This window comes from Sphingomonas sp. 22176, from assembly GCF_052045505.1.
GTDB lineage: Bacteria > Pseudomonadota > Alphaproteobacteria > Sphingomonadales > Sphingomonadaceae > Sphingomonas.
Genome location: NZ_JBQEPL010000001.1, coordinates 894,523 through 952,193, shown reverse-complemented (window position 1 = coordinate 952,193; position 57,671 = coordinate 894,523). Strand labels below are relative to the sequence as shown.

Here is a 57,671-nt window from a genome sequence, read left to right as displayed (position 1 = left end):
ACGTCGAGACGTCGTGCTTGCTACGGGCGGTCGCTGTATCGTCGATCGCCTGCAGCACCTGCTCGGGCACGGCATAGTGGAACAGATGGCCCTGGCCTGGCACGATGCGCAGCTCGGTGTTCGGTACGGCGCCGGCGAAGCGCTCGGCGTGCGGCCCGATATGCGCGATGCGATCGCCGTCGCCCGCCATCACGATGATGCGAACCTTCAGCTGATCGTAGCGCCGGCTAATCTCAATCGCGGCCGGCACCATCATCGCGGTGTCAGCCGCGGTGGCACGGACCTGCGAGGGGCGCAGCGCGAGGCCGATCGGGAAGTCGGCGAATTTCTTTGAAACCGGCGCGGGGGAAAAGCTCGCCTTGATCGCCGCCGGGCCCATCAGGCGCCCGAACAGCGGAGAGAAGGTGTTCGCCATCAGATCGCCCACAAGCGGCACTGCGGGTGCGGAGAGCGGCCACACATCCGGGCGGGCGGTCCCGTAATAATAGCCGGACAGCAGCACCAGCCCCGACACGGCAGCCGGCGCTTCCAGCGCCAGTGCGAGTGCAACGAGCGTGCCCCAGCTATGCCCCACCACCACGGCGGGCCCTGCCTCCAGTTCCTCCAGCGCCTTGGCGATCAGCCGGGCCTGGGCAACCGGGGTCCACAGCGTGGTGCGCGGACGGGTGCTGTAGCCAAAGCCCGGGCGGTCGAACGCAATCACGCGGTACTTTGCAGTGGCGAGGCCCAGTACGCCACTCGCCGTGTAATCCTGCAACGTCATACCGTTGCCGTGAAGGAGGACGACCGCCGGGCCGGTGCCGCGCTCGACATAATGAAGACCGACGCCGTCGATCTCGAGGAAGGAGCCTTCGGGCGGCGTTTCCGCTTCGGCGCGGCGTTTACTTGCCTGGTTGAAGATCGCGCTGCCGGCAAGGACGGCGACGCCCGCCGCTCCGGCAATCCAGTTGCGCTGCCGGTGAAGACCCGCCTGTCCGCGCGACGCGGTTTCAGCTTTTGGCGAACGCGCTTTCTTGTTGGGCTTCTGTGTCATCCCAAGGCAACCATTGTGCAGCGCACAAGTTGCGCCTGCCGCACGATTTACCGGCGACGGGCACAATATGGTTGTCGGGAGACGCTTTACTCCGCCGCTTGCGCCGGCTCCGCAGTCGCCGCTTCGATCTCGGCAGCCTTGGCCTCGACCAGCTTGACGATGTGATCGAGCATGTCGGCATCCTCGACCGTGTGGTCTGTCAGGCCCGACAGATAGACCATGTGCTTGCCGTTGCCGCCGCCGGTGAGGCCGATATCGGTCTCGCGCGCCTCGCCAGGGCCGTTGACGACGCAGCCGAGCACCGAGAGCGACAGCGGCGTGCGGATATGCTGGAGCCGTTCCTCCAGCGCCTGCACGGTGCGGATCACGTCGAAGCCCTGGCGCGCGCAGCTGGGGCAGGAGACGACGCGGACGCCGCGGTTGCGGATGCCGAGCGATTTGAGGATCTCGAAGCCGACGCGTACTTCCTCCTCGGGCTCGGCCGAGAGGCTGACGCGGATCGTATCGCCGATGCCGAACCAGAGCAGCGAACCGATCCCGATCGCCGACTTGACGGTGCCGCCGACGAACCCGCCCGCCTCGGTGATGCCGAGGTGCAGCGGGCAGTCGACCGCGTCGGCCAGCTGCTGGTAGGCGGCGACGGCGAGGAACACGTCGCTCGCCTTCACCGCCACCTTGAATTCGTGGAAGTCGCGATCCTGGAGAAGCTTGATGTGATCGAGCGCGGATTCGACCAGCGCCTCCGGACAGGGCTCGCCATATTTCTCGAGCAGGTCCTTTTCGAGGCTGCCGGCATTGACGCCGATGCGGATCGCCGCGCCATTGGCCTTAGCGGCGTTGACCACCTCGTTCACTCGGTCGGCCGAGCCGATGTTGCCGGGGTTGATGCGCAGGCAGGCGGCGCCGGCATCGGCGGCTTCCAGCGCGCGCTTGTAGTGGAAATGGATGTCGGCGACGATCGGCACGCGGGCGGCACGGACGATCTGCTTGAGCGCCGCGGTGCTCTCCACGTCCGGACAGGAGACGCGAATGATGTCCGCACCGGCTTCCTCGCAGCGGCGGATCTGGTCGATCGTCGCCTTCACGTCGGACGTCGCGGTGTTGGTCATGGTCTGCACCGTCACCGGGGCGTCGCCGCCAACGGGCACGTTGCCCACCATGATCTGACGGCTTTGCCGCCGGACGATATCGCGCCAGGGTCGTACGGACATGGGGCGCATATAGGCGCATCGGCGCGGCGGGGCTAGGGCAGATGGCGATCGCCCGATGCATGTCCTCCCCCGGATCGGAGGAGGACATCTGCAGCTTACGGGATGAGCCGGTCGGCGCGCAGCCGCTCGAACAGGGCAAAGAAGGCGTCGTCGGTCGGCTGATAGGCGGTGAAGCCCATCCGGCGGCTCTTCGACATGTCGGTCACGACTTCGATCGGCCGGCCGAGATCAGCATCGGTGTGCCAGGGCGAGGCGAGGCGCGCGAGGTTGGGCTCGGCAAGCCCCTCGCGCTCGGCGATGGTGCGCCACAGATCGGCATCGCCCGCCATCTGCTGCTCCAGCGGCTGCACGCTGCCGTCGAACGGCGCCGGGTCCAGCCCGAACCATTCAGCGATGCGCGCCCACATCCATTGCCAGCGGAAGACGTCGCCATTGACGACGTTGAACGCCTCGTTCGCCGCCGCGGGCGTCTCCGCCGCCCAAACCAAATGCCGGGCGAGCTGGCCCGCATCGGTCATGTCGGTAAGCCCGCTCCACTGCGCCGGCGACCCCGGGAAGCGGAACGGCCGGCCGGTCTCGCGGCACAAGGTCGCATAGACGGCGAGCGTGGTGCCCATGTTCATCGCGTTGCCGACGGCCTTGCCGATCACCGTGTGCGGGCGGTGGACGCTCCAGGTGAAGCCGTCACGCTCGGCCGCGGCGAACACTTCGTCTTCCTGGGCATAATAGAAATTGTCGACGTCGAGCCGGCCCTGCTCCTCGCGGAACGGCGTCTGCGGCAGGCTGCCCTTTCCGTACGCCTCGAACGGGCCGAGATAATGCTTGAGCCCGGTGACCAGCGCGACGTGGCGCGGGCCGGTCGGCTTGGGCAGCTCATCGAGCAGGTTGCGCACCATGGCGGAGTTGACGCGGATATTCTCCGCCTCGCTGTCCTGCCGCAGCCAGGTGGTGATGAACACCGCATCGGGGTTCACGCCCTGCAGCGCCTGTGCGGTCGCCGCCGCATCGGTGAGGTCGGCGGCGACCGGCGCGACGCCCGCCTGTTCCACCGGGCGGCGGGCCAGCCCGTGCACCGTCCAGCCCTGCGCCACCAGAAGATCCGCCGTCGCGCTGCCGACGATGCCGCTTGCGCCTACCACCAAAGCCGTCTTGGCCATTTCTGCCTCCATAAAGCGTTGGAGGCCGAGCTAGGCAGCCGCGCGCACGGCTTCTAGACGGCACCAAATCGGAACCTAGGCACCAGAAGGTACCCACATATGCGGCCAGGCACGGCGGATTCGGAATGGCGGGAGGATTGCGCGCCGCGCCGCGTGCTGGCGCTGTTCGCCACCAAATGGACGAGCATGGTGCTCCACACGCTCCACGCTCGGCATGGCGGTGCGGCACGCAGCGGCGTGCTGCTGCGCAGCCTGCCCGGCATCTCCAAGAAGATGCTGACCCAGACGCTGCGCGAGATGGAGGAAATCGGGCTTATCGAGCGGATCGTGCAGAACGCGGTGCCGCCGGCGGTGGAATACCGGCTGACACCGCTGGGCGACCGCTTCGTCGAGCCGGTCGAACTCCTCTATGCCTGGGGGCGCGACAATGCCGATGCGCTCGACCAGCTCGGCAGCCGGCCCACCGCCCGTCGCGCCTGAACCCTAGTGGCTGTCGCGCGGCAGGCCCTTGGTCTGGGCGATGCGCTGATACTTCACCGCATTCTCGAACACCGCACCGCCGTCGAACTGGCCGACGAGCCCGCGATGGATCTCCTGCCACGGCGTCTGCGACTCCGGCACATAATCGATGCCGAGGTCTGCGCGGCGCTGCGCCAGTTCCTCGTCGCTGACCAGCATGTTGGCGCTGCGCGTGTTGAGGTCGATGCGGATGCGGTCGCCGGTGCGCACCAGCGCGAGGCCGCCGCCCACCGCCGCCTCGGGCGCGGCGTTGAGGATCGAGGGGCTGCCGCTGGTGCCGGACTGGCGGCCGTCGCCCAGGCAAGGCAGCGCATGCACGCCCGCCTGGATCAGCGCCACCGGCGGGCGCATGTTGACCACCTCGGCGCCGCCCGGATAGCCGACCGGCCCTGCCCCGCGCATGATCAGGATGCTGTTCTCGTCGATGCCGAGCGCGGGATCGTCGATGCGGTGGTGGTAATCCTCGGGCCCGTCGAACACGAAGGCGGTGCCTTCGAACGCGCCGGGATCGTCGGGGTTGGAGAGATAGCGCGCGCGGAACTCGTCCGAGATTACGCTGAGCTTCATCACCGCATTGTCGAACAGGTTGCCCGAAAGCACGGTCAGCCCCGCCGCCGGCCGCAGCGGCGTCGCGAGCGGACGGATCACGTCGTCATCCTCGATCTCCGCCGTGCCGATATTCTCGCCGATGGTGCGGCCGTTGACGGTCAGCGCGTCGTTGTGGAGCAGCCCGGCGCGATACAGCTCGCCCATCACCGCGGGCACGCCGCCGGCGCGGTAGAAATCCTCGCCGAGATATTTGCCCGCCGGCTGCAGGTTCACCAGCAGCGGCACGTCGGCGCCGTAGGATTCCCAGTCCTCAAGGCTGAGCTCGACGCCGATATGGCGCGCGATGGCGTTCAAGTGGATGGGCGCATTGGTCGAGCCGCCGATCGCGGAGTTGACGCGGATCGCGTTGAGGAAGGCCTCGCGGGTCAACACGTCGCTGGGCTTGCGATCGGCCAGCGTCATCTCGACGATCTGGAGCCCGGTGCGATAGGCGCATTCGGCGCGGTCGCGGTAGGGCGCAGGGATCGCGGCCGAGCCCGGCAGCGACATGCCGAGCGCCTCGGCCATCGAATTCATCGTCGTCGCGGTGCCCATGGTGTTGCACCAGCCGGTCGACGGCGCCGAGGACGCGACGAGTTGGATGAAGCCCTTGTAGTCGATCTCGCCCGCCGCGAGCATCTCGCGCGCCTTCCACACGATCGTGCCCGATCCGGTACGCTCGCCCTTGAACCAGCCGTTGAGCATCGGGCCCACCGACAGCGCGATCGCCGGGATATTCACGGTGGCCGCCGCCATCAGGCAGGCCGGGGTCGTCTTGTCGCAGCCGATGGTCAGCACCACGCCGTCGATCGGATAGCCGTACAGCGTCTCGACCAGGCTGAGATAGGCGAGGTTGCGGTCCAGCCCCGCGGTGGGGCGCTTGCCGGTTTCCTGGATCGGATGGGTGGGGAATTCGATGGCGATGCCGCCTGCCTCGCGAATCCCCTCGCGCACCCGCTTAGCGAGTTCGAGATGGTGGCGATTACACGGAGAAAGGTCGCTGCCGGTCTGGGCAATGCCGATGATCGGCTTGCCCGATTGCAGCTCTTCCAGGCTCAGCCCGAAGTTCAGATAGCGCTCGACATAGAGCGCCGTCATGTCGGGGTTATCGGGATTGTCGAACCAGGCCCGCGAGCGCAGCGCCGCGCGACGAGTTCCAGCTTCTTCGGTCATGATTCCTCCGCTACGGCGCATGTTAGGGCGTATCTGCGACTCTTGATAACCGCCGGTTACGTCCATAGGAAGCATATATATCTTATAAAAGGATGGCCTGATATGTCGGAGCGGATTCGTCTTGGGTTGGTGGGTATCGGCAAGATCGCACGCGATCAGCATCTGCCGGCGCTGGAAGGCGATGACCGTTTCGAACTGGTCGCCACCGCAAGCCGCAATGCCTCAGTGGACGGAGTCGCGTCGCACAAGGACATCGAATCGCTGATCGCCGGTGGGCATGATCTCACCGCCGTGTCGCTGTGCACGCCGCCCGAGGGCCGCTACGATCAGGCGCGCATTGCGATCGACGCCGGCTTCAACGTGATGCTGGAGAAGCCGCCGGCCGCAACACTTACCGAAATCGCCGATCTCGCCGAGCGCGCCCGCGCCAAGGGCGTAACGCTGTTCACCACCTGGCACTCGCGCGAGGCCGCCGGCGTCGAGCCCGCCAAGGCCTGGCTCCAGGGCAAGCAGATCAAGGCCGCGCGGATCACCTGGCGCGAGGACATCCGCCGCTGGCACCCGGGGCAGGAATGGATTCTGGCGGCGGGCGGCTTCGGCGTGTTCGATCCGGGTATCAACGCGCTGTCGATCGCGACCAAGATCCTGCCCGAGGCGCTGCTGCTCGACCAGGCCTGGATGGAGGTACCCGAGGGCCGCGCCTCGCCGCTCCGCGCCAAGCTGCACATGCGCAGCGGCGGCGCAGCGGTGACCGCGGACTTCGACTTCCTCCAGACCGGGCCGCAGACCTGGGACATCGAGGTCGACACCGACGCCGGCACGCTGCGCCTCGGCATGGGCGGCAGCATCCTCCAGTTGCCCGGCGAAGACGAGCAGAAGGCGCCCGACCGCGAATATGCCCGGCTCTATGCGCGCTTCGCCGAGCTGGTGGCGGCGAAGCAGAGCGACGTCGACGTCCGCCCGCTGCAGCTCGTCGCGGACGCCTTCCTCGTCGGCGAACGCGCGATTGGCGAGACTTTCGCTTTCTGATCCCGACCGGCGCCCGCTCGCCCGGGCGCCGGCATTTTCGATCCATCCTGCACAAGTCGCTACGCCGTTCGACACATTTTGCGACAACTCTTTCGTGGTACGAAGGAAACGTGCCATCTAATGGCGAGTTTGGCAGTGACCGGTGGTCCGGCATTTCTCGGGCCACCCCTAAGCGGGTTCTGAAATTTGAACGCTCCGACCAGCTATGGCCGTTCGGGCCTGATCGTGTTTGCATCGGCCCTGCTTCTCGCCTCGTGCAGTTCCGGCGACGGTGCCGGCAAGCAGCAGGCCGGCGGCCGCAAGGGGAACGCCGGGCCGCCGCAGGTCGGCTATGTCGTGTTGCAGCCGAGCAGCGTGCCGGTGACGACCGAGCTTGCCGGTCGCGTCACCGCCTATCAGTCCTCCGAGGTTCGTCCGCAGGTCGCCGGCATTGTCCAGCGCCGCTTCTTTACCGAGGGCACGATCGTTCATCAGGGCCAGACGCTCTACCAGATCGATCCCAGCCTCTACCAGGCGAGCACCGCGCAGGCGCAGGCCAACCTGCAGAACGCGCAGGCCAATCTCGAAGCCGCACGGATCAAGGCCGATCGCTATAAGCCGCTCGCCGCGATGCAGGCGGTGAGCCAGCAGGATTATACCGACGCGGTCGCCGCGTCGCGCCAGGCCGCCGCGCAGGTGGCGCAGCAGCGCGCCGCGCTGCAGACCGCGCAGATCAACCTGCGCTTCACCAAGGTTCCCGCCCCAATCACCGGCCGGATCGGCCGCAGCCTCGTCACCGAAGGCGCGCTGGTCACCACCAACCAGACCGATCCGCTGACCACGATCCAGCGGCTCGATCCGATCTATGTCGACATCCAGCAATCGAGCGCCGACATGCTCGCGCTGCGCAAGGCACTCGCCAAGGGCGGCGTGATCCCCGCCAGCGCCGCGGTGCGGCTGAAGCTGGAGGACGGCAGCGATTACGAGATGGCCGGCACGGTCGAATTCTCCGAGGTCGTCGTCAACGAAAGCACCGGCACGGTCACGCTGCGCGCGCGCTTCGCCAACCCGCAGAACATCTTGCTGCCGGGCATGTTCGTCCGCGCGCTGTTCGCGCAGGCGATCGACACCCAGGCTTATCTGGTGCCGCAGGCGGGCGTGTCGCGCGATCCCAAGGGCAATGCGACCGTCTATCTGGTCGGACCGGGCAACAAGGCGGTGGCGCGCACCGTCGTCGCCGATCGCACGATCGGGCAGAATTGGGTGATCACGCAGGGACTTGCGCCGGGCGACAAGGTGATCGTGCAGGGCACGGCGAACCTCAAGCCGGACATCGACATCAAGCCGGTACCGGCAAGCGCGCCGCAGAACATCGAGCCGCCCAAAAAGGGCCAGGGCCAAGGCGGTGCCCAGACCAAGGGTGGCAGCCAGGCCAAGGCGGGCTGATTCCCTATGTCGCGCATCTTCATCGACCGGCCGATCTTCGCCTGGGTGCTCGCCATCATCGTGATGCTGATGGGCCTGGCGGCGATCTTCTCGCTGCCCATCGCGCAATATCCGGACATCGCGCCGCCGCAGGTCAACATCCGCGCCACCTATCCCGGCGCCTCAGCCGAGACGGTGCAGAACAGCGTCACCCAGGTGATCGAGCAGCAGCTGAGCGGCATCGACGGCCTGCTCTATTTCAGCAGCTCGTCCACCTCGCGCGGCCAGGTGACGATCTCGGCGACCTTCGAGAAGGGCACCAACCCGGACATCGCCCAGGTGCAGGTGCAGAACAAGGTGCAGCAGGCGCTGTCCCGCCTGCCCCAGCAGGTGCAGCAGCAGGGCCTGACGGTCACCAAGTCGAACCCCGACTTCCTGATGATCGTCGGCGTCTATGATTCGACCGACCAGAAAACCAATCTCGACGTCTCGGACTGGCTTGCCTCCAACCTGCAGGATCCGCTGTCGCGCATCGAGGGCGTGGGCGACACCAACGTGTTCGGCGCGCCCTACGCGATGCGCATCTGGCTGAACCCGGCGCGGCTCGCCAGCTACGGGCTGATCCCGAACGACATCATCACCGCGGTCAGCAACCAGAATACCGAAATCGCCGCCGGCGAGCTGGGCGGGCAGCCGATGCCGAACGAGCAGATGCTCAACGCGACGGTGACCTCGCAGTCGCGGCTGCAGACGCCGGAGCAGTTCGCCAACATCATCGTGAAGACCGATTCGAGCGGCGCCGCGGTGAAGCTGCGCGACGTGGCACGGGTCGAGCTCGGCTCGGACAATTACAATTCCTCCAGCCGGATCAACGGCCATCCCGGCGCCGGCCTCGCCATCTCGCTGTCACCGGGCGCCGACGCGCTCAAGACCGCCGAGCTGGTCAAGGCCCAGGTCGAAGCCGCCTCCAAGGGTTTCCCTCCCGGCTTCAAATACGCCTATGCCAACGACACCACCGGCTTCATCAAGCTCTCGATCGAGGAGGTGGTGAAGACGCTGCTCGAGGCGATCGTCCTCGTCGTCATCGTGATGTTCGTGTTCCTGCAGAGCTGGCGTGCGACGCTGGTCCCCGCGATTGCGGTGCCGGTGGTGCTGCTCGGCACCTTCGGCGTGTTCTATGCGCTCGGCTTCTCGATCAACACGCTGACCCTGTTCGGCCTCGTCCTCGCCATCGGCCTGCTCGTCGACGACGCGATCGTCGTCGTCGAGAATGTCGAGCGGTTGATGGAAGAGAATCCCGAGATGACGCCGCGCGAGGCGACGATCCGCTCGATGGACGAGATCCAGGTGGCGCTGGTCGCGATCGCGCTGGTGCTCTCCGCCGTGTTCCTGCCGATGGCCTTCTTCGGCGGCTCCACGGGCGTGATCTACCGCCAGTTCTCCGTGACGATCGTCTCGGCGATGGTCCTGTCGGTGCTCGTCGCGCTAGTGCTGAGCCCGGCGCTCACCGCGACCCTGCTCAAGCAGAAGAGCGAGGAAAAGGACATCGAGGACAGCTGGGTGGCACGGCGCTTCCCCTGGATCGGCCGCGGCCTGACCACCGCCAAGACCAAGTTCAACAACGGCTTCGATCGCGGCGTGGAGCGCTATACCGGCTGGGTGCAGGCGGTGATCGATCGCAAGTGGATCTTCCTGCTGCTCTATGTGGCGGTCTGCGCGCTGCTGGTGCTGATGTTCGTCCGCCTGCCGACCGGCTTCCTGCCGACCGAGGACCAAGGCGCCGCCTCGATCCAGATCCGCCTGCCTGCCGGCGCCACCATGTCGCGCACCAAGGACGTCCAGCTCGCGGTGGAGAAGTATTTCCTCACCAAAGAAGCCAAGAACGTGTCGGTGATGTTCTCGGTGGCGGGCGGTGGCGGCGGCGGTGGCCCCGCCGGCCAGAATACGGGCCAGGGCTTCCTCAACTTCGCAGACTGGTCCGATCGCAAGGGCCAGGAAAACAGCGCCGACGGCATCGTCAATCGCGCCTCCGCTGCCTTCCGCAACTTCCGCGACGCGCAGGTCTTTGCGCTGGTGCCGCCGGCGATCCGCGGCCTCGGCCAGTCGACCGGCTTCACCATGGAGCTGCTCAATTCCAGCGGCATGCCGCGCGACCAGTTCCTGGCCGCCCGCGACAAGCTGCTCGCCGCCGCGATGGCCGATCCCGAACTCGCCGCCGTCCGCCTGACGGACCTGCCCGACGTCGCCACGCTCAAGGTCGATCTCGACCAGCAGAAGCTCGCCACACTCGGCCTCTCCCAGGCCGATGTGAACTCGACGCTGTCGACCGCCTGGGGCGGCCGCTACGTCAACGACTTCATCGATCGCGGCCGCGTCAAGCGCGTGTACGTGCAGGGCGACGCGCCCTATCGCTCCGAACCCAGCGACCTTGCCCAGTGGTTCGTCCGCAGCAGCAACGGCCAGATGGCGCCCTTCACCTCCTTCTCCTCGACGAGCTGGGCGACGGCGCCGACCTCGATGGCTCGGTTCAACGGCGTGCAGTCGTTCGAGTTCAGCGGCCAGGCGGCCCCCGGCAAGAGCTCGGGCGAGGCGATGAAGCGCATCGCCGAACTCGCCGCGCAGATCCCCGGCACCAGCGTCGCCTGGGCGGGCTTGTCCTATCAGGAGCGGCTCTCCTCGGGGCAGGCGCCCTTGCTCTACGGCGTGTCGCTGCTCGTCGTGTTCCTGTGCCTGGCGGCGCTCTATGAAAGCTGGTCGATCCCGATCGCAGTGCTGCTCGTCATCCCGCTCGGCCTGGTCGGCGCGATCTTTGCGGTGACGCTGCGCGGCCTGCAGAACGACGTCTATCTGCAGATCGGCCTGCTCACCACCATGGGCCTCGCCGCCAAGAACGCGATCCTGATGATCGAGTTCGCCGAGCAGGCCGAGAAGCAGGGCAAGCGCGTGATCGAAGCGGCGCTGGATGCGGCCCGCATCCGTCTCCGCCCGATCCTGATGACCAGCCTGGCCTTCATCTTCGGTGTGTTGCCGCTGGCGATCTCCACGGGCGCGGGTGCCAACAGCCGCGTCGCGATCGGCACTTCGGTGATCGGCGGCATGCTGACCGCGACGATCCTCGCCATCTTCTACATCCCGCTGTTCTTCGTGCTCGTCCGCCGCGGCGTGCGCGACGGTCTGGCCGCGCTGCGCAACCGCCACCATCGCAACACCCCGGAGGCCCAGGCATGAAGCGCGCACTGACGCTCCTCTCCACGGTCGCGCTCGCCAGCTGTTCGATGGCGCCCAAGGACGTGCGCCCCGCCGCCCCGGTGCCGCCGAGCTGGCCGGTGGGCGATTCCTACCTGCGGACGAGCGAGGCCACCCTGCCCGCGCTCACCTGGCGCGACGTGTTCCGCGACGCGCGGCTGCAGACGCTGATCGAGCAGGCGCTGGCCAACAATCGCGACCTGCGCGTCGCGGCGGCGAACATTGCGGCGGCCCGCGCGCAGTACCGCATCCAGCGCGGCGCGCAGTTCCCCGAGGTCGATGCCAGCCTCGGCATCACCGAGCGGCGCGGCAATGCGACGACGAACGGCACCAGCCTCGGCAATACCGGCGGCACGGGAACGGGAACCGGCACGAACACGGGCGGCACGGGCACCGTGGGCAACACCGGCGGCAACGGCACCGCGCTGCGCACCAACTACTCCACCCAGGTCGGCATCACCGGCTTCGAGCTGGACCTGTTCGGCCGCCTCGCCTCGCTCACCCGCGTGCAGCAGAACACCTATTTCGCCACCGAAGCCGGCGCGCGGGCGACGCGGCTGACGCTGGTCGGCGACATCGCCACGGCGTGGCTAAACTATGCGTCGGATGCGAGCCTGCTCGAGGTCGCCCGGCAGACCGCCAAGAGCGCCGAGGACAGCGTTCGCCTCACCCGCGCCCGGCTGGAGGGCGGCATCGCCCCGCGCACCGACCTCCGCCAGGCCGAGCAGACGCTCGCCACCGCGCAGAACGACGTCGCCCGCCAGACCAGCGCGCTGGCGCAGGACGTCAACGCGCTGCGCCTGCTAGCCGGATCGGAGATCGACCCCGCGCTCCTCCCCGCCTCGATCGAGCAGGCCGCGCCCACCATCGCAGGCGTGCCGGCGGGGCTCGATTCGAGCATCCTGCTGCGCCGTCCCGACGTGGTGCAGGCCGAATATCAGCTGCGCGCCGCCAATGCCCAGATCGGCGCGGCGCGGGCGGCGCTGTTCCCGAGGATCAGCCTGACCAGCGTGCTCGGCTTCGCCAGCACCGCGCTGTCCAGCCTGTTCGACGGGGACGCGTTCAACTGGCAGGCGGGCGGCACCGCCAGCTATGCGATCTTCCGCGGCGGCGCCGGCCGCGCCAATGTCCAGCTCAGCGAAGCGCAGCAACAGGCCCAGGTCGCCAATTACGAGCGCGCCATCCAGACTGCGTTCCGCGACGTCGCCAACGCACTGTCGGTGCGCGGCACGATCGACGCGCAGCTCCGCGCCACCCAGCTCCAGGCCGATGCCGCGGCGGACACCTATCGGCTGAGCGAGGCGCGCTATCGCGGCGGGATCGACACCTTCCTGCAAAGCCTCGTGTCGCAGCGTTCGCTCTATGCGGCGCAGCAGCAGCTGGTGACGGTGCAGCTCACCGCCGCGACCAACCGCGTCAATCTTTACCGCGCGCTCGGCGGCGATTCGCAGCTGGAGGTAACGCGCGACGGGCCGCAGCCGGTGGATGCTTCCGGAACCGCCGCGAACCCGGGCAGTTGACCGCACGGCCCTACTTGTGGCAGGCGCAATCCAAGCGGGCGGGTATAGCACAATGGTAGTGCAGCAGCCTTCCAAGCTGAATACGCGGGTTCGATTCCCGCTACCCGCTCCATTTTCCGATCTCACGAAATCCGACAGCGCGTCGCACCCCGCAGAATGCTGCGGGTGGCCGCTGCCTGCCTGGGGTGCCGCTCAGCGCCCCGCGGACTGGGCTGCCTGCCGCGCCTGGTCGCCCAGATCGGCGACGGTCCAGCCGCCGCCGAGCGCCTGCACCAGCGCGACATAGGCGGTCTGCCGATCCAGCTGCGCCTGGATCAGCGCGCGGCGGGCATTGAGCGCCGTCGCCTGCGCGGTGACGACGTTGCTGTAGACCACGATTCCCGCGCGATACTGGTTGCGCAGCGTCGTCTCGGACTGATCGGCGGCGACCGACGCGGTGCGGAGATAGGTCTCCTGGCGCGCCAGAACCTCCTGCGCGATCAGATTGTCCTGCACGTCCTGAAAGGCGGTGAGCGTGACCTGCCGATAATTGGCGACCGCGGCGTCATAGGCGGCCCGCGACTGCGCCACTCGCGCCCCGCGTGCACCGAAATCGAGCAGCGTCTGCGCCACCGACGCCCCCAGGGACCAGAGCGACGCCCCGGCACTGAACAGCCCGGACAGCGAATCGTTCGAAAAGCCGCCGCTGCCGGTGAGCGTCACCGTCGGGAAGAAGGCCGCGCGGTTGACGCCGATCGTGGCGTTCGCCGCGGCGACCGCGCGTTCGGCGGCGGCGATGTCGGGCCGCCGCTCGATCAGCGCGGAGGGAAGCGCCACCGGCGCCCCCGGCACCTGCGGCGCCCAGGCGGCGCCCGCCGAGGCGATGCGGAAACCCGCCGGGTTCTCGCCGACGAGGACGGCGATCGCATCCTCATATTGCGCGCGCGTCCGCGCCTCGCCTTCGAGATCCGACTGGGCGGAGGCGAGCTGCGATTGCGCCTGGAAGACGTCCGTCTTGGCGACGATGCCCGCCTTGTACTGGTTGGAGGCGATCTCCAGCGAGCGCTGGTACGCCTCCACCGTGGCGGTGAGGCTGGCGACGGTGGCGTCGGTCGCGCGCAGGCTCAGATAATCGGTGACCAGCTCGCCCTGGATCGCGAGCCGGGCATTGGCGACGTCCGCCAGCCGCGCCTCTGCGGTGTAGCGGGCGTTGCGCAGCGTGTTGGTGAGGCTGCCGAACAGATCGGGCTGCCAGCTGGGCTGGACGTTGACGCGGTAGCTGTCCGAGCTCTGGCCGTTGATCACCGTCGCGCCCGTGCCGCTGTCGGTCGCGGTGCGCACCGAGGCGCCGCTGTGCGTATGGGTGACCGATCCGGTGGCGGTCACCGTCGGGAGCAAGCTGGCGCGCGCCTCGCGGGTGGCGGCGGTCGCCTGGCGCCACGTCGCGGCGGCCTGGGCCAGCGTCTGGTTGTGCGCATTGGCGCGGGCGATCAGATCGTTCAGCGTCGTATCGCCGAACGCCGTCCACCAGTCCGGGCGCAGCGCCCCGTCATTGGGGTTGGCGGGGCGCCATCCGTCGACCGTCTTCCAGGCGGCCGGCGTCGTGCCGGTCGTCTCGGGGCGCTGATAGGGAGGAGCAAGCGAGCAACCGGCCAGCGCGGCGAGCGCCAGCAGCGATGCGATCGAACGGAGGCGAAGGCTGGTCATGCAGGGAGCTCGCGAACTGGCAGGGGGGAGGATCGCCGGCGGCGGCGCCGCGACAGGCGATCGAGCAGGACGTAGATGACGGGCGTGGTGATCAGGGTCAGCACCTGGCTGGCGATCAGCCCGCCGACAATGGCGACGCCTAGCGGCCGGCGCAGCTCGGCGCCCTCGCCGAAGCCGATCGCCAGCGGCAATGCGCCGAGTGCCGCGGCGATCGTCGTCATCAGGATCGGGCGGAAGCGCAAGAGGCTCGCCTCGCGGGCGGCATCCTCGGCGGAAAGCCCGCGCTCGCGCTGGGCGGCGAGCGCGAAGTCGATGATCAGGATCGCGTTCTTCTTTACGATGCCGAGCAGCAGGAACAGCCCGATCAACGCGATGATGTCGAACTCCATCCCGCACACGATCAACGCCAGCACCGCGCCGGTGCCCGCCGCCGGCAGCGTGGACAGCACGGTCAGCGGATGGATCAGGCTCTCGTAGAGAATGCCGAGCACGATGTAGATCGCCACCAGCGCCGCCAGGATCAGCAGCGGCTGCGATCCCTGTTGCTGCTGATAGGTGAGCGCGGTGCCGGCGAACGCGCCGTGGACGGTGCTGGGCATGGCGATCTGCGCCTCGGCCGCGTCGATCGCGGCGCGCGCGTCGGACAAGGCCTTGCCGGGCTTGAGGTCGAACGAGATGGTCGCGGCGACTTCGGTGCCCTGATGGTTGACGCTCGCCGCGGTCGGCGCCTGGCGCACGGTGGAGATCGCCGGCAGCGGCACCATCGCGTGCGCGGTGTTGCTGAGCGCGGAGCCGGTCGACGGGTTACGCAGCGCGGGGTTGGAGGGGACCACCGCCGCGGCCGTGCTCTTCGTCCCGCTGCTGCTGGTCCCCGTGGTTGCCGTCGTGCCGGCAGTCCCGGCAGCCGCAGCCGTCGTCGTGACCGGATTGACCGGCGTGTTCACGGTGCTCCCGGAGGCGCTGACCGTCGCCAGATTGTCGTTGGCGACCGACTGGGCGGGGATGCGGATGTCGGGCAGGGCGTGGGGCCCGGTGGTCGACGCGGGATCCCAGCCAAGGATCACGCTGTACTGATTGATGTCCTCGTAGATCGTCGCGACGTTGCGCTGGCCGAACGCATCGTACAGCGCATTATCGACGTCGCGCGGCGAGATGCCGACGCGCGCCGCGGCGTCCCGATCGATGGTGAGGAAGCTCTCCACGCCGTTTTCGGCCAAGTCGCTGTCGACATTGGTAAAGACCGGGCTCTTCGCCATCGCGTCGTTGAGCTTCTGCGCCCAGATCTTCAGATTGGCGGTGCTGTCCGCCATCAGCGTGTACTGATAGGTGGCGTTGCCCGAACGGCCGCCGGCGCGCAGGTCCTGCACCGGCGAGAGGAACAGCCGGATGCCCTCCACCGGCTGGAGCGCGCGCTGCAGCCGCTGGATCACCACCGTGCTCGGCTGGCCGGGCCGCTTTTCCACCGGCTTCAGCGCGATCAGCATGAACGCGCCGCCGGCGCGGCTGCCGCCGGTAAAGCCGACCACGCTTTGCACCGCCCGGTCCTTCTTGATGATGGTCACAACCTGGGTGAGCTTGTCCTGCATCGACAGGAACGACACGCTCTGGTCGGCGCGCACGCCGGCGAAGATCAGCGGCGATTCCTGTTGCGGGAAGAACCCCTTGGGCACGACGATATAGAGGTAGACGGTCAGCCCAATCACGGCGACGAGCAGCAGCACGACCAACGGCTTCATCGCCAGCGCCCAGTCGAGCACCCGGGCATAGCCGCGCTCCAGCCGCGTATAGCCGCCTTCAAGGATCCGCGCGAAGCGGCCGGGGCACTTGGGGGCGGAGTCGTGCTGCGGCTTGCGCAGGAACCAGGCGCACAGCATCGGCGTGGTGGTGAGCGACAGCACCAGGCTGATCATCACCGCCACCGAAAGCGTGACGGCGAATTCGCGGAACAGTCGGCCGACGATGCCGCCCATGAACAGCAGCGGGATGAACACCGCGATCAGGCCGATCGACATCGAGAGCACGGTGAAACCCACCTCGCCCGCGCCCTTCAGCGCCGCCTCGAACCGGCCCATGCCCTGTTCCAGGTGGCGGGTGGTGTTCTCCAGCACGACGATCGCGTCGTCGACGACGAACCCGGTGGCGACGGTGATCGCCATCAGCGAGATATTGTTGAGGCTGAACCCGATCAGGTACATCACCCCGAAGGTGCCGAGCAGCGACACGATCGTCGCCACCGCCGGGATGAAGGTCGAGCGCACGTCGCGCAGGAACGCGAAGACGACGATCACCACCAGCACCAGCGCGATCAGCACGGTGATCTCGATCTCGTGAATCGAGGCGCGGATCGAACTCGTCCGGTCCATCGCGACGTCGAGATAAATGTCGGCGGGGATCTGCGCCCGCAGCGCCGGCAGCTCGGCACGGATCGCGTCGACCATCTTGATCAGGTTCGCGTCCGGCTGCTGGGTGATGTTGACGATGATCGCGCGCTTGCCGTTGTAGAGGCCGAGCGTCCGCAGATCGGCGACGCTGTCGCTCACATTGGCGATGTCGCCCAGCCGCACCGGCGCACCGTTTCGCCAAGCGATGACCAGCGGGCGATAGTCCGCCGCCACGCGGCCCGCGGCGTTGGTGTAGATCTGCCAGGCGCGGCCGGTCACGCTGCTCTGGAGCAGGCCTTTGGGGCGATTGGCATCCGCCGCCTCGATCGCGGCGCGGACGTCCTCCATCGAGATGCCGTAGCTGTTCAGGCGATAGGGGTTCACGTCCACCCGCACCGCCGGCAGCGACCCGCCGCCCAACTCGACATCGCCGACGCCCTGGATCTGCAGCATCCGCTGCTGCACCGAATTGGAAACGGCATCATAGATCTGGCCGGCGGTCTTGGTATCGGACCAGAGCGCGAGCGTGATCACCGGCTGGCTGGCCGGATTGACCTTGCGATAGGTGGGGTTCTGCTTGAGCGTCGCCGGCAGATCGGCACGCGCCGCGTTGATCGCCGCCTGCACTTCGCGCGCGGCGGAATCGATGTTCACCGACAGATCGAACTGCAGCGTGATCCGCGTCGAACCCAGCGAGCTCGACGAGGTCATCTCCGTGACGCCGGCGATGGTCGACAGGCGGCGTTCGAGCGGGGTCGCGATGCTCTGCGCCATCACCTCGGGGCTGGCGCCGGAAAGACTGGCCGAGACGCTGATCGTCGGCAGGTCGATCTGGGGCAGCGGCGCCACCGGCAGTGAGAAGAACGCCGCGATGCCCGCCAGTGCCAGCCCGATCGTCAGCAGAATCGTGCCGATCGGACGCCGGATGAAGGGCTCGGAAAGGTTCAAGCCCCCGCCTCCGGGCTGACGTTGGGGTTGCTACGCGTGCCCCAGCCATGCCTGGCCAGCTTCTGCTGCGCGCGATCGAAATAGAGATAGACGATCGGCGTGGTGAACATCGTCAGCAACTGGCTGACCATCAGGCCGCCGAAGATGGCGATGCCCAGCGGCCGGCGCAGCTCCGCCCCCTCGCCCATGCCCAGCATCAGCGGGATCGCCGCGAACAGCGCCGCCAGCGTCGTCATCAGGATTGGGCGGAAGCGCAGGATCGCCGCCTGGCGGATCGCGGCGACGGGGGCGAGCCCCTCGTCGCGCTCGGCGGCGATCGCGAAGTCGATCATCATGATCGCGTTCTTCTTCACGATGCCGATCAGCAGCACGATGCCGATGATGCCGATCACGTCGAGATTGTGCCCCGTCACCCACAAGGCGAACAGCGCACCCACCGCCGCCGAGGGCAGCGTCGACAGGATCGTCACCGGGTGGATGAAGCTCTCATAGAGCACGCCGAGCACGATATAGACGCAGATGATCGCCGCCAGGATCAGCACCAGCTGGTTGCCGAGCGAGGACGAGAAGGCCCCTGCGGCGCCGAGGAAGGTCACCGATACGCCCGGCTTGAGCTTCAGCTGGGCGATGGTGTTGCGGATCGCCGTGGTCGCGGTGCCGAGCGAGACGCCGGGCGCCGTGTCGAAATTGACGGTCGCCGCAGGGAATTGGCCGACATGGGTGACGGCGAGCGGCGAACGCCCCTCGCGGATCCGCGCCACCGCGCCCAGCGGCGTAGCGCCTCCCTGCGACTGCAGGTTCAGCAGCCCCAGCGACTGCGGATCGGTGGCGAGCCCCGGCACCGCTTCCAGGATGACGCGGTACTGGGTCGTCTCGGTAAAGATGGTGGAGACGATGCGCTGGCCGAATGCCGAATAGAGCGTGTCGTCGACGCTCGACGCGGTGATGTTCAGCCGCGCCGCGCTGTCACGATCGATGTCGACATAGGCGGCGGCGCCGGTGGCACCGGCATCGGTGGAGACATTGGCGACCTTGCTCACATGGCGCAGCGCCGCGGCGATCCGCTGGGCTTCGGCGTTCACGTCCGCGGTGTTCGAGCCTTCGACCGAGAAGCGATATTGGGTGGGGCCGCTCTCGGCGTCGATCGTCAGATCCTGAGTCGGCTGGACATAGAGGGTGATGCCGGCGATCCGGTCCACCGCATCCTCCAGCCGCCGCATCACCGTCGCCTGGTTGCCGTGCGAGGCCTTGAGGTTGATCAGCATCGTGCCGACGTTGAGCGAGGCGTTGTTCGACCCGTCGACGCCGACATAGGAGGAGAGAGTCTCCACCGCCGGATCGGCCAGGATCGCGCGCGCGGCCTGCGCCTGCAGCGTCGCCATATGGCTGTAGGACACCCCATTGGTGGCGACGATCCGCGCCTGGAGCTGGCCGGTATCCTGCGTGGGGAACAGCCCCTTCGGGATCACGAGATAGAGCAGCACCGTCAGCCCGAGCGTGGCGATCGCGACGAGCAGCGTGGCGAAGCGGCGGCGCAGGACGAAGTCGAGCCCGGTCTCGTAGCGGCGCTCCACCCAGCCGAACAGCGCGGCCGAGCGTTCGGCGACGCGGCTGGGCTTTTCCTCATTGGGGCGCTTGAGCCAGCGTGCCGACAGCATCGGCGTCAGGGTCAGCGAGACGACCGCGGAAATCAGGATGGTCACCGCCAGCGTCACGGCGAATTCGCGGAACAGCCGGCCGACGATGTCACCCATGAACAGGAGCGGGATCAGCACCGCGATCAGGCTGACCGTCAGCGAGATGATGGTGAAGCCGATCTCGCCCGCGCCCTTCAGCGCCGCCTCGAACGGCGCCATGCCGTCCTCGATATGGCGCTGGATGTTCTCGATCATCACGATCGCGTCGTCGACGACGAAGCCGGTCGCGATGGTCAGCGCCATCAGCGAGAGATTGTCGAGGCTGAAGTTGAGGAGGTACATCACCCCGAAGGTGCCGATCAGACTGATCGGCACCGCGAGCCCCGCCACCAGCGTCGCGCGGCCGGAGTGCAGGAAGAAGAAGATCACCAGCACGACCAGCGCGACCGCGAGCACCAGCTCGAACTCGACATCGTGGACCGAGGCGCGAATGCCGGTGGTGCGATCGGCCAGCACCTCGGCATGGAGCCCGGCGGGCAGGCTCTTCAGCAGCTCGGGCAGCTGGCGCTTGATCGCGTCGGTGGTGGCGATGACGTTGGCGCCCGGCTGGCGCTGGACGTTGAGGATGATTGCCGGCGTCGCGTTGGCGAGCGCGCCCAGCCGGCTGTTCTCCGCGCCTTCCACCACCTCGGCCACGTCGGACAGGCGCACGGGTGCGTTGTTCTGGTAGCTGACGATCAGGCTCTTATAGTCGTCGACCGTCTCGAGCTGATCATTGGCGTTGATCTGGTAGGAGCGGTTGGGGCCGTCGAAACTGCCCTTGGCCGAATTGGCATTGGCATTGCCGATCGCGGTGCGGATCTGGGCGAGGCTGAGGCCGTAGCTGGAGAGCTTCTGGGTATCGGCGCGGATCCGCATCGCCGGCTTCTGCCCGCCGGCCAGCCCAACCAGGCCGACGCCGGTGATCTGGCTGATCTTCTGCGCCAGCCGCGTATCGACCAGCGACTGGACCTGGGTGAGCGGCATCGTGTCCGAGGTGATCGCCAGCGTGAGGATCGGCGCATCGGCGGGGTTCACCTTGGCATAGACCGGCGGCGCGGGCAGATCGGCCGGCAGCAGCGCCTGCGAGGCGTTGATCGCCGCCTGCACTTCCTGCTCGGCGACGTCGAGCCCGGTCGACAGGTTGAACTGCAGCGTGATCACCGACGCGCCCGAAGAGCTGGTCGATTCCATCCGCGTCAGGCCCGGCATCTGGCCGAACTGGCGCTCGAGCGGGGCGGTGACGGTCTGGGTCATCACCTCCGGGCTGCCGCCGGGATAGAGGGTGCTGACCTGGATCGTCGGATAGTCGACCTCGGGCAGCGCCGAAAGCGACAGGCCGTTGAAGCCGACCAGCCCCGCCAGCACGATCGCGACCATGAACAGCGCGGTCGCGACCGGGCGGAGGATGAAGATGCGCGACGGACCCACCGGTCAGCCCTGGCCGCCGCTGCGCCGCCGTTTGCCGCCGCCCTGCCCGTCCCGCGCCGGCGGGGCATCGCCGGGCAGCGCGACCTTGGCACCCTCGTTCAGCCGGTCTGCACCGTCGGTCACGACCGTGTCGCCGATGGCAAGGCCGTCGGTGATCTGGGTCTTGTCCGCCACGGCGACACCCAGCTTCACCTTGCGCTCGGTGACGGTGCGACCGGGCTTGAGCAGCCAGACGAAGGGGCCATCGGGGCCGGACTGGATCGCGGCGGGCGGCACCGTCACGGCCTTCTGCACCGTCTCGATGGTCAGGCGCACGTTGACGAACTGGCTGGGGTAGAGCTGGAAGCCGGCATTGGCGAAGCGCGCCTTGCCCTTGATCGTGCCCGTGCTGGTGTCGACACGGTTGTCGAGCGTCGAGAAATTGCCGGTGTCGAGCGTCTTGGTGCGGGTGCTGTCCAGCGCGATCGCCGGGATCTGCGCGCCCTGCGCGATGCGCTTCTGGATCTCGGGCGCCTGCTGCTGCGGTATCGCGAACTCGACGTCGATCGGCTGGAGCGTGGTGACGACGACGATGCCGTTGGTATCACCCGCGCCGATATAATTGCCGATATCGACCACCTTCAGGCCGGCGCGCCCGCTGACCGGCGAGACGATGCGAGTATAGCCGAGGTTGATCTGCGCCTGCTGCACCGATCCGCGATCGGCGAGCACGGTGCCCTCCAGCTGGTGGACCAGCGCCGCCTGCGTGTCGCGATCCTGCCGCGCGATCGAGTCCTGCGCGAGCAGCGTATTGTAGCGGGCGAGCTGGAGCCGCGCATTTTCGAGCTGTGCCTGGTCGCGGGTGAGCGCGCCACGCGCCTGCAGCAACGCTGCCTGATAGGGGCGCGGATCGATCACCGCGAGCGCCTGCCCCTTCTGGACGAGCTGGCCTTCGCGGTAGAGCAGCTGGACGATCGTGCCGGAAACCTGCGGCCGCACCGTGACGGTCGCCGCCGGGGTCACCGTGCCGAGCGCCTCGACCTGCACCGGCAGATCGGCCAGCGCCGCCTTGGCCGTGCCCACCGTGGTCGGCGCCGACATGCCGCCGCGTCGGCCACCCCCGCCGCCGCCACCACCAGGACGCCCGCCACCCTGCTTGCCGGCGGAGGAGCCGCTGCCCTGAGACAGCATCACCGCCAGCGCGACCAGCGCGACGACCGCGACGATCCCGACGATCCAGCTGATCAGGCGGGCCCGGGGGGACAGGGTGCGCCGTTCGACGACCTCACTCCCCTGGTGCTGCGCGGCGAAATGCGGGTCGTTTCCATTCATCCTGTTCTCGTCCATTCGCATGCGCAGCGCGCTAATCCGTAGCCTTATAGAGCCGGCCCCGTGCCGGCCTCGCAAACCGAAACGACACGGGGACTCATGGGCGGCATGCGGGGGTACCGCATGTTCGACCTCCCTAGGCGCGGTTTGTCGCAAAACTTTGTCGCAGTCAGATTACCGGCCGCGCGGTCGGCTGCCTTATGCCCGCCCCTTTCTTGCACGATCCCGCTGCGCGCCGCGCCCTCCGCGAGCCCGCCAACCCGCTCGCATTTTCGGGCCCGAGCCCTATGTAGGAGAGGGATCGAGGCAGGAGCGGCCGCGCCCGATTTCGCCCAGCCTCGCCACCAGTTGATCAAGAACTGCCCAGTTTGCACGCCATGACAGACGATCCCGCCCCCCTCGCACTCTATGTGCATTGGCCGTTCTGCGTGTCCAAATGCCCCTATTGCGACTTCAACAGCCATGTTCGCGAAAGTGTCGACCAAGCGCGGTGGCGCGATGCGCTGCTGACCGATCTCTCGCATGAAGCGACGGCGCTGCCGGGGCGACGGCTGGGATCGATCTTCTTCGGCGGCGGCACGCCCTCGCTGATGCCGCCCGAGACGGTGGCCGCGATCATCGACGCAGCCGCCAAGGCCTGGACGTTCGAGGACGGCATCGAGATCACGCTGGAGGCCAATCCCTCCTCGGTCGAAGCCGCACGCTTTGCCGACATTGCGCGCGCGGGCGTGAACCGCGTGTCGCTGGGATTGCAGGCACTCGACGACGACGCGCTGGTGTTCCTCGGCCGCGCGCACGGTGTCGACGAAGGGCTCGCGGCGCTGGCCACGGCGCAGGCGGCGTTCGAGCGCGTGAGCTTCGACCTGATCTATGCGCGCCCGGGCCAGTCGCTCGACGCTTGGGAGGCCGAACTGCGCCGCGCGATCGGCTTCGGCACCGAGCATCTGTCGCTCTACCAGCTGACCATCGAGCCCGGCACGCGCTTCGCGACGCTGGCCGCCAAGGGCCAGCTCACCGTTCCCGATGCCGATATGGGCGCCGACCTGTTCGAGATGACGCGGGCGATCACCGCCGCGGCGGGACTGCCCGCCTATGAGATTTCCAACCATGCCCGCGCGGGCGCGGAGAGCCGCCACAACCTCACCTATTGGCGCTACCGTGATTATGCGGGCGTCGGGCCCGGCGCGCATGGCCGGCGCGGGGGCCTCGCGACGCTGCGGCACAAGAAGCCCGAGAACTGGCTGGCGGCGCTGGACCGCAACGGGCACGGGATGGAGCGCGAGGACAGGCTCGACCCCGCCGATCGCGCGATCGAGGCGCTGCTGATGGGGCTGCGGATCGGCGAAGGCGTCGATCTCGATCGCATCGCCGTGCTGGCGGACGGGACGCCGCCGATCGACGCCAGGGCGCTAGAGCGTATCGTGCAGCAAGGGCTGGCCGAGCGCGACGGCACAAGGCTGCGGGTTACCGAGGCGGGCATGCCCGTGCTCGAAGCGATCCTGCGCGAGATCGTGGTCTAGAAATCCAGCAAGTCCTCCTCCCGGCCGAAGCCAGGAGGAGGACTTGCTGGAGCGACCTCGCCTCAGTTGGCGCTGGCGGGCGCCGCCGACACGGTCACGATCGATCCGTCGCGCACTTCCTGCACCTCCAGCGCGCGCGCGGCGACGCCGTCGCGGCCGAAGCGGAAGGCGCCGTCGACACCGCCGAAATCGTGGTCGACGAGCATCGAGGCCGGGAAGTCCGTATTGTTCTTCCAATCGCGGGCGATCCGCACGGTCAGCAGCACCGCGTCATAACCGAGCGCCGACAGCCGATACGGCGCCGCGCCGAAGCGGTTGCGGTACTTCACCGCGTACTGCCGGTAGACGCCGTCGGGCACGCTAGCGAACCAGGAGCCGTTGAGCACCGGGCGGCTGGCGATCGCCGAATCGGTGTTCCACAGCTCGGTACCGAGCACCCGCGCCGCCTTGCCCGCGCCCGAGCGGCGGATCGCCGGCACCGCGAGCGTCGCCGAGCCGGCGCTGCCCGCAATCAGGATCGCCTGGTAGGGCACGCCCGACAGCTTGGCGATCGCGGCGTTCATCGAACCCGGCCGCGCGTCGTAATTCTGCATCGCCAGCACCTTGCCGCCGGCGCTCTCCACCGCGCGGAGGAAGGCGGTCGAGCTGCGCTGGCCATAGACGCCCGAGGGGATCAGCCCCGCATACTGGGTGATGCCGTTGCCCTTGGCATAGTCGACCACGCGGTCGATCGACTGGCTGGGCGAATAACCGAGCAGGTAGACGCCGTTCCCTGCCGCGCTGGCATCGTTGGAGAAGCTGAGCACCGGCACCCGCGCCTTGCGCGCGATCGGCGCCACCGCGCGGGCATCTTCGCCGAGCAGCGGGCCGAGGATCAGCTTGTTGCCTTCGGCCACGGCGCGTTCGGCCGCAGCGATCGCCCCGCCGGGACCGGCGGTGTCGTAGCTGGTGATGCGGATCGCATCGGTGTTGGTGTCGAGGATCGCCAGCTGCGTCGCGTTCTGCAGCGAGCGGCCGAGCCCGGCATTGGTGCCGGTCAGCGGCACCAGCAACGCCACGCGGTGACGCGCGACGTCCTGCGGCAGCCCCTGCTGGATCGGCGTGCTCGGCCGCTCGGCCGGGCGCTCGGCCGGCGCGGTCGGCGCGGTCGGCGGACCGCCGCGCGGCGCGACGCAGGCGCTGGCCAGCAGGGCGAGACCGGTCACGGCCAAACGAAGGGACGCGACGCGTCCCGGTTGCGATTTGCCGCTGCCCTCTGCCATGACACTCCCCGATGGAAAACACGCTTGCGCCCGGCCTCTATATCGTCGCCACCCCGATCGGCAATCTCGGTGACCTGTCGCCGCGCGCCAGCATGATACTCTCACAAGCCGATGTGGTTGCAGTGGAAGACAGCCGCGTGACCGCCGGGCTGCTCCGCCACATCGGGGTAAAGCGGCCGATGCAGCCCTATCACGACCATAATGCCGATGCGGTGCGCCCCGGCCTGATCGCGCGGATGGGCAGCGAGGCAGTGGCGCTGGTCTCCGATGCGGGCACGCCGCTGATCTCCGATCCCGGCTACAAGCTGGTCCGCGACGCCCGCGCGGCGGGCCACACCGTGTTTACGATTCCCGGCCCCTGCGCCGCGATCGCCGCGCTGACGCTTGCCGGGCTGCCGACCGATCGCTTCTTCTTCCTCGGCTTTCTGCCGAGCAAGGCACATGCGCGGGCGGAAGCCATTGCAGAGGTCGCCGCGATCAAGGCGACGTTGGTGCTGTACGAGTCGGGGCCCCGCCTCTCCGCCTGCTTGTCGGCGCTCGCCGAGGGGCTGGGCGATCGCGAGGCAGGCGTTGCGCGCGAGATCACCAAGAAATTCGAGGAATGCGTGACCGGCACCCTCTCCACCCTCGCCGCCCGCTATGCCGAGGCGCCGCCCAAGGGCGAGATCGTCATCATCGTCGGCCCGCCGGGCGAGGCACCGCCGGCGACGCTGGAGGACGGCGAAGCGGCACTGGTGGAGGCACTCACCCGCCTACCCGCCTCCAAGGCCGCGGGCGAGGTCGCCAAGAAGCTGGGGCTGGACCGCAAGGCGCTCTACGCCCGCGCGATGGAATTGAAGGGGTGAGGGACCGCCGCGCCGCCGAACTGCGTGGCCGCGACGGCGAGCGGCGCGCGGCCTGGTGGCTGTGGCTGCGCGGCTGGCGGATTCTCGATCAGCGGGTCCGCACGCCCGCCGGCGAAGTCGACATCGTGGCACGGCGCGGCAGCCTGGTGGCCTTCGTCGAAGTGAAGACGCGAAAGTCCGCCGCCGAACTCGATTATGCGATCGACGCGCGCCGCCTCGCCCGCGTCGCCGCCGCGGCGGAACTGCTGATGCCGCGCTATGCCGGGCCCGGCGACGATATCCGCGTCGACGTGATCCTCATTGCCCCGCGGACGCTGCCTCGCCATATCGAGAACGCCTGGATCGGGTGACCTAGCCCGGCAAGACACCCAAGGAGGCCGCATGCTTACCGTCGCCGTGCAGATGGACCCGCTCGATTCGATCAACATCGCCGGCGATTCGAGTTTCGCGCTGATGCTCTCCGCCCAGGCACGCGGGCACAAGCTGTTCCACTATGCCCCCGAGGACCTGAACTACAGCGCCGGTCGCGTCTGGACCAAGGCGCATCCGGTGACGGTGCAGCGCGTGGCGGGCAATCACTTCAGCTTCGGCGATCCGGTGAAGCTGGATCTCGGCGACGAGGCAGACGTGGTGCTGATGCGCCAGGACCCGCCCTTCGATCTCGGCTACATCACCGCGACCCACCTGCTCGAGCGCATCGCCGACCGCACCCTGGTGGTCAACGACCCCGCCCAGGTCCGCAACGCGCCCGAAAAAGTGTGGGTGCTCGATTTCGCGCAGTTCATGCCGCCGACGCTCGTTACCCGCTCGGTCGACGAGGCCAAGGCGTTCCTGGCCGAACATGGCGAGATCGTCGTCAAGCCGCTGCACGGCAATGGCGGCAAGGCGATCTTCAAGATCGGCCGCGACGGCGCCAACCTCTCCTCGCTGATCGAGGTGTTCAACACCGCCTATCGCGAACCGCACATGGTGCAGGCCTTCCTCCCCGACATCGTAAAGGGCGACAAGCGCATCGTGCTGGTCGACGGCGAAGTGGCGGGCGCGATCAACCGGCTGCCCGGCGAGGGCGAGATCCGCTCCAACCTCGCGGTCGGCGGATCGGCGGCGAAGACCGCGCTGACCGACAAGGAGAAGGAAATCTGCGCCGTGCTGGGACCCGAACTCAAGAGGCGCGGGCTCCTTTTCGTGGGTATCGACGTTATCGGCGGGCAATGGCTGACCGAAATCAACGTCACCTCCCCCACGGGCATCGTCGCGATCGACCGGTTCAACGGCACCGACACGGCGGGCATGATCTGGGATGCGATCGAGGCCCGGGTGGCCGCGCGCGCCTGATCGGGGCCTGACGCGATGGGTGTGATCCTCGGCTGGGGCTATTGGGGCATCTTCCTGCTGATGGTGCTGGAGAACGTCATTCCTCCGGTCCCGTCCGAGGCGATCATGGGCATGGCCGGCATCGGCGCAGCGCGCGGGCATTTCGATCCGGTGGCGCTGGTGGTGGTCGGTACGCTCGGTACCGTGCTCGGCAATCTCTTCTGGTGGGAGATCGGGCGGCGGCTCGGCTATGAGCGGCTGCAGCCCTTCGTCGCGCGCTGGGGCCGCTGGCTCACCGTCGAGTGGCACGATGTCGAGCGGTTCAAGGGCTATTTCGACCGCTGGGGCGGCCCCACCATCTTCGTTTTCCGCTTCATGCCGTTCGGCCGCACGATCATCTCGCTGCCCGCCGGGCTGATGCACATGCCCTTCTGGAAATTCTGCCTCTACACCGCGGCGGGCAGCGCGCTGTGGAACGCCGCACTGGTCGGCGTCGGCTACGGCCTGGGCGCGGCGATCACCGAGATCGACCGGTTCATCACCCCCGCGATCGTGATCGGCGTGGTGGCGATGCTGATCTTCTATATTTGGCGTGTACTTACCTGGAAGCCTCGCGCCGCCTGAGCGGCAGCAAAGAGCGCTCCCCGGCCTCGCTTGCCCCGGCATCGAAGGACCCGCGGAAATCTGCGCAAATCGGCCGCTATTGCTCTTGCGAACAAATTGCAAAGATATTCCTGCCCCCACACCGAATCCCGGGTTGCAGCCTCGCTATTATAGGCCTATCCCGCCCTCGCTTTCGCGGCGCATGTTCACGCGACCGCTTTGCTTGGAACCAACCAAGGAGATTCCATGGCCCGCAAGAAGATCGCGCTGATCGGCTCCGGCATGATCGGTGGCACGCTCGCGCACCTCGCCGCCATCAAGGAACTGGGCGACATCGTCCTGTTCGACATTGCCGAGGGTACCCCGCAGGGCAAGGCGCTCGACATCGCGCAGTCCGGCCCGGTCGAAGGCTTTGACGCAAACCTCAAGGGCGCCAACAGCTACGAAGACATCGCAGGCGCCGACGTCTGCATCGTCACCGCCGGCATCCCGCGCAAGCCGGGCATGAGCCGCGACGACCTGCTCAAGACCAACCTCGGCGTAATGAAGGCCGTGGGCGAAGGCATCGCCGCGCACGCGCCCGACGCGTTCGTGATCTGCATCACCAACCCGCTCGACGCGATGGTTTGGGCGCTCCGTGAGTTCTCGGGCCTGCCGCACCAGAAGGTCGTCGGCATGGCCGGCGTGCTCGACTCGGCACGCTTCCGTCACTTCCTCGCCGAAGAGTTCAACGTCTCGGTCGAGGACGTCACCGCCTTCGTGCTCGGCGGCCACGGCGACACCATGGTCCCGGTGATCGAATATTCGACCGTCGCCGGCATCCCGGTGCCCGACCTGATCAAGATGGGCTGGTCCACCCAGGAGCGCATCGACGCCATCGTCGCGCGCACCCGTTCGGGCGGCGGCGAGATCGTCGCGCTGCTCAAGACCGGCTCGGCCTTCTATGCTCCCGCCACCAGCGCGATTGCGATGGCCGAGAGCTATCTGAAGGACAAGAAGCGCCTGCTTCCCTGCGCCGCGCACCTCACCGGCCAGTACGGCGTCGACAACATGTATGTCGGCGTGCCGATCGTGATCGGCAAGGACGGCGTCGAGCGCATCGTCGAGATCGAGCTGAACCCCACGGCGAAGCAGAATTTCGATGTTTCGGTCGACGCGGTCAAGGAACTGGTCGCGGCATGCAAGTCGATCGACTCCTCGCTCGCCTGATCCTTCCCGCGCTCGTCGCGGTGCCGGGCGTCGCTTCCGCACAGGAAGCGATCGCCACGGCACCGACCGAGCCGGTGGCGCTGTTCCGTGCGGTATGCATGGGCGGCAGCGCCCGGTTGACTCGCGGCATGGCCGAACCGGCAACCTATGCGACGCTGCCGCTGCCTGCGCAGCGCGCGATCGGCATCGGCGCCGCTGCGACCGAGAATGCCGCCGATGCGCTGAAGACGCCCGCCCCCGAACCGGCCAAGGTGCCCAACAGCATCTACCGCATCGCCGGCGGCAACACCTATCTGTTCGTACCCAAGGCCGGCACCGGCACGGGTACGCTCGCCGAATCCTGCATGGTCCTGTGGATCGGCGGCGGCGACGATTATCTCGCGGCCCGCAAGATCGTGCTGCCGAGCGAGGAAAAGGTGCCGCTCTATGCGCGCCCCGAATCCAAGCCCGATCGCGCGACCTTCACGGCCGCTTCGTTCGGAACGACGCAATATTCGCTCGCCACGTTCGGCGGCTGGATTGCGCTGCGCTCCTTTACCCCTCCTCCCAGCGACCCGGAAAAGGCGAACTGAATGAGCATCCTCGTCGACAAGAACACCAAGGTCATCGTCCAGGGGATGACCGGTGCCACCGGCACGTTCCACACCGAGCAGGCGCTTGCCTATGGCACGCAGATGGTCGGCGGCGTCACCCCCGGCAAGGGCGGTAGCACGCATATCGGCCTGCCCGTGTACGACACGGTCGCCGAAGCCAAGTCGAAGACCGGCGCCGACGCCAGCGTGATCTACGTGCCGCCCCCCTTCGCGGCGGATTCGATCCTTGAGGCGATCGACGCCGAGATCCCGCTGATCGTCGCGATCACCGAAGGCATTCCGGTGCTCGACATGGTCAAGGTGAAGCGCGCGCTCTCCGGCTCCAAGTCGCGCCTGATCGGCCCGAACTGCCCGGGCGTGCTGACGCCGGGCGAGTGCAAGATCGGCATCATGCCGGGCTCGATCTTCTCCAAGGGCTCGGTGGGCGTCGTGTCGCGCTCGGGCACCCTCACCTATGAGGCAGTGTTCCAGACCACCAATGCAGGCCTGGGCCAGACCACGGCCGTCGGCATCGGCGGTGACCCGGTCAACGGCACCAACTTCATCGACGTGCTCGAGCTGTTCCTCGCCGACGAAGCCACCCAGTCGATCATCATGATCGGCGAGATCGGCGGCTCGGCGGAAGAAGAAGCCGCCCAGTTCCTGATCGACGAGGCCAAGCGTGGCCGCAAGAAGCCGATGGCCGGCTTCATCGCGGGCCGCACTGCCCCTCCGGGCCGCCGCATGGGCCATGCCGGCGCGATCGTCTCGGGCGGCCAGGGTGGCGCCGAGGACAAGATCGCGGCGATGGAAGCCGCCGGCATCCGCGTCTCCCCCAGCCCCTCGCTGCTCGGCGAGACGCTGCTGGAAGCGCTGAAGGGCTAAACTGCAACGGTAGCGCTCCTATATAGGTGGGGATGGGAGCGCTAACACGAACGGAAGCATGATCATGGGCTATGAAGGCCTCGACTTCGACGACATCGCCGGCGGTGTGAGCCCCGGCTTCGTCGAGACCCTGTACCGGCGCTACAAGAGCGATCCGGCCTCTGTCGAACCGAGCTGGCGTGCCTGGTTCGAGGGTCTCGAATCCACGGCCTCTGGCCCCAGCTGGCAGCGCGCCAACTGGCCGCTGACCGAAACCGACGCGCTCACGGCCGGGCTCGACCCCACCCAGATGGAGCCCGCGCCGAAGCCCGCCAAGGGCGGTGCCCCGGCCAAGCCGGCCGCCCCCGCCGCCTCGACGGCGGACGTGACCAAGGCCGCGGAAGATTCGATCCGCGCGATGATGCTGATCCGCACCTACCGGGTGCGCGGCCATCTCGCCGCCAATCTCGATCCGCTGGGCCTCGCCCGCCAGAACCTGCCCGCCGATCTGACGCCGGAATATCACGGCTTCTCGGGCGCCGATCTCGATCGCCCGATCTATCTCGGCGGCGCACTCGGCCTGCAGCACGCCACGGTGCGCGAGATCGTCGCGATCCTCCAGGCCAATTACTGCGGTAATGTCGGCCTTGAGTACATGCACATCGCGGACGTGGAGGAGCGCCGCTTCCTCCAGGACCGGATGGAAGGCAAGGACAAGGAAATCGCCTTCACGCCGGACGGCAAGAAGGCGATCCTGTCCAAGGTGATCGAAGCCGAGCAGTGGGAAAAATTCCTCGGCAAGAAATATGTCGGCACCAAGCGGTTCGGCCTCGACGGCGGCGAATCGATGATTCCGGCGATGGAAGCGATCATCAAGTATGGCGGCCAGCAGGGCGTCCGCGAGATCGTGTACGGCATGGCCCATCGCGGCCGCCTGAACATGCTCGCCAACGTCATGGAAAAGCCGTTCCGGGTGATCTTCCATGAATTCGGCGGGGGTTCGGCCAACCCGGACGACGTCGCCGGTTCGGGCGACGTGAAGTACCACCTCGGCACCTCCACCGATCGCCAGTTCGACGGCATCAGCGTCCACATGTCGCTGGTCGCCAACCCGTCGCACCTCGAGGCGGCCGATCCGGTCGTGCTCGGCAAGGCGCGCGCGCTGCAGACGATCCGCGGCGATCTGGAAAAGCATGAGCAGGTTCTGCCGGTGCTGATCCATGGTGACGCGGCCTTTGCCGGCCAAGGCATCGTGTGGGAGACGCTCGGCTTCTCCGGCATCCGCGGCTACAACACCGGCGGCTGCATCCACTTCGTCATCAACAACCAGGTCGGCTTCACGACGAGCCCGCAGTTCGCGCGCTCCTCGCCCTATCCGTCGGACGTCGCCAAGGGCGTCCAGGCGCCGATCCTGCACGTCAACGGCGACGATCCCGAAGCCGTGACCTTCGCCTGCAAGGTGGCGATCGAGTTCCGCCAGGAATTCCACCGCGACATCGTGATCGACATGTGGTGCTATCGCCGCTTCGGCCACAATGAAGGCGACGAGCCCGGCTTCACCCAGCCGCTGATGTACCAGAAGATCCGCCAGCACCCCGGTGTGAGCAGCATCTATGGCCAGAAGCTGATCGCCGAGGGCGTGGTCGACCAGGGCTTCATCGACGAGAAGACCCACCAGTTCACCACGCTGCTCGAAGGCGAGTTCGAGGCGGGCAAGACCTATCTGCCGAACAAGGCGGACTGGTTCGCCGGCCGCTGGTCGGGCCTGGGCGCGCCGTCGGACGGCGAGGGCTCGCGCCGCAATGTCGAGACCGGCATCGAGAAGAAGCTGTTCGATAGCCTCGGCCGTACGCTGACTACGGTCCCCGAGGATCTCGAGATCCACAAGACCCTCGGCCGCGTGCTCGATGCCAAGCGCGAGATGTTCAAGTCGGGCACCAATTTCGATTGGGCGACCGGCGAGGCGCTGGCCTTCGGCTCGCTGCTGTCGGAAGGCTATGCGGTGCGTCTGTCCGGCCAGGACTCGGGCCGCGGCACCTTCTCGCAGCGCCATGCCGTCTGGGTCGATCAGAAGACCGAGGCCAAGTACGTGCCGCTCACCACGGTGCCGCACGGCAGCTTCGAAGTGCTGGACTCGCCGCTCAGCGAATATGGCGTGCTCGGCTTCGAGTACGGCTATGCGCTGGCGGATCCGAAGGCGCTGGTGCTGTGGGAAGCGCAGTTCGGCGACTTCGTGAACGGCGCGCAGATCATGATCGACCAGTTCATCGCGTCGGGCGAGTCCAAGTGGCTCCGCGCCAACGGCCTGGTGATGCTGCTGCCGCACGGCTATGAAGGCCAGGGCCCCGAGCACAGCTCGGCGCGTCCGGAGCGCTTCCTCCAGCTCTGCGCGCAGGACAACATGCAGGTGGTGAACATCACCACGCCGGCGAACTATTTCCATCTGCTGCGCCGGCAGATGCACCGCAACTTCCGCAAGCCGCTCATCCAGATGACGCCCAAGTCGCTGCTCCGCCACAAGATGGCGGTGTCCAGTGCCGAGGAGTTCCTGGGCGACAGCCACTTCAAGCGGATCCTGTCGGACCCCAACGCGCCGGCGGATACCGAGGTGAAGCGCCTCGTGCTCTGCACCGGCAAGGTCGCCTACGATCTGATCGAAGCGCGCGATGCGGCCGGCGACAAGAACACCGCGATCGTCCGGATCGAGCAGCTCTACCCGTTCCCGGGCGAGCCGCTGACCGAGCGGCTGAAGCGCATGACCAACCTCGAAGAGGTGGTGTGGGCCCAGGAAGAGCCGAAGAACAACGGCTACTGGTTCTTCGTCGAGCCGCTGATCGAGGAATGCCTCATCGACGCGGGCACGAAGGTACAGCGTCCGCGCTATGCCGGTCGCGCCGCGGCGGCCTCGCCCGCCACCGGCCTGATGAAGCGCCACACCGCAGAGCAGGGCGCGCTCGTTGCCGACGCGCTCGGCCATAATGTCCGCGAAGAAATCCGCCGCACCCGGAAAGGTTGAGAATGGCCACCGAAGTCAAAGTCCCCGTACTGGGCGAATCGATCACCGAAGCCACCGTCGGTGAATGGCTGAAGAACCCGGGCGACCCCGTCCAGGTCGACGAGCCGATCGCCAGCCTCGAGACCGACAAGGTCTCGGTCGAAGTCCCCTCGCCGGTTGCCGGCGTGATGGGTGAGCATGTCGTCAAGGTTGGCGACACCGTCGAAGTCGGTGCCGTGATCGCGATCATCGCCGGTGAGGGCGCGGCCGCAGCTCCAACTGCTGCCCCCGTCGCCGCCGCGGCTCCGGCCGCGACCCCGGCTCCGGCGCCTGCCGCTGCCCCGGCCCCGGCCCCGTCGGCCGATGCCGCTGCGCTGTCGCCGTCAGTGCGCCGTGCGGTGCTCGAAACCGGCGTCGATCCCTCGACCGTGCAGGGCACCGGCAAGGACGGCCGCCTGACCAAGGACGACGTGATCGCTGCCGCCAGCACCAAGCCTGCTGCCGCTCCGGCGCCGGCCGCTGCACCGGTTGCTGCGCCTGCGGCGACCGGCGGTCGCAAGGAAGAGCGCGTGCGGATGACCCGCCTGCGCCAGACGGTCGCCAAGCGCCTCAAGGAAGCGCAGAACACCGCCGCCATGCTCACCACGTTCAACGACGTGGACATGACCGCGGTGATCGAGGCGCGCGCCAAGTACAAGGACCTGTTCGAGAAGAAGCACGGCGTTCGCCTGGGCTTCATGGGCTTCTTCGTGAAGGCCGCGTGCATGGCGCTGAAGGACATCCCCGGCGTCAACGGCTCGATTGAAGGCGACGAGATCGTCTATCACGATTATTGCGACGTCTCGGTCGCGGTCTCGGCCCCGCAGGGCCTGGTCGTCCCGGTGATCCGCGATGCGCAGGACCTGTCGGTCGCGGGCATCGAGCGCACGATCGGCGATTTCGGCAAGCGCGCCAAGGACGGCACGCTCAAGATGGACGAGATGAAGGGCGGGACCTTCACCATCTCCAACGGCGGCGTGTTCGGCTCGCTGATGTCGACCCCGATCATCAACCCGCCGCAGTCGGCCGTGCTCGGCCTGCACCGCATCGAGGATCGCCCGGTCGTCCGTAACGGCCAGGTCGTCGTCCGCCCGATGATGTACCTTGCGCTCAGCTACGACCATCGCCTGGTCGACGGCCGCGAGGCAGTGACCTTCCTCGTCGCGATCAAGAACGCGATCGAGGATCCGACCCGTCTGCTGATCGACCTGTAATTCCCTTGCGCTCCCGCCCCAAAGCGGGGGCGCAAAACCCTTTAGGGGCTATTCCCCTGCGCTCCCGCCAAGGCCGGAGCACGCGTGGAGCGAACAATGGCTGAATATGATTTCGACGTCCTGATCATCGGTTCCGGCCCCGGCGGCTATGTCGCGGCGATCCGCGCGGCGCAGCTGGGCCTCAAGACCGGCTGCGTCGAGAGCCGCGAGACGCTGGGCGGCACCTGCCTCAACGTCGGCTGCATCCCCTCCAAGACGCTGCTGAACGCGTCCGAGATGTTCTACGAAGCCGCCTCGGGCGCGCTGGCCAAGCACGGCGTCAAGCTCGGTTCGGTCGAGCTCGACCTGCCGGCGATGATGGCCGACAAGGACAAGGCCGTGAAGGGCCTGACCGGCGGCGTCGAATTCCTGTTCAAGAAGAACAAGGTAGAGTGGGTAAAGGGCCTCGGCACCTTTATCGACGCGCACACCGTGCAGGTGGGCGAGCGCACCGTCACCGCCAAGAACATCGTGATCGCTACCGGCTCGTCGGTCACCCCGCTGCCGGGCGTGACGGTCGACCAGAAGGTCGTGGTCGACTCCACCGGCGCAATCGCGCTGGAGAAGGTGCCGGCGAACATGGTCGTGATCGGTGGCGGCGTGATCGGGCTCGAGCTCGGCTCGGTCTGGCAGCGCCTCGGCGCCAAGGTGACCGTGGTCGAGTATCTCGACCAGCTGCTCCCCGGCATGGACGGTGAAGTCCGCAAGGAAGCCGCCAAGATCTTCAAGAAGCAGGGCATGGAGATCAAGCTCTCCACCAAGGTAACCGGCGTCGTCGTCAACGGCGACAAGGCCAGCGTCACCGTCGAGCCCGCCGCCGGCGGTGCTGCGGAGACACTCGAAGCCGATGTCGTGCTGGTCGCGATCGGCCGCCGTCCGAACACCGAAGGCCTGGGCCTCGACAAGATAGGCCTCGCCACCAACCAGCGCGGCCAGATCGAGACCGATCACAGCCTCCGCACCGCCGTCGACGGCGTGTGGGCGATCGGCGACGTGATCCCGGGCCCGATGCTCGCGCACAAGGCCGAGGACGAAGGCATCGCGGTCGCCGAGAACATCGCGGGCCTCACCGGCATCGTGAACCACGCGGTGATCCCGAGCGTCGTCTACACCCACCCTGAAATCGCCGGCGTCGGCCTCACCGAGGAGCAGGCGCGCGAAAAGGGCGAGGTGAAGGTCGGCAAGTTCCCGATGGCGGGCAACAGCCGTGCCAAGGCGATCGACGACACCACCGGCTGGGTGAAGGTGATCGCCGACGCCAAGACCGATCGCGTGCTCGGCGCCTGGATCATCACCGCGCCGGCCGGCACGATGATTGCCCAGGTGGCGCAGGCGATGGAGTTCGGCGCGACGTCGGAAGACATCGCCTATACCTGCCATGCCCACCCGACGCATTCCGAGGCGATCAAGGAAGCGGCGATGGGCGTGCTCGGCAAGCCGATCCACATCTGATCCGACCCACCCTCGGACCAACGCAAGCGCCGCCGGCATCCCCTGCGGCGTTTTGCTGTTCGGGGCTCCGAAACCGCGCTAACGGGCCTGCATGCACGCATCCCTCGGCACCCATGACGCAATCATTCTCGGCGCCGGCGCGGCGGGGATGTTCTGCGCCGCCATGGCAGGCCAGCGCGGGCGCAAGGTTCTGCTGCTCGACCATGCCGAAGCGCCGGGGAAGAAGATCCTGATCTCGGGCGGCGGGCGGTGCAATTTCACCAATCTCGGCACCACGCCCGATCGCTACCTCTCCGTCAACCCGCACTTCGCCAAGTCGGCGCTGGGCCGCTACACCGCGCAGGACTTCCTCGCGCTGGTCGAGCGGCACGGCATCGCCTGGCACGAGAAGACGCTGGGCCAGCTGTTCTGCGACGGGTCGGCGCGTCAGATCGTCGACATGCTGCTCGGCGAATGCGCGATGGGCGGCGTGACGATCGAGCTCGGCGCCAGCATCACCGACATAGACCATGCCGATGGCCGCTTTCGGGTTACCACCAGCAAGGGCGTCGCCGAGGCCCCTGCCCTCGTCATCGCCACCGGCGGCCCGGCGATCCCCAAGCTCGGCGCGACCGGCTTCGCCTATGATCTTGCCCGCCGCTTCGGCCTGAAGGTGGTCGAGCCGCGCCCCGCCCTCGTCCCCCTCACCCTCGGCCCCGACCAGGTGCTGTTTCGCGATCTCTCCGGCGTCGCCACGCCCGTAGCCGCAAGCGCGGGCAAGGCAAGCTTCCGCGAGGCAGCGCTGTTCACCCATCGCGGCCTCTCCGGCCCGGCGATCCTGCAGGTGTCCTCCTACTGGAAGCATGGCGAATCGATCGCGATCGACTTCCTGCCCGAGCAACCCAAGGGCTGGCTGCGCGAGGCCAAGCGCAGCGAGCCCCGCCTGGGCCTCCGCAGCCTCCTCAACCGCCAGCTGCCCGAGCGGCTCGCCACCACCCTGGCCGAACGCATCGCGCTGCCCAGCGAACTTGGCAATTGCCGCGACGCGCTGCTGGAGCAGGCCGAGGCGCAGTTGGCGGGCTGGCGCTTCACCCCCAACGGCACCGAAGGCTTCGCCAAGGCCGAGGTGACCGTCGGCGGGATAAGCACCGCCGATCTCTCCTCGCAGACCATGGAAGCGCGAAAAGTGCCCGGCCTCTATGCGATCGGCGAAGCGGTGGACGTCACCGGCTGGCTCGGCGGATATAATTTCCAATGGGCTTGGGCGAGCGGCTGGGCCACGGCGCAGGCAGTATAAGATAGCCTTTCTGTTGCGCGAACGGCACGCCAGACTCGGGAAAGTTGCTTAACACCCGGTTTTCGTTTGCAAAGCTTGCGCCGCATCGGCCAGACTTGCGGGAAGAAGCAGCTATCTTGCTGTTCCTGGGGGGACATTTCGAGTCGAATGAAAGTCAGGTGCGTTTTGGCAGCTGCCGCACTGGCCTGCCCTGTCACCGCGTTCGCACAACAACAGCCTGACACAGCCTCAGGCACCCCCGGCGCGCCGCCCGCTGCGGGGGTGCTGGTCTATGGTCCGGAGTTCTTCGCCAACACCGCGCTGCCGACCGCGCTCGACATGGTGCAGCGCCTGCCGGGCTTCACGCTCGACGTCGGCAATGGCGATGCCCGCGGGCTCGCCGGCAACACCGGCAACGTGCTGATCGACGGCAAGCCCCCCGCCTCCAAGACCGACGGCCTGGGCGAGATCCTGCGCCGGATCAGCGCCGGCAGCGTCGCCCGGATCGAGCTGATCCGCGGCGGCGCGCCGGGTATCGACATGCAGGGCCGCGCGGTGATCGCGAACGTGGTGCTCAAGCGCACCGCCTCGACCGAGAAGCTGATCAACTTCCAGAGCTATATCTACCGCGACGGCTATGTCGGCCCCGACGTGACGCTGCAATATGCCCGGCGCGACGGCGATCGCCGCGACGAGGTGTCGCTGGAGCTGATCAGCGACCGCACCAGCAGCACCGCGCAGGGCAACCGCGTCCGCCGCGACGCCGCGGGCAACCTGCTGGTGCGCCAGACGCTCGACCTGTGGGACCGCGACCGCACCGCGACGCTGCGCTCGACGATCCAGCGCGCCGCGGGCGACGGGCTGCTGACGGTCAACGGCCGTTTCGACTATCTGGACTACCCGACCAGCTTCACCGCCACCACGGTGGAGGGCAGCGGCGACAACAGCCGCGCCACCGACATCACCCATCAATGGAAGGGCGAACTCGGCGCCAACTGGACGCGCGCGCTCGGCCAGAAGAGCGAAGTGGAGGTGATCGGGCTGCAGCGGCTGGGCCATGTCGGCTATGATTCGAACACGCTGATCGGCGACTTCGCCTCCACCTTCGGCCAGCAATCGCGCACCGGCGAATCGATCCTGCGCACGATCCTGCGGCACAAGGCGAGCAGCAAGCTCTCCTTCGAGGGCGGCGGCGAGATCGCCTATAACTTCCTCGACAACCGCACCGCCTATACCGCGCAGGGCACGCCGGTGACGCTTCCCGACCAGAAGGTGTTCGTCAGCGAAGTGCGCGGCGAGCTGTTCGGGCTGGCGCGCTGGCAGCCCTCGGCACCGGTCACGCTGGAGGCGGGGCTGCGCACCGAAGTCTCGCAGATCCGTGCCGATGGCGACACGCCGCGCAGCCGTTCCTTCTTCTATCCCAAGCCGCGCGTGCAGCTGACCCTGCGCCCCACCAAGCGCGACCAGCTGCGGCTGCGGGTGGAGCAGAGCGTCAGCCAGCTCGACTTCACCGATTTCGTCGCCGCGACCGAGATCAACCTGGGCACCGTGCGCGCCGGCAATGCCGATCTGGTGCCCGAGCAGACGCTGACGCTCGAGGCCGTGGTCGAGCATCGTTTCTGGGGCAAGGGCGCGCTGGAGCTGGGCGCCAAGCACGAAGCGACGCGGCACGTGATCGACTATATCCCGCTGGAAGGCGGGTTCGATGCGATCGGCAATATCGGCAACGGCACGCGCGACACGCTGTCGACTACGCTGACGCTGCCCTTCGACAAGCTGGGCATCAAGGATGCGCGCTTCCGCGGCAATGCCGAACTGGTGCGCAGCCGCGTCACCGATCCGCTGACCGGCGAGCGCCGCCGCTATGCCAACGAAGTGCCCGTCACCTGTTCGGGGAGCTTCAGCCAGGACCTGTTCGGCGGGCGCTTCACCTACGGCATCTATGGCAGCTGCGGCCAGCCGAGCACGCATCTCTACCGCATCGACGAATATCGCACGACCGTGGTGGAGCCGACGCTGGAGGTGTACGGCATCTGGAAGCCGAGCAAGCGGCTGGCGATCCGGCTCGACGCGGGCAACCTCAACAACGCCGCGCGGATCTACGACCGCGACGTCTACAATGCCGAGCGCAACGCCTCGCCGCTGCTGTACCACGAACGGCGCATCCAGCGGCACGGGCAATATATGTACGTGCAGATCCGCCGGGCGCTGTAGGGCTGCCGCAACTACCCACGCACGTCATTCCGGCGAAAGCCGGAATCCATTGGCGCTCCGCTATGGCTGTTGCCGCACCGTTGAGGCGAATGGATCCCGGCTTTCGCCGGGATGACAGCTGGTATCGTCAGTCCAAATTCGGCCGCAGATAGCGGGTCGCCAGTTCCTCGCTGATCCCGCGGCGGACGGCATAGTCCTTGAGCTGGTCCGGCCCGACGCGGGCGACGCCGAAATATTCGGCCTGGGGGTGGCCGAAATAGAAGCCCGACACCGCCGCCGTCGGCAGCATCGCGAAGCTTTCGGTGAGGCTGATGCCGGTGTGCTTGTGGGCGTCGAGCAGGTCGAACAGGATCGGCTTGAGGCTGTGCTCGGGGCAGGCCGGATAGCCGGGAGCCGGGCGGATGCCGCGATATTGCTCGCGGACCAGCGCATCATTGTCGAGCTGCTCGCCCTCGGCATAGCCCCACAAAGCCGTGCGGACGAACTTGTGGAGCCGCTCCGCGAACGCCTCGGCGAGGCGATCCGCGAGCGCCTTCAAGAGAATGTCCGAATAGTCGTCGATCGCCGCCTTGAAGCGGGCGAGGTGCGGCTCGATGCCGTGGATCGAGACCGCGAAGCCGCCGATCCAGTCGCCGTCATGATCGATGAAGTCGGCCAGGCACATGTTCGCCCGGCCTTCGCGCTTGGCGATCTGCTGGCGCAGGAACGGCAAGCGGACATGCTCGTCCTCGAGATGGACGATCACGTCATCGCCCTCGCGGCGGCACGGCCACAGCCCGGCGACACCCCGCGCGGTGAGCCAGCGCTCGGCGATGATCTTGTCGAGCATCTTCTGGGCGTCGGCGAACAGCGAGGTCGCGCTCTCGCCGACCACTTCGTCCGTCAGGATCGCCGGATAATTGCCCGCCAGCTCCCAGGCGCGGAAGAAGGGCGTCCAATCGATATAGTCGCGCAGGTCCTTGAGGTCCCAGTCGTCGAAGCGGTGCACGCCCGGCATGCGCGGCTTGCCCGGCTTGAGGCTCATGTCGGCCTCGAAGGCGTTGGCGCGGGCGTCCTCCAGCGGCAGCAGCTCGCTCTGGCCCTTACCGGCGCGGGTGACGCGGACATGCTCATACTCGTCCGCCACCTTGGTGACGTAGGGATCGCGCTGCGTGTCCGAGACGAGCGCGGTCGCCACGCCCACCGCGCGGCTTGCGTCGAGCACATGGACGACCGGGCCGGTATAGGCCGGGTCGATACGCAACGCGGTGTGGACGCGGCTGGTGGTCGCGCCGCCGATCAGCAGCGGCATCGTCATGCCCGCGCGCTGCATTTCCTCGGCGACGGTCACCATCTCGTCGAGGCTCGGCGTGATCAGGCCGGACAGGCCGATCATGTCGGCATCGTGCTCGACCGCCGCCTGGAGGATGTTCGACCAAGGCACCATCACGCCGAGATCGACCACCTCGAAGCCGTTGCACTGGAGCACGACGCCGACGATGTTCTTGCCGATATCGTGCACATCGCCCTTCACCGTGGCGAGCACGATCTTGCCCTTGCCCTTGGCACCGGGCTCCTTCATCGCCTCGATGTACGGCAGCAGATGCGCCACCGCCTTCTTCATCACGCGGGCCGACTTCACCACCTGCGGCAGGAACATCTTGCCCGAGCCGAACAGGTCGCCGACGACGTTCATGCCGTCCATCAGCGGGCCTTCTATCACTTCGATCGGGCGGGCGAAGGCGAGGCGGCATTCCTCAGTATCCTCGACGACATACATGTCGATGCCCTTGACCAGCGCGTGCTCGAGCCGCTTGGTCACCGGCCAGCTGCGCCATTCGGCCGCCTGCTTCTCCGCCACCGCATCGGTGCCGCGATACTTCTCGGCGAGTGCCACCAGCCGCTCGCCGGCATCGGGATCGCGGTTGAGCACCACGTCCTCGCACGCCACGCGCAGCTCGGGGTCGATCGCGTCATAGACGTCGAGCTGGCCGGCATTGACGATCGCCATGTCCATGCCCGCCGGGATCGCATGGTAGAGGAACACGCTGTGCATCGCCTTGCGCACCGGCTCGTTGCCACGGAAGCTGAACGACAGGTTCGACAGGCCGCCCGAGATATGGACGTGCGGGCAGCGCTTCTTGATCTCGCGGCACGCCTCGATGAAGTCGACGCCGTAATTGTTATGCTCCTCGATGCCCGTCGCCACCGCGAACACGTTGGGATCGAAGATGATGTCCTCGGGCGGGAAGCCGATCCCGGTGAGCAGCTTGTAGGCGCGCTCGCAGATCTCGACCTTGCGCTGCTGGGTATCGGCCTGGCCGACCTCGTCGAACGCCATGACGACGACGGCGGCACCATAGGCCATGCACTTGCGGGCGTGGTAGAGGAACGCCTCCTCGCCTTCCTTCATGCTGATCGAATTGACGATCGGCTTGCCCGATACGCACTTGAGGCCGGCCTCGATCACCTCCCACTTGGAGCTGTCGATCATCACCGGCACGCGGGCGATATCCGGCTCGGCGGCGATCAGCTTGAGGAAGGTGGTCATCGCCTCGACGGCGTCGAGCAGGCCCTCGTCCATGTTGACGTCGATCACCTGCGCGCCGTTCTCGACCTGCTGGCGCGCGACTTCGACCGCGGCGGGATAGTCGCCGGCCATCACCAGCTTCTTGAAGCGGGCCGATCCGGTGACGTTGGTGCGCTCGCCGACATTGACGAAGTTGGTGGAGGAAGGCGTGGTCATGGATCAAAACTCATCCCCCTCCCGCATGCGGGAGGGGCTAGGGGTGGGCGCCCGCTATCCACGGGCCGTATCACTGGAGGCGAGCGGGCGCCCACCCCCGACCCCTCCCGCACGCGGGAGGGGAGAGAAGTCAGGCCGCCATAGTGAACGGTTCGAGGCCCGCCAGGCGCGTCCGCACTTCCGGCGTGGGGATGCTGCGCGGGCTCAGCCCCTGCACGGCCTGGGCAATCGCGCCGATATGCGCGGGCGTCGAGCCGCAGCAGCCGCCGAGGATGTTCACCTGCCCCGCATCGGCCCATTCCTTGACGAGGCCGGCGGTGGTCGCCGGCATCTCGTCATAGGCGCCGAGTTCGTTGGGCAGGCCCGCGTTGGGATAGACCATGATCAGCGTGTCACAGAGCGCCGACAGCGTCTTCACGTGCGGGCGGAGCTGCTCGGCACCGAACGAGCAGTTGAGCCCGATCGTCACCGGCCGCGCATGGCGCACCGCCGCCCAGAACGCCTCGACCGTGTGGCCGGACAGGTTGCGGCCGGACAAATCGGTGAGCGTCATCGACAGCATGATCGGCAAGTCGCGGCCCAGCGCGTCACCCGCCTCGATCGCCGCCATGATGCCGGCCTTGGCGTTGAGCGTGTCGAACACGGTCTCGATCAGGATGAAATCCACGCCACCCTCGACCAGCGCGTCGATCTGCTCGCGGTACACGTCCTTGAGGGTATCGAAGTCGATCTCACGATAGCCGGGATCGTTGACGTCCGGGCTAAGCGACAGCGTCTTATTGGTCGGCCCGAGTGCACCGGCGACGAAGCGCGGGCGGCCGTCCTTGGCCTCATATTCGTCGGCGATGCTGCGCGCGAGCTTGGCGCTCTCGATGTTGATTGCGCGCACCAGATGCTCGGCGCCGTAATCGGCCTGGCTGATCCGGTTGGCCGAGAAGGTGTTGGTCTCGGCGATATCGGCACCGGCCTCGAAATAGGCGCGGTGGATCGAGCCGGGCACCTCGGGCTTGGTCAGCGCGAGGATGTCGTTGTTGCCCTTCTGGTCATGCGAAAGGCCGAGTGTGCCGGCATAGGCGGCCTCGTCGAGCTTCCAGTTCTGGATCTCGGTGCCGAACGCGCCGTCGGTGATCAGGATGCGCTTGGCGGCTTCGGCCAGCAGTTTCTCGCGTGCAGTCATGTCTTTGTTCCTATCCCCATCCCGCGTGCGGGAGGGGGTTGGGGGTGGGCCCCCGCCATCCACGAGCGATGCATCAGGAGGAGAGCGTGGGCCCACCCCCTGCCCCCTCCCGCTCGCGGGAGGGGGTTCAGAAGATCAGGCCGCCGCTACCGCCGCCTGCTGCCGCGGGCGAAGCCCGAGCAGGTGGCAGATCGCGTAGCTCAGCTCGGCGCGGTTGAGCGTGTAGAAGTGGAACTGCCGCACGCCGCCGGCATAGAGCTTGCGGCACAGTTCGGCCGTCAGCGTCGCCGTCACCAGCTGGCGCGCCGAGGGATGCTCGTCGAGCCCCTCGAACAGCCTCTCCATCCAGGCCGGCACGTCGGTGCCGCACATCGCGGACATCTTCACCACGCTGGCATAGTTCATCACCGGCATGATGCCGGGCACGATCTCGGCATCGATCCCGGCCGCAGCCGCGCGATCGCGGAAGCGCAGGAAGGTCTCGGCCTCGAAGAAGAACTGGGTGATCGCGCGGTTGGCGCCGGCGTCGATCTTGCGCTTGAGATTGTCGAGATCGGCCTCGGGGCTCGGCGAATCCGGGTGGCATTCGGGATAGGCGCTCACCGAAATCTCGAACGGGTGCAGCCGGCGCAGGCCCGCGACGAGGTCCGCCGCGTTTTCATAGCCGCCGGGATGGGTGCGATACTTCTCGCCGGCGCGGGGCGGATCGCCGCGCAGCGCCACGATATGCCGCACGCCCGCCGCCCAATATTCCTCGGCGATCTGGTCGATTTCCTCGCGCGTGGCCTCGACGCAGGTGAGGTGCGCGGCCGCCGCCAGCGGGGTCTCGCGTGCGATCTTCGAGACGGTGGCATGGGTGCGCTCGCGGGTGGTGCCGCCGGCGCCGTAGGTGACGCTGACGAAGCGCGGCCCGAGCGGCGACAGCGTCTCGATCGACTGCCACAGGGTCTCTTCCATCTTCTCGGTCTTGGGCGGGAAGAATTCGAAGCTCACCGCCACATCGCCCGCCACATCGGCGAACAGGGGCGGCGCCATGGGGTCTACGATACTCATGCCGCCTTCACCTTTTCCACGCTCTCGCCGGTCTTGTGACCGAGCCATAACTTCACCGTCAGCGCGCCGCCTTCCAGCGTCTGCACCTGCACCGGGGCAAGCCCGGCACGATCGAACCAGCCGAGCATCTGCTCGTCCGAAAATCCCAGTCGCGCATGCGCATCACGGGTGCGCAGCTCCTCGCGCTCGTGCGGCGCGAAATCGACGATCAGCAGCCGGCCGCCGGCGCCGAGCACGCGTGCCGCCTCGCCGATCGCCGCAGCCGGTTGCTGCGCGAAGTGGAGCACATGATGCAATATAGCAGTATCCGCAGCGCCGTCTTGCAGCGGCAGCGCATAGAGATCGGCCTGGCGCAGCTCGGCATGGCCGAGATCGGCCAGCTTGGCGCGCGCCAGCCGCAGCATTTCGGACGAGCGATCGACTCCCACCGCCTGCGCAGCCTGCGGGCCGAACAGCTCGAGCATGCGGCCGGTACCGGTGCCGATATCGACCAGCGTGCCGAGCGAGCCCTCGCCCAGCGCGACACCCATCGCGGCTTCGACTTCGCTTTCGGCCACATGGAGCGAGCGAATCGCGTCCCATTCCCCGGCATTGGCCTCGAACCAGCTTTCCGCCGCGCTAGCCCGGTCAGCCCGAACCGCCGAGAGCCGCGCCTGATCCGCGACCACCCAGGGGTCGCCCGCAAGCTCCCAGGCGTCGAGTGCCGCGAGCACCGGCGCGGTCACCGCCTGCCGACCGAGCGCCACGAACACCCAGCTGCCTTCCTTGCGCCGCTCGGCCACGCCGGCGTCGCACAGGATCTTCACATGGCGGGAAACGCGCGGCTGGCTCTGCCCCAGCACCTGCGCCAGTTCGCCAACGCTGAGCTCCATCGCCCGCAGCAGCGCGACGATCCGCAAGCGAGTCGAATCCGCGAGCGCGCGGAAGATGGCGAGAGGTTCTGTCATGGGCAGGTTAGAGATATAAAGATATCTTTATATCAGGTCAACGCATCGCTGCGCGGTTGCGTGCGTTTGCGGCTCTGGCTAGCCCGGCCCAAACCCCGTGAAGGAACCGACCCCCATGCGCAAGCTCCTCCTCCCCGTCGCCGCGCTGGCGCTCACCAGCCTCGCCGCCTGCGGCAACAAGGCGAAGAACGAAGCCGCCGAGGCAAACGAGGCGATGGCCGGCGACAGCAACACGATGGGCGAGGCCGTGGCGGACGTGAACGCCGCCGAGGACGCCGCCTTCGCCAATGCCGAAAGCGCCTATTCGAACACGTCGGGCCCGGCGGGCAACGAGATCACCGACTGACGCGTTCCTCGCCCTCCCTTCCCTATCGGAGACCGCCCATGCCGCATCTTCGCCATCTCGGCGCCTCGGGCCTGGAAATTTCGCCGCTCGTGCTAGGCGGCAACGTGTTCGGCTGGACGGCCGACAAGGCCGCCAGCTTCCGCATCCTCGATCGCTTCGCCGAGCGCGGCGGGGTGATGATCGATACCGCCGATGTCTATTCGGCCTGGGTCTCGGGCCATCAGGGCGGCGAATCCGAAAGCGTGATCGGCGAGTGGCTGCGCACCTCCGGCAAGCGCGACCAGGTGCTGATCTCCACCAAGGTCGGCATGCTGCCCGGCGAAGGCGGCTCGAAGCTGGCCCCGGCGCGGATCGCGGCGGCCGCCGAGGCGTCGCTCCAGCGGCTCGGCATCGAGACGATCGACCTCTATTTCGCCCATCAGGACGACGAGGATGTGCCGCAGGAGGAGTATCTCGCGGCGTTCGGGAAGCTGATCGATGTGGGCAAAGTCCGCGCGCTGGGGGCGTCGAACTTCCACGCCATGCGGCTCAAATCGGCGCTCGATCTCGCGACGAAGCAAGGGCTGCCGCATTTCCGCGTTGTCCAGCCCGAGTACAATCTGGTGAGCCGCCGCAAGTTCGAAGGCGAGCTGCAGGATCTGTGCATCACCCATAATCTCGGCGTGATCCCCTATTACGGCCTCGCCTCGGGCTTCCTCACCGGCAAGTATCGCAGCGAAGCCGATCTCTCGAAGAGCGTGCGCGGCGGGGGCATGGCCAAGCTGCTCGCCGGCAAGGGCGGTGCGTTGCTGGCGGTGATGGACGAGGTCGCCGCGGAGACGGGCGCGAGCCTCGCCCAGATCGCGCTCGCCTGGCTGGCCGCACAGGACGGCGTCACCGCGCCGATCGCCAGTGCGACGAGCATCGAGCAGCTCGACGAACTGATCGGCGCCTGGGACGTGGACCTCAGCCACGACCAGCGGGACCGTCTCACGGCTGCCGGGGCCTGATGACCGCAGCCGATCTGATCGACCGCATCGTCGCCCAGCTCGTCCGCCGCCATGGCGGCACCGTGCGCCGTTGGAAGACGGTGCTGGGCAAGGTGCGCGTCTATGACGCCGAGACGCACCCGCATTGCAACTGGTCGCTGGCGCCCAGCGGCGCGGCGGGCGACGTCGCGGCGGTGGAGAAGCTGCTCGACGAGCTGCGCATCACCTACCCGATCGTGACGGGCTGAACGAAAAAGGGCGGAGCACCTGGTGCTCCGCCCTATTTCTTCGCTCCAGCGAGCCCTTAGATCCCCACCTTCAGCGTCAGGAAGAACTGCTGCGGCGCGCCGACCATCAGCGTCTGGTTGTCGCCGCTGTTGCCGAACCCGTTGGTACCGATCGTCGAGATGTACTTCTTGTCGAACAGGTTGGTAACGTTGCCCTGCAGTTCGAATTTCCGCCCGTTCAGATCGAACTTGTAGCCGAGGGTCGCATCCACCACCACGCGGCCATCGACCGCTTCGTCGTTGGTATAGGTGAAGTAGCGCTTGCTCATGTAGTTCGCGCCGACACGGGCATTGAAGCCCTGGCCGGACCAGGTCACTTCGCCCTTCAGCATGTGCTTGGGCGAATCCACCACCGTCTTGCCCTTGGTGGGGATCACCGCCGTCGCGGTGACGACGTCGTCGCGATAGGTCGAGTCGTTGTAGCTGTAGGAGGCGAACAGCCCGAAGCCCATCGGCAGGCGCACGTCGCCGGTAGCCTCGACGCCGATCGAGCGTGCGTCGCCGACATTCTGCAGGATCGCCGGGTTGCCGACGATGCCGGCGCTGGTCGTCACCGCCAGCAGGCGGTTGCGGAAGTTGACGTAATAGCCCGTCAGCGAGCCGGTGAAGATGCCGTTGCGATAGCGACCGCCCACTTCATAGGTGTCTGACGCTTCCGGCTTCAGCTTGGTCGCGCCGCTGTTGAGCGCGTCGAAGCCGGCCTGGGTCGTCGCGAACGGACCGCTGGTCGCCGCCGATACGAAGGCACGGGTCACCTGGGTGAAGCCGGCGAACAGCTCGCCATTCTGATTCAGGCGATAGTTCAGGCCGGCATGCGGCTGGAACCAGTCGGTCACCTTGATGCGGCCGCCGGCGAGCCCGCCGGCGACGATCGGCGTCGCATGGTTGGTGACGGCAAAGCCCTTCCAACCCAGATCCGCGGTCAGCGCGCCCAGCGCGATCTTGTCCTGCACGAAATACTGGACGGTGTCGGTCTGGTACTTCCAGTACCACTGGGTGGCGAACGGGTTGCTCTGGAACGAGAGACTGTCGCGGCCCGGATCGGTGCGGCTGGCCAGCGCGTAGAAGCGCCGCGCCTGGCGGAAGTCATTGCTCTCGTACCAGCCGCCGACGGTGACGTCGTTGAAGCCGATCTTGGTGCCGATATTGCCGAACACGCCGCCGCGGCGAATGTCATATTCGGTGGTGCGCAGCGACATCGGCACGCCGTTGGGCGAGGCGACATAGGGCGTATACCAAAGGCCCTGGCCGTGATTGCTGTGATAATAGCCCTTCAGCACGCCGTGGATCGCCGAATCGCCGGTCGTCTCGAGGCCCGCCGAGGCGAGATAGTCGCGGCGCAGGCCCGCCGCATTGTAATAGGCATCGTCCGGGTTGGCGAAGGGCGTCGGATAGGCGGTGCCCGTTGCCGGATTGGTCGGCGTAACGCCGGTATAGCCGTTATTGGCACCTACGTCCGAGACGAGGATCGCCTTGGCGTAGTTGTTCGAGATATTGTCCCAGTTGTACCCGAGCCGCTTGATCATATCGAGCGACATGTCCTGATAGTCGTTTTCGCGACGATCGGAGAAGTCGAACGTGCCCACGGCGCGCAGCTCGGGGGTGATCGGGGTGACGACCTTGCCGTTGACCTGGTTGATGCGCTGCGAACCCCAGCCCTTCCACTTGTCGGTATCCGAGTGGAGATAGGAGAGATAGGCGCGGGTGCCGCCCGGGGTCAGCTCGCCGAAATCGAGCCGGCCGAACACGCGCCAGAAATTGTTGCTGCCGCCGGTGGCGTTGACGTCGATGCCCAGCTTTTCCTTGGGGTCGCTCGACACGAATTCGAGCGTGCCGCCCAGATTGTTGGTTGCCTGGGTGTCGATGCCGCCCGAGCCCTGCGACACCCGCGACTCGCCGATATTCTCGCTGATGATCGCGCGGCTGATGTGCAGGCCGTTGACGTTGCCGTAGCTGGCGTCGCCGAGCGGGATGCCGTCCAGCGTGTAGCCCAGCTGGTTCTGGTTGAAGCCGCGGATCGAGACGCGCTCCGCCCATTCATAGGCACCGAACGGATCGGCGCCCTGGAAATTGACGCCCGGCAGCTTCTCGATTGCCTTCAAGGGGCTGGTGCCGGGCGCGAGCAGCGCGATGTCGGCCTGGGTCAGCGTCTGGACCTGGCGGGTCTCGCCCTGCCCGATCACGACGATATCGTCGGCGCCGCTCTGCGGCTGGGTATCGTCGACGAGCGTGGCGGTGGGCGCCGTCTGCGCGAAGGCCGCGCCGGCAGTGAAGAGCGACGTACCGGCGAGCAGGCCGGCAGCAAGCATACGGATGCGCATGCGCATGAACCCCTTGGGAAAGCACCAGGCCCCTCGCCCGTGCTGGGCCGCCGCTACGCGCGCTGCGTTGCAACATTCGATCGTTCGCGCTTCACTCTCGGGACTCCGCCATGACGGGTCCGTGACAATTGGATTTACGCCTCGGAAAACTCCGGATTTCCCGTTGTCGATCGTACCCGCACTACGATAGCCATGACGCACGTCGCCCCTCTTGTGTTGCCGATTTGCAACACTATCTGCTGGTCAACTTCGAACAGGGATCAGGCATGAACCTCGAAAAATTCACCGACCGCGCCAAGGGCTTTCTGCAATCGGCGCAGACTGTGGCGATCCGCATGAACCATCAGCGGATCAGCCCCGAACATCTTCTGAAGGCGCTGCTCGAGGACGAGCAGGGCATGGCCAGCGGCCTGATCCAGGCGGCGGGCGGCGACGCCAAGCGCGCGCTGAGCGAGACCGACCTCGCGCTCTCCAAGATCCCGGCCGTCAGCGGCTCGGGCGCGCAGTCGACGCCCGGCCTCGACAATGACCTGGTCCGCGTGCTCGATCAGGCGGAGACGATCGCCCAGAAGTCCGGCGACAGCTATGTCACCGTCGAGCGGCTGCTGGTCGCGCTGTCGCTGAGCCTGAACACGGCTGCCGGCAAGGCGCTGCAGGCTGCCAACGCCAAGCCCGAGGCGCTCAACACCGCGATCAATTCGATGCGCGGCGGCCGCACCGCCGACACCGCCTCGGCGGAAGATCGCTACGACGCGCTCAAGAAGTTCGCCCGCGACCTCACGGAAGCGGCGCGCGCCGGCAAGCTCGATCCCGTCATCGGCCGCGACGAGGAAATCCGACGCACCATCCAGATCCTCGCCCGCCGCACCAAGAACAATCCGGTGCTGATCGGCGAGCCGGGCGTCGGCAAGACCGCGATTGCCGAAGGCCTCGCGCTGCGCATCGCCAATGGCGACGTGCCCGACACGCTTAAGGACCGCACGCTGATGGCGCTCGACATGGGCAGCCTGATCGCGGGTGCTAAATATCGCGGCGAGTTCGAGGAGCGGCTCAAGGGCGTGCTCGACGAGGTGAAGGGTGCCGAGGGCCAGATCGTGCTGTTCATCGACGAGATGCACACGCTGATCGGCGCCGGCAAGGCCGAGGGCGCGATGGACGCCGGCAATCTGCTCAAGCCCGCGCTCGCCCGCGGCGAGCTGCACTGCATTGGCGCGACCACGCTCGACGAGTATCAGAAGCATGTCGAGAAGGATCCGGCGCTCCAGCGGCGGTTCCAGCCGGTGTTCGTCGGCGAACCCACGGTCGAGGACACGATCTCGATCCTGCGCGGGCTCAAGGAGAAGTACGAGCTGCACCACGGCGTGCGGATCACCGACACGGCGATCGTTGCCGCATCGACGCTCTCCAACCGCTACATCGCGGACCGCTTCCTGCCCGACAAGGCGATCGACCTGATGGACGAGGCCGCGAGCCGCATCCGCATGGAAGTGGAATCGAAGCCCGAGGAGATCGAGTCGCTCGACCGGCGGATCATCCAGCTCAAGATCGAGCGCGAGGCACTGAAGCGCGAGACCGACGCGGCCTCGCGCGACCGACTGGCGACGCTGGAGGAGGACCTCGCCAATCTCGAAGAGCAATCGGCCGAGCTGACCACGCGCTGGCAGGCGGAGAAGGACAAGATCAACGCCGAGGCGGTGCTCAAGGGCCAGCTCGATCAGGCGCGGCTGGAGCTGGAGCAGGCACAGCGCGCGGGCGACCTCGCGCGCGCCGGCGAGCTGTCCTATGGCGTGATCCCCCAGCTCACCCGCCAGCTCGACGAGGCGCAAAGCGCCGCCAAGGGCGCGATGCTGCGCGAGGAAGTGACCGCCGACGACATCGCCGGCGTCGTCGCGCGCTGGACGGGCATCCCGATGGAGCGGATGCTGGAAGGCGAGCGCGAGAAGCTGCTCCACATGGAGGAGCAGCTCGGCAAGCGCGTCATCGGCCAGGCCGATGCGGTGAAGGCGGTCTCCACCGCCGTCCGCCGCAGCCGCGCCGGGCTGCAGGATCCGAACCGACCGCTGGGCAGCTTCCTGTTCCTCGGGCCGACGGGCGTCGGCAAGACCGAGCTGACCAAGGCGCTCGCCGAATTCCTGTTCGACGATCCCAACGCGATGGTGCGCATCGACATGAGCGAGTTCATGGAGAAGCACGCGGTCGCACGGCTGATCGGCGCCCCTCCGGGCTATGTCGGCTATGAGGAAGGCGGCGTGCTAACCGAGGCCGTCCGGCGTCGCCCCTATCAGGTGGTGCTGTTCGACGAGGTGGAGAAGGCGCACAACGACGTGTTCAACATCCTCCTCCAGGTGCTCGACGACGGTCGCCTGACCGACGGCCAGGGCCGCACGGTGGATTTCTCGAACACGATCGTGATCCTGACCTCGAACCTGGGCAGCCAGTATCTCACCACCCTGGCCGACGGCCATCCGGTGGAGGAAGTCGAGCCGCAGGTGATGGATGTGGTGCGGGCACATTTCCGCCCCGAATTCCTCAACCGGCTAGACGAGATCATCCTGTTCCACCGGCTGGGCGCGGACCATATGGCGCCGATCGTCGACATCCAGGTCGGCAGGGTGGCCAAGCTGCTCAAGGACCGCAAGGTGGGCGTCGACCTGTCGCCTGCGGCACGGGAATGGCTGGGCCGGGTGGGCTATGATCCGGTGTACGGCGCCCGGCCGCTGAAGCGGGCGGTGCAGAAGTACCTGCAGGATCCGCTCGCCGACCTGATCCTGCGCGGCGCGGTGAAGGACGGATCGACCGTCCATGTCGACGAAGGCGACGGGGCATTGGCACTGCGGGTGGAGTGAACGGTTGGGGGCTGCGCTTTGGGCCCCCAGCTCCCCCCTTGCAACTCAGCTAGGGTTCCAGGGCGAGAAGGGATTGGCACGAACCCAGCGCGTTGCCACCCACTTCACGCCCGCCCGTACCGGTAGGCCAGCGTGGCGCGTGCGGGCATCAGGCTGGCCGTTAGCCAAGACGTTATCGAAGAGGAGCGCGTCACCACCACGCGCGACGATATCGATCCCCAGCTTGTCGAAGCGCGTCTCACCCCCGGCATACCCCTCGTTCAGGTATAGCAGGACAGTCTTGATGCGCTGGTTCGCCGATCCCGCGATCGTATCCAGATGCGGGCGATATTGCTGGCCGGGCGAATAGCGAAGCAGCGAAATGGGCTCCCCCTGCCAGACCATCGTTCCCGTTGCGGCAGCCACGCGCCGGAGGATTGCCTGGACGACCAGGGACTCTCGCGTGGGGCCGACCAGGGCGTTGTCGGAGGTGCGCACGGGATGGCTGATCATGCGATTGGACACGGGATCGAAGACCAGCGCCGGCTGCAGCAAGTCGGCCGCCGCCATTGCCAGATGCTCGCATTCTGCTGGCGTCAACAGGCTGGGCAAACGCACAATCTCTGGCGACCGGCTGAGATATTCCGGAGGGGGGAGGCTCAGGGGATCGCCCGCGTCGTCGAGCGCCATTGCGTTCAGCAAGCCGCGGTGCTGCGCGGCGGTGGCGTTGCCGCTATCGGCAGCAATATCGAGCAGACGGACAGCTTGAGGCCAATCGGCCCCATGCGCGGCGCCATTGGCGATCAGGGCTATCTCCATGAGGGCTGCATCCGGGTGCCCCGAAACCGTCGCAGCACGCAACGCACGCATTGCCCGCGGCAGATCGCGGGGGATTGGAGATCCCGCGAGCAACCAAAGGGCAAGACGGAAATGCGCGCCGGGGTCACCTGCCGCCGCAGCCTGTTCCACCAGCGCCATCGCGCTCCGGACATCGCCCCGCTGCAGGAGCGTATCGATCGTGGCATCGGAGGGATCTAGTGACATGATGGACTCTCGGTAATCGGCGGGGAGCAGCGACGATGCCGCCGATAGCAGAGCCGACACGAAGTCAGAAACGCGACAGCATCCTGGCATGCGGGATCGTCGGGATCCCGCCATGCTGTGCATGAAAAAAGGGAGGCGCACCGCACCTCCCTTTTCCCGATCGGCAGCGATGCCCGGGATCACCCGTGCATCGCGCGCCCGCCAAGTTCAGAACTTGGCGGCGATCCCCGTGTACATGTAGCGACCGCGAACATCATAGATGCCGCTACCACCGCCAAGCCCCGTTGTATCGAGCGGCGGATGCTTGTCGGCGACATTGTCCATGCCAACATACAGGTTGAACCGCGACGACACGTCAAAGTCAAACCGGATGTCGTGATATGCCACCACCGGATAATATTTGTAGTTGGCATAATAGGGATCCGCAGGCGGTTCGCCGTTCAGCGAATTGTAGCTGGTGTAGTCACCCACAAACTGCTTGCCGATCCACCGCAGACGATACCCACCGGTGATCCTGCCGGACTTCAACGAAGCATTGAGGACGAACCGGTCGATCGGGGTGCCCAAGTTACCGCGATAGCGCGTGGTGTAGTCGGGGTTATTCGGATCGACGAAGTCGTCCCGCTGGATCACGTGCGAGTAGTTGACCTTGAGGTTTGCTACACCAATATTGCCGATCTGGTGAACATAGGCGAGTTCAGCGTCAACACCGCGGGCGCGAAGAAGGCCGAAATTGGCCGAGGAAGCCAGCAGCGAGCCTTCGATGATCTGATACGGCGCTTCGGTCGCCGTACCACTTGCGCCAGCGCGCTGGAACAACGAGCAGTAGGCGGAGTTGCCCGAGGCAAGATCGTAGCAGAAGTTTGCAATCGTCTGCGCGTCGATCGCCGAGATCGCCTGCCGAACCTTGATGTTATAATAGTCGACGGTCAGCGACAGGCCCGGCACCCAGTGCGGCTGGAAGGCCAGACCGAACGTATAGGAATCCGACTTCTCCGCCGTCAGGTTCTGGTTGCCGCCGCTCTTGATCTCAAGCGACTGCGAGTAGTTGAAGTTATAGCCGGCCGGAATGCCCGCAGCGGCGCAGTTCTTCTGGCGGTTTGCCGGATTCGTGCCACCCTTGATGTTATCGAGGGCGCATGGATCATAGAAACCGGGTGCATAGTTCTGGCCCGACGGGGTGTAGAGTTCCCCGAGGTTCGGCGCACGAACCGCGCGGGCGTAGTTCGCACGGAAGCGAAGGTCGCGAATGGGCGACCATTCACCGCCAAAGTTGTACGACCAAACGGTACCCGTCTTCGTGTTATAGTCGGAAACGCGTCCGGCAGCCGACAGGGTTACATCGCGCAACAGCGGGATGTCCTTCACAAGCGGGATGCGGACCTCACCAAAGGCTTCCTTGACCGACATCGCAGGCGCGATAAAGCTCGGGATCGCGTTGTAGAAGGTGTAGCCCTGCTCGACGAGGGCGTCCTGCTTGTAGTAGTTGGTTTCACGGCGATACTCACCGCCGATCGAGAAGGCGATCGGTCCGCCGGGCAGCGAGAACAGGTTGTGCAGGTCACCCGACACGAAGCCGTTCACGTCGAACTGCGTGATCTTGCCGACCGAGGTCGTGTTCTGCAACAGATAGGCACGCTGCGCGTCCGTGAAGTTGCCACCCATCACGTTGATCGGCGTGCAAGCTGCGATGTCTCGCGCTAGAACGGCATCATCGTCCACATAACCATAGGCAGCAGCTGGATCGATTTGCGAACGGCAGACGATCTGGCCGCTGGCGTTACGAGCCGCGTCATTCGCGAGCAGGAAGCGCTGCACGTTCAGGTTGCCCAGAATGCGAGTCTTTTCCTGGAACTCACCATAGTTAGCCGACAGTTCGTAACGGAACGTGTCGTTGAAGCCGCCGCGGAAACCGGCGACCGCGCGATAGGTATCGCGGAACGATTCCTCAGCGCGGTTGCCAAGCCCGGTCATCACTTCACGCACCGCAAAGGGGGTTGCGTTGGTGATCGACGAAGCGGCGGTCCCGTTGGCGATCAGCTGCGACGTGATCAGGTCGCGCGCTTGTGTCGTCAGATACGGGTTGTCGAGGCGCAGCGTTTCGCGCGTGTCACCCAGCGTGCTGCCGGAAATGAACGCCGGGCCGCTCGAGCCGGAACCGTAGACAGTCGTGTGCGACCACGTCGCTTCGACGAAGGGCTCGAAGGCATCGCTGACGGTGAAGTGGCCCACTAGGTTCAGGTTAACGCGATCGAGACGCGGCTGAAGCTGGAACTGGTTGCCCTCGCGGAAAGTGACGCCATTGCCGCCCAGGAAGCTGCCGGTTGGCCCGAAGCCGACGCGCTGGCCAGTCAGCGGCACCAGATTGCCGTCGGTCGTGAAGGTGTACGGGCAGTTGTAGCGAACTCCGTTGGGAGCGGTGCCGCAGTTGAGCGCAGAGGTACCACCGAAACGGACGACACCCGCATTGGTGTAGCCTGCGGACCGGATGTCCCGATACAGTATCCGCTCCGGGTTGCTGGCGGTACCGTCGCCGGTCGGCACGACCTGGATGAAGCCGGGCGCGTCCGCGACATACTTGCGGCCGCTACCGAAATACTGGTCCTGGTGGGCCAGCTCGGCATTGACGGCGATATTGCCACGCCCATCGGCGAAGTTCTTGCCCGCCAGCAGGCTGACAAACTGCGACGCCGCGTCGCCATAGGTGCTGACGCCAGATTGGGCACGCGCCTGCACGCCCTCGAAATGGTCCTTCAGCACGAAGTTGACGACACCGGCGATTGCGTCGGAGCCGTACACTGCGGAGCTGCCGCCGGTAACAATGTCGACGCGCTCGATCAGGTCGGTCGGAATTGTGTTGGTGTCGACCGACACACCGGAGTTAAGAATATCGCTGGCAACATGTCGCCGCCCGTTCACCAGCACCAGCGTGCGCGAAGAACCAAGCTGACGCAGATCGAGCAGGTTGAGGCCGGCGGTGCCGAGGAACCGCGTGGAATTCGACTGGCTGAACGTCGGCGCAAGCTGAGGCAGCTGGTTCAGCTGGTCACCGATCGAGATCTGCCCCGACTGGAAGAATTCTTCGCCACGAACGCTAGTAACAGGCACCACCGAGGTGAGGTTCGGGCTTGCGATACGCGAGCCGGTGACGACGATGTCCTGTCCTGCGGTTTCTTCCCGCTGCGTGGTGGTGCTGCCCGCGGTATCCTGCGCGAAAGCCGGCATACCGGCGAACACGCCTGCACCCGCCAGAACCAGCGCCGACAGCGCAGTTCCGGTACGCAAATGCTTCTGAATCTTCTTCATGGGTGTCCCTCGTTTGTTCCCGGCTGCGTTCCCCAAAGCCGGGATGTCTCCCCTTCCACCCGCCACGCCTCATGCCCGACTGGTAGAGATCGGCGTAAGGAAGCAAGGAACGCCCCCTTCGTAAAGCTTCCGTTCATTTTAAGGCCGCGATCGGACGCAAACGTCTCCATTTTGCAACAGTTAAGACATCTCCGTTCCCGCTCGGTACGTTAGCGCGCAACATTATGCTGCACAGCACAACACGCTGCTTAAGAAATGGGCACAAAAGTGAGCGTTCGCAGATATTTTACGGATAGCGAGTGACAGCTGCAAAAAGGCTTGCTGCCTTCGGCGCCATCAACGGTCCGCCCCCCACGTTCGGACCGGCGCATCGCACCGATCAGCACATGCCATAGTCGAACTGCTCGACCCAAGGCTGAAGCACGTTGAACACCGGTACCAGATGCCGTTGGTAGCGTTCCCATCGGCCGACCGCCCGCCAGTACAGCGGCTCGGTCCCCTGTGCGTAGCGGGCCGTCGATATCACCCCGCACTGCCTCACGGGCGCGTTGTGACCGTCGCACCCCACCGGCGAAAGGGGAAGGGGGGGGGCATTGATGCAGGCCATAGATTATGACACGTTTTCCCTCTAGGTTCTCATGGAGGCATCAAATGATTAGCTTGGTCGCGCTCCTTCTCGCTCTCGCGCAAACCGCATCTCCCGCTGTCGCGCCGGCTCCCGCGCCAAAATTTCGCTGTGTCCGCGTGGAGGAAACGGGCTCCTTGGTCCGTAAGAAGCGCATCTGCCACACCGAAGAAGAATGGCGCCTAATTGAGCGCCGCGGCGACACCGAGTTGAACCGCATGCGCGATCGCACGCCGATCAATTCACAGCGGCCCAACGGATAAGCCGCAGACTTAAAACAAAAAGGGGCGGGCATCGCTGCCCACCCCCCCCCGGAGTTTTTTGTCGCGAAAGCGACCGA

General features: G+C 66.9%; 39 protein-coding genes and 1 tRNA gene (1 of these 40 running past the window's edge). 23 read left to right on the top strand and 17 right to left on the bottom strand.

Translation table 11 applies throughout. The features are described 5' to 3' along the window. From ACTJKY_RS04415 to ACTJKY_RS04405, 3 genes are all read right to left on the bottom strand, one after another. A protein-coding gene (locus ACTJKY_RS04415; protein WP_440844457.1) for an alpha/beta fold hydrolase crosses the window boundary here: on the bottom strand, positions 1-1,033 show its 5' portion. 20 nt of this gene lie to the left of the window's left edge; only the first 1,033 of its 1,053 coding nucleotides appear in the window; its start codon is at positions 1,031-1,033; its stop codon lies off the left edge, out of view. Positions 1,034-1,119: 86 nt separating this feature from the next. Beyond that, positions 1,120-2,244, bottom strand: coding sequence for a flavodoxin-dependent (E)-4-hydroxy-3-methylbut-2-enyl-diphosphate synthase (gene ispG, locus ACTJKY_RS04410; protein ID WP_440844455.1), 1,125 nt, complete (start codon positions 2,242-2,244; stop codon positions 1,120-1,122). Positions 2,245-2,339: 95 nt separating this feature from the next. Further along, positions 2,340-3,401, bottom strand: coding sequence for an SDR family oxidoreductase (locus ACTJKY_RS04405; RefSeq protein WP_440844453.1), 1,062 nt, complete (start codon positions 3,399-3,401; stop codon positions 2,340-2,342). A gap of 99 nt (positions 3,402-3,500) precedes the next feature. Between ACTJKY_RS04405 and ACTJKY_RS04400 the strand changes: the two genes are divergently transcribed. Next, a complete protein-coding gene (locus ACTJKY_RS04400) occupies positions 3,501-3,881 on the top strand; it encodes a winged helix-turn-helix transcriptional regulator (RefSeq protein ID WP_440844451.1) in 381 nt (126 codons plus the stop codon). Positions 3,882-3,884: 3 nt separating this feature from the next. On the opposite strand, the gene ACTJKY_RS04395 is transcribed toward ACTJKY_RS04400, so the two are convergent. Next, a complete protein-coding gene (locus ACTJKY_RS04395; RefSeq protein ID WP_440844449.1) occupies positions 3,885-5,681 on the bottom strand; it encodes an IlvD/Edd family dehydratase in 1,797 nt (598 codons plus the stop codon). Between the two features lie 102 nt (positions 5,682-5,783). Here ACTJKY_RS04395 and ACTJKY_RS04390 point away from each other — a divergent pair, with 102 nt between their 5' ends. The 5 genes from ACTJKY_RS04390 to ACTJKY_RS04370 all read left to right on the top strand — a co-directional run bounded on the left by ACTJKY_RS04390 (position 5,784) and on the right by ACTJKY_RS04370 (position 12,992). Continuing rightward, positions 5,784-6,710: a Gfo/Idh/MocA family protein gene (locus ACTJKY_RS04390; protein ID WP_440844447.1), complete on the top strand. Its 927-nt coding sequence runs from the start codon at positions 5,784-5,786 to the stop codon at positions 6,708-6,710. Positions 6,711-6,896: 186 nt separating this feature from the next. After that, a complete protein-coding gene (locus ACTJKY_RS04385; RefSeq protein WP_440844445.1) occupies positions 6,897-8,135 on the top strand; it encodes an efflux RND transporter periplasmic adaptor subunit in 1,239 nt (412 codons plus the stop codon). Positions 8,136-8,141: 6 nt separating this feature from the next. Then, positions 8,142-11,342: an efflux RND transporter permease subunit gene (locus ACTJKY_RS04380; protein ID WP_440844444.1), complete on the top strand. Its 3,201-nt coding sequence runs from the start codon at positions 8,142-8,144 to the stop codon at positions 11,340-11,342. Further along, on the top strand, positions 11,339-12,880 hold the full coding sequence (locus ACTJKY_RS04375) for an efflux transporter outer membrane subunit (RefSeq protein WP_440844442.1): 1,542 nt from the start codon (positions 11,339-11,341) through the stop codon (positions 12,878-12,880). Before ACTJKY_RS04380 ends, ACTJKY_RS04375 begins: the two co-directional genes overlap by 4 nt. Before the next feature lie 38 nt (positions 12,881-12,918). Further along, a tRNA-Gly gene (locus tag ACTJKY_RS04370) sits at positions 12,919-12,992 on the top strand. An 80-nt stretch (positions 12,993-13,072) separates the two neighbouring features. On the opposite strand, the gene ACTJKY_RS04365 is transcribed toward ACTJKY_RS04370, so the two are convergent. From ACTJKY_RS04365 to ACTJKY_RS04350, 4 genes are read right to left on the bottom strand one after another with little or no spacing between them, the layout of a single operon-like run. After that, the gene (locus tag ACTJKY_RS04365; RefSeq protein WP_440844440.1) at positions 13,073-14,566 is read right to left on the bottom strand and encodes an efflux transporter outer membrane subunit; all 1,494 of its coding nucleotides are present in this window, start codon (positions 14,564-14,566) and stop codon (positions 13,073-13,075) included. After that, positions 14,563-17,895: an efflux RND transporter permease subunit gene (locus ACTJKY_RS04360; protein WP_440844439.1), complete on the bottom strand. Its 3,333-nt coding sequence runs from the start codon at positions 17,893-17,895 to the stop codon at positions 14,563-14,565. Before ACTJKY_RS04360 ends, ACTJKY_RS04365 begins: the two co-directional genes overlap by 4 nt. Next, the gene (locus tag ACTJKY_RS04355; protein WP_440844437.1) at positions 17,892-21,002 is read right to left on the bottom strand and encodes an efflux RND transporter permease subunit; all 3,111 of its coding nucleotides are present in this window, start codon (positions 21,000-21,002) and stop codon (positions 17,892-17,894) included. Before ACTJKY_RS04355 ends, ACTJKY_RS04360 begins: the two co-directional genes overlap by 4 nt. Positions 21,003-21,005: 3 nt before the next feature. Then, positions 21,006-22,313, bottom strand: coding sequence for an efflux RND transporter periplasmic adaptor subunit (locus ACTJKY_RS04350; RefSeq protein WP_440844435.1), 1,308 nt, complete (start codon positions 22,311-22,313; stop codon positions 21,006-21,008). A gap of 374 nt (positions 22,314-22,687) precedes the next feature. On the opposite strand from ACTJKY_RS04350, the gene hemW reads away from it, so the two are divergent. Continuing rightward, entirely contained in the window at positions 22,688-23,830 is a 1,143-nt protein-coding gene (gene hemW / locus ACTJKY_RS04345; RefSeq protein WP_440844433.1) for a radical SAM family heme chaperone HemW, read from the top strand. 62 nt (positions 23,831-23,892) lie between these two features. Here hemW and ACTJKY_RS04340 read toward each other — a convergent pair whose 3' ends face one another. Next, positions 23,893-25,092: a penicillin-binding protein activator gene (locus ACTJKY_RS04340; protein ID WP_440844432.1), complete on the bottom strand. Its 1,200-nt coding sequence runs from the start codon at positions 25,090-25,092 to the stop codon at positions 23,893-23,895. Positions 25,093-25,103: 11 nt separating this feature from the next. Between ACTJKY_RS04340 and rsmI the strand changes: the two genes are divergently transcribed. From rsmI to ACTJKY_RS04280, 12 genes are all read left to right on the top strand, one after another. Continuing rightward, positions 25,104-25,937 carry a 16S rRNA (cytidine(1402)-2'-O)-methyltransferase gene (gene rsmI, locus ACTJKY_RS04335; RefSeq protein WP_440844430.1) on the top strand — a complete coding sequence of 278 codons (834 nt, stop codon included), beginning with the start codon at positions 25,104-25,106 and terminating at the stop codon, positions 25,935-25,937. Then, on the top strand, positions 25,934-26,287 hold the full coding sequence (locus ACTJKY_RS04330) for a YraN family protein (protein WP_440844428.1): 354 nt from the start codon (positions 25,934-25,936) through the stop codon (positions 26,285-26,287). The genes rsmI and ACTJKY_RS04330 overlap by 4 nt, the downstream gene beginning before the upstream one ends. 31 nt (positions 26,288-26,318) lie before the next feature. Then, positions 26,319-27,272 (top strand): glutathione synthase, encoded by a 954-nt coding sequence (gene gshB / locus ACTJKY_RS04325; RefSeq protein ID WP_440844427.1) that lies wholly within the window; start codon positions 26,319-26,321, stop codon positions 27,270-27,272. Positions 27,273-27,287: 15 nt separating this feature from the next. Then, positions 27,288-27,875 (top strand): DedA family protein, encoded by a 588-nt coding sequence (locus ACTJKY_RS04320; RefSeq protein WP_440844426.1) that lies wholly within the window; start codon positions 27,288-27,290, stop codon positions 27,873-27,875. 225 nt (positions 27,876-28,100) lie between these two features. Then, the gene (mdh, locus tag ACTJKY_RS04315) at positions 28,101-29,063 is read left to right on the top strand and encodes a malate dehydrogenase (RefSeq protein ID WP_093298274.1); all 963 of its coding nucleotides are present in this window, start codon (positions 28,101-28,103) and stop codon (positions 29,061-29,063) included. Further along, complete coding sequence (locus ACTJKY_RS04310; protein ID WP_440844424.1) at positions 29,033-29,635, top strand: hypothetical protein; 603 nt, start codon at positions 29,033-29,035, stop codon at positions 29,633-29,635. The genes mdh and ACTJKY_RS04310 overlap by 31 nt, the downstream gene beginning before the upstream one ends. Beyond that, the gene (gene sucD / locus ACTJKY_RS04305; protein WP_141988350.1) at positions 29,636-30,520 is read left to right on the top strand and encodes a succinate--CoA ligase subunit alpha; all 885 of its coding nucleotides are present in this window, start codon (positions 29,636-29,638) and stop codon (positions 30,518-30,520) included. A 64-nt stretch (positions 30,521-30,584) separates the two neighbouring features. Beyond that, positions 30,585-33,515, top strand: coding sequence for a 2-oxoglutarate dehydrogenase E1 component (locus ACTJKY_RS04300; protein WP_440844423.1), 2,931 nt, complete (start codon positions 30,585-30,587; stop codon positions 33,513-33,515). Between the two features lie 2 nt (positions 33,516-33,517). Continuing rightward, positions 33,518-34,747: a 2-oxoglutarate dehydrogenase complex dihydrolipoyllysine-residue succinyltransferase gene (odhB, locus tag ACTJKY_RS04295; RefSeq protein WP_440844422.1), complete on the top strand. Its 1,230-nt coding sequence runs from the start codon at positions 33,518-33,520 to the stop codon at positions 34,745-34,747. Positions 34,748-34,843: 96 nt separating this feature from the next. Then, the gene (gene lpdA, locus ACTJKY_RS04290) at positions 34,844-36,238 is read left to right on the top strand and encodes a dihydrolipoyl dehydrogenase (protein ID WP_440844421.1); all 1,395 of its coding nucleotides are present in this window, start codon (positions 34,844-34,846) and stop codon (positions 36,236-36,238) included. 91 nt (positions 36,239-36,329) lie between these two features. Further along, positions 36,330-37,514, top strand: coding sequence for an NAD(P)/FAD-dependent oxidoreductase (locus ACTJKY_RS04285; RefSeq protein ID WP_440844420.1), 1,185 nt, complete (start codon positions 36,330-36,332; stop codon positions 37,512-37,514). Between the two features lie 165 nt (positions 37,515-37,679). Further along, complete coding sequence (locus tag ACTJKY_RS04280) at positions 37,680-39,707, top strand: TonB-dependent receptor plug domain-containing protein (RefSeq protein WP_440844418.1); 2,028 nt, start codon at positions 37,680-37,682, stop codon at positions 39,705-39,707. Between the two features lie 127 nt (positions 39,708-39,834). On the opposite strand, the gene metH is transcribed toward ACTJKY_RS04280, so the two are convergent. The 4 genes from metH to ACTJKY_RS04260 all read right to left on the bottom strand — a co-directional run bounded on the left by metH (position 39,835) and on the right by ACTJKY_RS04260 (position 45,609). Continuing rightward, the gene (gene metH / locus ACTJKY_RS04275) at positions 39,835-42,432 is read right to left on the bottom strand and encodes a methionine synthase (RefSeq protein WP_440844417.1); all 2,598 of its coding nucleotides are present in this window, start codon (positions 42,430-42,432) and stop codon (positions 39,835-39,837) included. 130 nt (positions 42,433-42,562) lie between these two features. Then, the gene (locus ACTJKY_RS04270; protein WP_440844416.1) at positions 42,563-43,609 is read right to left on the bottom strand and encodes a homocysteine S-methyltransferase family protein; all 1,047 of its coding nucleotides are present in this window, start codon (positions 43,607-43,609) and stop codon (positions 42,563-42,565) included. A 135-nt stretch (positions 43,610-43,744) separates the two neighbouring features. After that, positions 43,745-44,644: a methylenetetrahydrofolate reductase gene (gene metF / locus ACTJKY_RS04265; protein ID WP_440845220.1), complete on the bottom strand. Its 900-nt coding sequence runs from the start codon at positions 44,642-44,644 to the stop codon at positions 43,745-43,747. A 14-nt stretch (positions 44,645-44,658) separates the two neighbouring features. Beyond that, positions 44,659-45,609 carry an ArsR/SmtB family transcription factor gene (locus ACTJKY_RS04260; RefSeq protein WP_440844414.1) on the bottom strand — a complete coding sequence of 317 codons (951 nt, stop codon included), beginning with the start codon at positions 45,607-45,609 and terminating at the stop codon, positions 44,659-44,661. Between the two features lie 115 nt (positions 45,610-45,724). Here ACTJKY_RS04260 and ACTJKY_RS04255 point away from each other — a divergent pair, with 115 nt between their 5' ends. From ACTJKY_RS04255 to ACTJKY_RS04245, 3 genes are read left to right on the top strand one after another with little or no spacing between them, the layout of a single operon-like run. Next, positions 45,725-45,955 (top strand): hypothetical protein, encoded by a 231-nt coding sequence (locus tag ACTJKY_RS04255; RefSeq protein WP_440844413.1) that lies wholly within the window; start codon positions 45,725-45,727, stop codon positions 45,953-45,955. A gap of 38 nt (positions 45,956-45,993) precedes the next feature. Continuing rightward, entirely contained in the window at positions 45,994-46,944 is a 951-nt protein-coding gene (locus ACTJKY_RS04250) for an aldo/keto reductase (protein ID WP_440844411.1), read from the top strand. Further along, on the top strand, positions 46,944-47,171 hold the full coding sequence (locus ACTJKY_RS04245; RefSeq protein WP_010543862.1) for a hypothetical protein: 228 nt from the start codon (positions 46,944-46,946) through the stop codon (positions 47,169-47,171). The genes ACTJKY_RS04250 and ACTJKY_RS04245 overlap by 1 nt, the downstream gene beginning before the upstream one ends. 56 nt (positions 47,172-47,227) lie before the next feature. Here the strand turns inward: ACTJKY_RS04245 and ACTJKY_RS04240 are convergent, their stop codons facing one another. Next, positions 47,228-49,537 (bottom strand): TonB-dependent receptor, encoded by a 2,310-nt coding sequence (locus ACTJKY_RS04240; protein ID WP_440844409.1) that lies wholly within the window; start codon positions 49,535-49,537, stop codon positions 47,228-47,230. A gap of 260 nt (positions 49,538-49,797) precedes the next feature. Here ACTJKY_RS04240 and clpB point away from each other — a divergent pair, with 260 nt between their 5' ends. Continuing rightward, positions 49,798-52,377 (top strand): ATP-dependent chaperone ClpB, encoded by a 2,580-nt coding sequence (gene clpB, locus ACTJKY_RS04235; RefSeq protein ID WP_440844407.1) that lies wholly within the window; start codon positions 49,798-49,800, stop codon positions 52,375-52,377. 45 nt (positions 52,378-52,422) lie between these two features. On the opposite strand, the gene ACTJKY_RS04230 is transcribed toward clpB, so the two are convergent. The 3 genes from ACTJKY_RS04230 to ACTJKY_RS04220 form a co-directional block, all read right to left on the bottom strand. Continuing rightward, positions 52,423-53,400 carry a 2OG-Fe(II) oxygenase gene (locus ACTJKY_RS04230; RefSeq protein WP_440844405.1) on the bottom strand — a complete coding sequence of 326 codons (978 nt, stop codon included), beginning with the start codon at positions 53,398-53,400 and terminating at the stop codon, positions 52,423-52,425. A 207-nt stretch (positions 53,401-53,607) separates the two neighbouring features. Next, the gene (locus ACTJKY_RS04225; RefSeq protein ID WP_440844403.1) at positions 53,608-56,706 is read right to left on the bottom strand and encodes a TonB-dependent receptor domain-containing protein; all 3,099 of its coding nucleotides are present in this window, start codon (positions 56,704-56,706) and stop codon (positions 53,608-53,610) included. 379 nt (positions 56,707-57,085) lie between these two features. After that, a complete protein-coding gene (locus ACTJKY_RS04220) occupies positions 57,086-57,232 on the bottom strand; it encodes a hypothetical protein (RefSeq protein ID WP_440844402.1) in 147 nt (48 codons plus the stop codon). Positions 57,233-57,671 lie beyond the last annotated feature (439 nt).

Bases quoted from the DNA above. Each gene is read 5' to 3' on its own strand.
- ACTJKY_RS04375 (WP_440844442.1), top strand. From the start codon at position 11,339: ATGAAGCGCGCACTGACGCTCCTCTCCACGGTCGCGCTCGCCAGCTGT.
- ACTJKY_RS04245 (WP_010543862.1), top strand. From the start codon at position 46,944: ATGACCGCAGCCGATCTGATCGACCGCATCGTCGCCCAGCTCGTCCGC.
- ACTJKY_RS04400 (WP_440844451.1), top strand. From the start codon at position 3,501: ATGCGGCCAGGCACGGCGGATTCGGAATGGCGGGAGGATTGCGCGCCG.
- mdh (WP_093298274.1), top strand. From the start codon at position 28,101: ATGGCCCGCAAGAAGATCGCGCTGATCGGCTCCGGCATGATCGGTGGC.
- clpB (WP_440844407.1), top strand. From the start codon at position 49,798: ATGAACCTCGAAAAATTCACCGACCGCGCCAAGGGCTTTCTGCAATCG.
- ACTJKY_RS04365 (WP_440844440.1), bottom strand. From the start codon at position 14,566: ATGACCAGCCTTCGCCTCCGTTCGATCGCATCGCTGCTGGCGCTCGCC.
- odhB (WP_440844422.1), top strand. From the start codon at position 33,518: ATGGCCACCGAAGTCAAAGTCCCCGTACTGGGCGAATCGATCACCGAA.
- hemW (WP_440844433.1), top strand. From the start codon at position 22,688: ATGACAGACGATCCCGCCCCCCTCGCACTCTATGTGCATTGGCCGTTC.
- gshB (WP_440844427.1), top strand. From the start codon at position 26,319: ATGCTTACCGTCGCCGTGCAGATGGACCCGCTCGATTCGATCAACATC.
- metH (WP_440844417.1), bottom strand. From the start codon at position 42,432: ATGACCACGCCTTCCTCCACCAACTTCGTCAATGTCGGCGAGCGCACC.
- ACTJKY_RS04340 (WP_440844432.1), bottom strand. From the start codon at position 25,092: ATGGCAGAGGGCAGCGGCAAATCGCAACCGGGACGCGTCGCGTCCCTT.
- ACTJKY_RS04380 (WP_440844444.1), top strand. From the start codon at position 8,142: ATGTCGCGCATCTTCATCGACCGGCCGATCTTCGCCTGGGTGCTCGCC.
- lpdA (WP_440844421.1), top strand. From the start codon at position 34,844: ATGGCTGAATATGATTTCGACGTCCTGATCATCGGTTCCGGCCCCGGC.
- ACTJKY_RS04270 (WP_440844416.1), bottom strand. From the start codon at position 43,609: ATGACTGCACGCGAGAAACTGCTGGCCGAAGCCGCCAAGCGCATCCTG.
- ACTJKY_RS04405 (WP_440844453.1), bottom strand. From the start codon at position 3,401: ATGGCCAAGACGGCTTTGGTGGTAGGCGCAAGCGGCATCGTCGGCAGC.
- ACTJKY_RS04225 (WP_440844403.1), bottom strand. From the start codon at position 56,706: ATGAAGAAGATTCAGAAGCATTTGCGTACCGGAACTGCGCTGTCGGCG.
- metF (WP_440845220.1), bottom strand. From the start codon at position 44,644: ATGGCGCCGCCCCTGTTCGCCGATGTGGCGGGCGATGTGGCGGTGAGC.
- ispG (WP_440844455.1), bottom strand. From the start codon at position 2,244: ATGTCCGTACGACCCTGGCGCGATATCGTCCGGCGGCAAAGCCGTCAG.
- ACTJKY_RS04260 (WP_440844414.1), bottom strand. From the start codon at position 45,609: ATGACAGAACCTCTCGCCATCTTCCGCGCGCTCGCGGATTCGACTCGC.
- sucD (WP_141988350.1), top strand. From the start codon at position 29,636: ATGAGCATCCTCGTCGACAAGAACACCAAGGTCATCGTCCAGGGGATG.
- ACTJKY_RS04390 (WP_440844447.1), top strand. From the start codon at position 5,784: ATGTCGGAGCGGATTCGTCTTGGGTTGGTGGGTATCGGCAAGATCGCA.
- ACTJKY_RS04310 (WP_440844424.1), top strand. From the start codon at position 29,033: ATGCAAGTCGATCGACTCCTCGCTCGCCTGATCCTTCCCGCGCTCGTC.
- ACTJKY_RS04255 (WP_440844413.1), top strand. From the start codon at position 45,725: ATGCGCAAGCTCCTCCTCCCCGTCGCCGCGCTGGCGCTCACCAGCCTC.
- ACTJKY_RS04230 (WP_440844405.1), bottom strand. From the start codon at position 53,400: ATGTCACTAGATCCCTCCGATGCCACGATCGATACGCTCCTGCAGCGG.
- ACTJKY_RS04350 (WP_440844435.1), bottom strand. From the start codon at position 22,313: ATGAATGGAAACGACCCGCATTTCGCCGCGCAGCACCAGGGGAGTGAG.
- ACTJKY_RS04300 (WP_440844423.1), top strand. From the start codon at position 30,585: ATGGGCTATGAAGGCCTCGACTTCGACGACATCGCCGGCGGTGTGAGC.
- ACTJKY_RS04240 (WP_440844409.1), bottom strand. From the start codon at position 49,537: ATGCGCATGCGCATCCGTATGCTTGCTGCCGGCCTGCTCGCCGGTACG.
- ACTJKY_RS04320 (WP_440844426.1), top strand. From the start codon at position 27,288: ATGGGTGTGATCCTCGGCTGGGGCTATTGGGGCATCTTCCTGCTGATG.
- ACTJKY_RS04395 (WP_440844449.1), bottom strand. From the start codon at position 5,681: ATGACCGAAGAAGCTGGAACTCGTCGCGCGGCGCTGCGCTCGCGGGCC.
- ACTJKY_RS04250 (WP_440844411.1), top strand. From the start codon at position 45,994: ATGCCGCATCTTCGCCATCTCGGCGCCTCGGGCCTGGAAATTTCGCCG.
- ACTJKY_RS04285 (WP_440844420.1), top strand. From the start codon at position 36,330: ATGCACGCATCCCTCGGCACCCATGACGCAATCATTCTCGGCGCCGGC.
- rsmI (WP_440844430.1), top strand. From the start codon at position 25,104: ATGGAAAACACGCTTGCGCCCGGCCTCTATATCGTCGCCACCCCGATC.